We start from the raw sequence: 57671 nt of genomic DNA on the forward strand, positions 1-57671 counted from the left end.
CACCGAAGAAGATGATCCATGCTATTTCACCCCGAAGCGCTATGGCGTCGGTTACAAAGCTCCCCTTTCCGCGCCAAATTTCGCCTGAACCCCAAAGACCAGCTTTATTTTGAAACCAAAGGTCTGCCGCTGATCCTCAGCCACGCGCGAGATTTTATCGAACAACGGCTGGCGCCCCCTTTTCCGAAAAATGATGGCAAGCAGACCCCCATGCGGGGCCATCCGGTGTTTGTTGCCCAGCATGCTACCGCCACCTGTTGTCGCGGCTGTCTGGCCAAGTGGCATAACATTCCGCAGGGGCAAGCGCTGGACGAGCAGCAAAAGCAGTATATTGTGCAGGTCATTAGCCTGTGGCTGGAGCGTCGCGCGGTCGCAAAGGCCGATGGCAGCGCAAATCCTTTCGACCCGGATCGCGGATTGTGATAAAAACACTCCATAACTTTCAGCCCGCATTTCCACAATAGATCCTGATGCCTACATGACCTCCACCTTGTGCAATGAACAGCAAAAACCCGGCGTACCGGCTCAGTTCGCCACGCGATTAGCCTTTTTTGTCGCCGGTTTCGGTATGGCCGCCTGGGCGCCACTGGTGCCGTTTGCCAAAGCTCGCATCGGCATTGATGATGGCTCTCTGGGTCTGCTGCTGCTGTGCATTGGTGCCGGTTCGATGTTGGCGATGCCACTCACCGGTTACCTGACCGGCAGATTAGGCTGTCGCCCGGTGATCTTGCTCGCCGGCCTGGCGCTGTGCATTGACTTACCGCTGCTGGTGCTGATGGATACCACCACGGGCATGGCATTGGCGCTGCTGCTGTTTGGCGCGGCTATCGGCATGATCGATGTGGCAATGAATGTGCAGGCCGTGGTGGTTGAACGTGCCAGCGGCAAGGCCATGATGTCCGGTTTTCATGGTTTCTTCAGCGTGGGCGGCATTGCCGGCGCCGGGGGCGTCAGCATAATGTTGTGGCTGGGGCTGTCCCCCTTGCTGGCAACCTGCGTCACCGTCTTAACCATCGCTGCCCTGCTGGCGCTTGCCAGCCGAAACTTGCTGCGCGAAAGCGGCGGCGAAGAAGGCGGCCCGATGTTCGTGCTGCCACGTGGCTGGGTGATGTTTATCGGTATTCTGTGCTTTATCATGTTCCTGGCTGAAGGATCGATGCTCGACTGGAGCGCCCTGTTCCTCACCACCTTACGCGGCGTGGATCACAGCCAGGCCGGATTAGGCTACGCGCTGTTCTCTATTACCATGACCATTGGCAGGCTGAACGGCGATTGGGTGGTAAACCGACTGGGCAGATATAAGGTATTACTGCTCGGCAGCCTGTGTGCCGCCATTGGCCTGAGCCTGGCGATTGTGTTCAATAACGCCATGGTCTCGCTGATTGGGTTTATGCTGGTGGGATTGGGGGCCTCTAATGTGGTGCCGATTCTGTTCAGTGCAGCAGGCAATCAGCATGATATGCCCGCCAATCTGGCTATCGCCTCGGTGACCACCGTAGGCTATGCCGGCATTCTCGCCGGTCCGGCGCTGATCGGCTTTATCGCCCAGTTCTCCAGCCTGACGGCAGCCTTTGCCTGCGTTGCAGTCTTACTTTTGGCGGTCACCGCCAGCGCCCGGGCCGTAACCCGTTGATTCAGGAATGCGCAGTCAACTATGCAAAATAAACAACTGACCATTAGCTCGAGCAATATCACCCGCTGCTTCCTGTTATTCACCGTACTGCTGACGATTGCCATCGGCCTGTACGGCTACAACTACACCAACGCTTGGCTGGCGGAGAAAAAATACGCGCTGAACAGCATCGCCAATGGGCTGCAAAAGCGCATCGACAGCTATCGCTACATCACCTATCAGATTTACGACAAATACGGCAATGCGCCCTCCCTGAACGTCGACCCCAGCCTGCAGGAAACCCGGCTGCGACCGGACGTTTATTATCTGGAAAAGCCGCATAAGAAAACCGACGCAGTCATTTTTGGCAGCCATGAAGAAGGGACATTGGCGATGATCGCCAATATTTCAGACTATCTGGATACCCGCTGGGGCGCCAAGACTGAAAATTACGCCATGTATTACCTGAATGGCCAGGACAACAGCCTGAGTCTGATCACCACTCAGCCGTTAAAAGAGCTGGCCTCACGCTTTAAAGAAAGTTACCTGACCACATCGGCGGAAGATCGTCGGGCCGAAATGCTGCAACAGGCAAACATGCTCGACGAGCGTGAAAGCTTCTCTGCCTTGCGCAAGCAACGCTTCCAGAATGCCTATTCATTTTCCATCCGCACCACCTTTAACCAACCGGGGCATTTGGCCACGGTGATCGCCTTCGATCTGCCGATTAACGACATCATTCCCATTAATATGGCGCGCGCCAGCTTTATGCTGCTGCCTGATGATAACAATCTGGACGACGGCACGCTGCCGATGGATACGGCCAGCAACACCGGCATATCGATGAACGGTAACTGGTTAGAGTTTAGCGCTCCCCTGCCTAACGCACCGCTGAAAGTGGTTTACCGCGTCTCCGCTATCAGCCTGGCGATTGATTTGCTGCGTAACAATATCTGGCTGATCGCCATCAACCTGTTGCTGTTGGCGCTGTCGCTGGCCGGTATTTACTTCATCCGTCGCCAATACATCCGCCCAAGCGAAAACATGGCGGTCGAATTGGAAGCCGAGCGCGCCCTGAATCAAGAGATCGTCGCCAGTCTGCCTTCCGGCCTGCTGGTGTACAACTTCGCCAGCAATACGGTGATCGCCAGCAATAAGATTGCCCAGCACCTGCTGCCTCACCTCAGCCTGCAAAAAATCGCCCACATGGCCGAACAGCATCATGGCGTTATTCAGGCGACGGTCAACAACGAGGTGTATGAAATCCGCATCTTCCGCAGCCAACTGTCGCCGGAAACCTATCTGTTCCTGCTGAACGATCAGGACAAGGAAGTGATGGTAAACAAGCGGTTGCAGCAGGCGCAGCGCGAGTACGACAAGAACGTGCAGGCGCGCAAACTGATGCTGCATAATCTGGGTATCGAGCTGAACCAGCCGGTGCGCCAAATGCACGATCTGGCCGATCGCCTGCGCACGCAACCGGATGAAGAACAGCAGCAAACGCTGCTAAAAGAATTAACCGCGCAATCGTCGTCGGTGCTGGGGTTGATTGAAAACATCACCCTGCTCACCCGGCTGGAAACCCAGGATTGGCAACCTTCGCGCCACCCCTTCAGCCCGTCGGCCCTGATTGATGAGTTGTTGCGAGAGGCCCTGCCCGCCATCAATCAAAAAGGGCTGTCGTTGTTCAATCATTTCCAGCTGGATGTCGAACAGCAATATATCGGTGATGCTAACGCATTGCGCAAGGTGATCTCACTGCTGGTGCATTACGCCATTATCACGACCGCCTACGGCAAGATTTCGCTGGTGGTTGATCATGAACCCGAGCATCCCGATCGCCTGGTGTTCCACATCAATGATACCGGCTCGGGCATTTCCAACGAGGAAATCAGCAACCTGAACTATCCGTTCCTTAGCCAGACGTTGGTGGATCGCTTTAATCATGGTTCCGGCCTCACCTTCTTCCTGTGCAACCAGCTGTGCAAAAAACTCAACGGCCAGTTGGATATCCGCAGCAAGGTGGATATCGGCACCCGCTACACCATCCGCGTGCCGATGGAAATGGAGAAAAAGGATACGGAAGCACAGGAAAAACTGCTCGACGGCGTGACCGCGCTGTTGGACATCACGTCTGAAGAAGTGCGCGGTATTGTTACCCACTTGCTGCATGCCTACGGCGCGAGCTGCATCATTGCCGATGAACGTCAGATTAATCGCGACTACGACGTGCTGCTGACCGACAACCCGCAAAGGGCTGACGATTACACCCTGCTGCTGACCAGTGATGAAGCGGGATGGCAGCAGCTTGAAAAACGGTATATTCGGGTAAACTATAACCTGAGTGGTGCAATGATCGACGCCGTGTTGATGCTGATTGAGCAGCAAATGGCCGCGTTGGAACAGCAGGAAAGCCCGCTTTCGTTGACCGTGGATGACATCCAAGCCTATGAAAAACAATTGAAATCAAGTGATTACTATGGCCTGTTTGTCGATACAGTACCCGATGATATCAAAAAACTGTATACTGAGGCGGGCAGCAGTGATTACAACGCTCTGTCACAGACAGCACACCGCCTGAAAGGCGTGTTTGCCATGTTAAATCTGCTTCCCGGCAAGCAACTGTGTGAATCGTTAGAACAGCACATCGCAGACGGTGATGCGCTCAAGATCGAGAATAACATCAGTCAGATTGATTTTTTCGTCAGCAGACTGCTGGAGCAAGGTAGCCAACAACATGAATAACCTGAACGTAATTATTGCTGATGACCATCCTATCGTATTGTTTGGCATCCGGAAGTCACTTGAGCAAATTGAATGGGTGAATGTCGTTGGGGAGTTTGAAGACTCAACAGCACTGATCAACAATCTGTCCAAGCTGGACGCCAACGTACTGATCACCGACCTTTCCATGCCGGGCGATAAATATGGCGACGGCATTACGCTGATCAAATACATCAAACGCCATTATCCGCAGTTGTCGATCATCGTTCTGACCATGAACAACAACCCGGCAATTCTCAGCGCCGTGCTGGATCTGGATATCGAAGGTATCGTACTGAAACAGGGTGCGCCTACCGACCTGCCGAAAGCGCTGGCCGCACTGCAAAAAGGCAAGAAGTTCACGCCGGAAAGCGTCTCCAAGCTGTTGGAGAGGATCAGCGCCAGTGGTTATGGTGACAAACGTCTGTCGCCGAAAGAGAGCGAAGTATTGCGCCTGTTCGCCGAAGGTTTCCTGGTGACCGAGATCGCCAAGAAACTCAATCGCAGCATCAAAACCATCAGTAGCCAGAAGAAATCGGCGATGATGAAGCTGGGTGTCGAGAACGATATTGCGCTGCTCAACTACCTCTCTTCCGTCAGCATGGCACCGCTGGACAAAGAGTAAATATCGGTAGTTAAGTGACGAGGGCGCGGCAAAATGCCGCGCCCTTTTACTTTCAGGCGTCTTCCGACTCGGTGCGCAGGCGGCGCACCTGCTGACTGTAATACGCCAATGTTTGATCCAGCGTTTCCAGCGTTACCGGTTTCGACAAGCAGTTATCCATACCCGCCTCAATACAGCGCTGTTTCTCTTCCGCCAGGGCATTCGCCGTCACGCCGATCACCGGTGAAGTAAAGTGCAACTGACGCAGGCGCTGAGTCAGACGATACCCATCCATGTTCGGCATGTTGACGTCGGTCAGCACGATATCGACGGTATTGCGATTCAGCACATCCAGCGCATCCACCCCGTCATTGGCCGTCACCACCTGGTAGCCCAACGAGCTAAGCTGATCGGACAGCAACCGACGGTTGATCGGATGATCGTCCACCACCAGTAAATGAATATCACCGTTGTCGACCAGGCTGGCCTTGGCCGGTAACGGCAATTGCATCAGGGTATTGCCGCTTTCATCTTGGGTGCCAAACAGGCGGTTGAGCAGCACCAGGGTTTCACGCGGCGTCGAGGTACTGTGCATCCAGTAACCCGGTCGCGTTTCCTGCGACGGGCCAATGTGCTCGATAGAAAATTGGATCTGCGCCAACAGCGGCGTATTGACCATCAGCGGATGATCGCTGAGCATCACCTCCCCTTCGGTGGTGTCTTGCCCCTGATAACGGACTACCGTAGCGCCATATCCCCCCAGGATCGCCATCAGATAACTTTCCAGCCGCTGGTTGCGGATATCCAGCCACAGCGTTTTGCCTTGCCAGGTATCGCTGGGTTGCGGGATCGGGAACTGGGCGCTAAACAGGGGAATGCGGATGGTAAACAGGCTGCCTAATCCCGGCTCGGATTCAACGGCGATGTCGCCGTCCATCATGTTGATCAACTTCTCGCAAATCGCCAACCCCAGACCGGTTCCCTGGAAATGGCGCTGTACACCGCTGCCCACCTGGAAGAACGGGTCAAACAGACGGGTAATTTCTTTCTCCGGAATGCCGACCCCGGTATCGCGAACGCTGAACTCCAGATAGCTGCCGCGCGTGCACACTTGCAGAATAATACAGCCGGTATCGGTGAACTTAATGGCATTGTTCAGCAGGTTGGACAACACCTGCTGCAGTCGCACCGGGTCACCGGAAATCCGTTCCGGGACGTTTTGCTCGATGAAACAGTACAGCCCCAACCGCTTCTTCACCACCAACGGCAAGTAGTTGCCGGCGATGTGGGTGATCACCTCCAGGCAGGAGAATTCACGCGGTTCAATCTTCAACTGCTCGGATTCAATTTTGGAGAAATCCAGAATGTCGCTGATGATCTTCAACAGCAGGCCGGAAGAGTTGTTCATCGCATTGACCAGCCGATCAACCCCCTGTGGCAACGCCTTGGTCTGCAGTAAATCGAGGTTGCCGATGATGCCGTACAACGGCGTCCGCAGCTCGTGGCTGACGGTTGCCAGGAACATCGATTTGGATTGGCTGGCCTGCTCTGCCGCGGCGGCCATCTCTTGCAGCGACTCTTCCATTTTCACGCGGGCGCTGACATCCACCAGCACACAGATCGCCACGTCCTCATTACGGTAACGGGAATGAACGAAGCTGATTTGCAGGTTATTGTTATTGCTGGTCATCACATCGACAAAATTCACCTGCTGTTCGCAGATGATGCGTGTAATGCGGTCACGGTCTTCGTGAGTCAGCAGATTAATGTAGTTGTGCGCCAGTTCGTTACTCAGAATGTTGGTGCCGTCGCTGATGCGCAGAATACAAATCCCCACCGGCGCCGAGGCGACAATTTTGCGGTTGAACTGTTCATGCTCCTCCAGCCGGAAGGCATTGTCCTCCGCCGGCAGGAACATTTTGCGCTCGAACAACCAGGCCAGGGTGAACAGCACGATGGCGGACAGCAGATTCAGCAGCACCGCATTGAGGATCAACATTTTGAAGCGCTCAACCACCGTTTTCACCGGCACCGCATACACGATGCTGAGCGATGATGGCGGCAGTGCCTTTTTCATGATGAGATCGCGGTAATTATCGACGTAACCAAAGTAGGCTTGTTCCGTCGGATAACTGTCAGGCGCTTGCGCATTGCGCTCACCATCCGCCAGCTGCAGTATCGGTTCGTTGTTCTCATCCAGCAGGGTGACGGCGATCGGCAGGTTGCCGGTGGTCACGAAGTCTTCCAGACGTATCGTCTGCTCAATGCCCAGCAACGCTTCCAGCTTGGAGCCAATATAGATTGGCGTCAGCACATACAGATAGCCGACGTCCGGCCGCTGCTGGCTTGGGCTGACCCAGTAAAGATTATTGTCTTTATCCTGGTTCTTGGCGTTGCGATATTTAAGGATGCGCTCATGCAGGGTTTTCAGCGCGTCGGCTCGGTTGGCCACACCGCTGCCGCCACCGAATTCCGCCATGCACAGGCTATCGCCACCGATGAAAAATACCCGGTTGAGATCGTAGGCCGCGACGAAATTCTCTTTCCAGTACTGGATCAGTCCGCTCAGTGAACTGAGCGAGCTGCGGTAAGTGATATTGAGAGAACAGTTAGACTCAGGGTACAGCGGGAAAAACTCCGGCGGGTTACTCTTGCCGGGAAAGATGCCGCTGAACATATCCATGCTGCTGACCGAGCCATTAAGGCGGTTTTCCGCCATATATTTGATATCACGAATGATATCGGCAGAATGACGGATGTAGCCCTGTGCCTGATCAAAATTCAGATTGTAGTCCTGCCGGATATCAGATTCTTTCTGATGCAGGATATTCAGGATATAGAAGGTGGTGAGCAAGGCACCCAACGACCACAGCATTATCGCCAGCACCCGGAACAGATAGCGGGATATCTTTAACGTGGTGCGAAAAGAGGCTAAATATTTCAATCGGATACCATACGAAAGTGAGTGGCGACCAGCGCGTTCATATCAGAGCCGAGAGCTCTGGCTTGAGTCCGGTAATTAAACCATATAACTGAAAAAGGGCCTAGCATCGCTGCCAGGCCCTGTATTCATCTGTGCAATAGGGGCGATATACCGCCCACTACGGCTTAGGCGTTGTTATCATCCGCGTCGTCTACCGCTTCAGAATCGTCGTCGCCTTCGTCCAGCGGCGCTGCGTCTTCTTCCACTTCTTCCGCACCCGGTTCGAGGCTATCCAGCTCTTCGTCTTCCACCGGTTCGGCAACACGCTGCAGACCAACGACATTCTCGTCTTCCGCAGTACGGATCAGCGTCACACCCTGGGTGTTACGGCCAACCACGCTGACTTCCGATACGCGAGTACGCACCAGCGTACCGGCGTCGGTGATCATCATGATCTGATCGGTAGTATCCACCTGTACCGCACCCACCACCTGACCATTACGCTCGCTCACCTTAATGGAGATAACCCCTTGGGTAGCGCGTGACTTGGTTGGGTATTCGGTGACCGCAGTACGTTTACCGTAGCCGTTCTGGGTGACGGTCAGAATATCGCCTTCACCACGTGGCACAATCAGGGAAATAACGCTGTCGCCTTCGCCCAGATTAATACCGCGCACACCGGTAGCCGTACGGCCCATAGAACGCACCTGCGTTTCTGGGAAGCGCACCACTTTACCGTTGGCGGAGAACAGCATAACTTCGTTGCTGCCGTCGGTCAGGTCAACACCAATCAGCTCGTCACCCTCATTGAGGTTAACGGCGATGATGCCGGCGCTGCGTGGGCGGCTGAAATCGGTCAACGCCGTTTTCTTCACGGTGCCGCTGGCGGTCGCCATAAACACGTGACGCCCTTCTTCATACTCGCGCACCGGCAGAATGGCGGTGATACGTTCATTGGCTTCCAACGGCAACAAGTTGACGATTGGACGACCGCGCGCGCCACGGCTGGCTTCAGGCAGTTGATACACCTTCATCCAGTACAGACGACCACGGCTGGAGAAGCACAGGATCGTATCGTGGGTGTTGGCCACCAACAGGCGATCGATAAAGTCTTCTTCTTTGATACGTGCCGCTGACTTGCCTTTACCGCCACGGCGTTGCGCTTCATAGTCGCTCAGCGGCTGATACTTCACATAGCCCTGGTGCGACAGCGTAACTACCACGTCTTCCTGGTTGATCAGGTCTTCGATATTAATATCTGAAGTGTTGGCGGTGATCTCGGTACGGCGGCCGTCGTTGTACAGCTCTTTAACTGCCACCAACTCTTCGCGGATCACTTCCATCAGACGATCTGGGTTTTCCAGAATAAAGATCAGCTCGGCGATGGCAGTCAGCAGTTCTTTATACTCGTCCAGCAGCTTTTCGTGCTCCAGGCCGGTCAGTTTCTGCAGACGCAGATCCAAAATCGCCTGAGCTTGCTGCTCGGTCAGATGATATTTGCCGTCACGGATACCGAACTCCGGCTCCAGCCACTCTGGGCGAGCAGCGTTGTCACCGGCACGCTCCAGCATGGAGGCGACATTGCCAAGATCCCATGCCTGAGCAACCAATCCCGCTTTAGCTTCTGAAGGGGTTGGCGCACGACGGATCAATTCAATGATCGGATCGATGTTCGCCAGGGCGATCGCCAACGCTTCCAGGATATGGGCGCGATCGCGAGCTTTACGCAGTTCAAAGATGGTACGACGGGTAACCACTTCACGACGGTGACGAACAAACGCCTGCAAAATGTCTTTCAGGTTCAGCAACTTCGGCTGGCCCTGATGCAACGCCACCATGTTGATACCGAAGGTGACCTGCAGCTGAGTCAGCGAGTACAGGTTGTTCAGTACCACTTCGCCGACCGCATCGCGTTTGATTTCAACCACGATACGCATGCCGTCTTTGTCAGACTCGTCACGCAGTGCACTGATGCCTTCCACGCGTTTTTCTTTGACCAGTTCGGCGATCTTCTCGATCAGACGCGCCTTGTTCACCTGATACGGGATCTCGTGAACAATGATGGTTTCGCGACCGGTTTTGGCATCGGCTTCTACTTCGGCGCGTGCGCGCAGGTAGATTTTACCGCGCCCGGTACGGTAGGCCTCTTCGATACCACGGCGACCGTTGATGATCGCCGCCGTCGGAAAGTCCGGCCCCGGGATGTGTTCCATCAGGCCTTCGATGCTGATGTTTTCATCATCGATATAAGCCAGGCAGCCGTTGATAACCTCTGACAGGTTATGCGGCGGAATGTTGGTGGCCATGCCCACGGCGATACCCGACGAGCCGTTAACCAGCAGGTTCGGGATCTTGGTTGGCATCACGGCAGGGATCTGCTCGGTGCCATCGTAGTTAGGCACGAAGTCGACGGTTTCTTTTTCCAGATCCGCCAGCAATTCGTGAGCAATTTTGGACATGCGCACTTCGGTGTAACGCATCGCCGCGGCGGAGTCGCCATCGACGGAACCGAAGTTGCCCTGGCCGTCCACCAGCATATAGCGCAGTGAGAACGGTTGAGCCATACGTACGATGGTGTCGTAAACCGCGCTGTCACCGTGTGGGTGATATTTACCGATAACGTCCCCGACGACACGGGCCGATTTCTTGTATGGTTTATTCCAGTCGTTACCCAATACACTCATCGCGTACAGAACGCGGCGGTGTACCGGCTTCAGTCCATCACGAACATCTGGCAGCGCACGTCCGACAATTACGGACATCGCGTAGTCCAGATACGAATTTTTCAACTCGTCTTCGATGTTTACCGGTGTGATTTCTCTGGCAAGGTCGCTCATGGAGCTGCTATCCCTCTACTAATGATTCATCTGCCCGCTGCCATAGTGGCAAAGGTGTAAAACTATATCACAAAGCACGCTTTACGGGAAAATAACCGCCGCTGTTTAACGGAAATTGTGCATATATGTGCGCTAAAAATGCATCGGCGCAGACGGCGCTGCGCCGGAACATGTATAATCCGCGCAACGAGAACCAGGAGCCAAATACGCCCATGAATGCAGAATCATCCAGCCAAGCGCAAAACGTAGACCATCAGGAAATCGCCAAGTTCGAGGCCGTGGCCTCACGCTGGTGGGATTTGGAAGGTGAGTTCAAGCCACTGCACCGCATCAACCCGCTGCGCCTGAATTACATCCTGCAGCGCTCAGGCGGCATTTTTGACAAAACCGTACTCGACGTTGGCTGCGGCGGCGGCATTTTGGCGGAAAGCATGGCGCGTGAAGGCGCGAAAGTCACTGGATTGGACATGGGCGCCGAGCCATTGCAAGTTGCCCGGTTACACGCGCTGGAAACCGGCATGAATGTGAATTACGTTCAGGAAACGGTGGAGAGCCATGCGCAGGCCAACCCGCAGAAATATGACGTTGTGACCTGCATGGAAATGCTGGAGCACGTTCCCGATCCGGCTTCGGTGGTGCGTGCCTGCGCTCATCTGGTGAAACCGGGCGGCCATGTGTTCTTCTCCACTATCAACCGCAACACCAAGGCCTGGCTGATGGCGGTCATCGGTGCGGAATATGTTCTGAAGATGGTGCCGCAGGGCACTCACGACCATAAGAAATTCATCCGCCCTTCTGAACTGATCGGCTGGATTGACGGCACGCCGCTGCGCGAAAAGCACATGATTGGCCTGCATTACAATCCGCTCACCGACCATTTCAAGCTGGGTGGCAATGTTGATGTGAACTATATGGTACATACTCAGCACGAAGGCTAAGCCCCCTGGCCCGCACCGGGACTGGCTCTGCCGGCTCCGGTGCGCACGCCTTATTAGGATAAATACCTAATTTGTACGCTTTCGATCAAAACAAGCGTTTTAAACAGTTTTTAAGAATATTAAATCAGATCAATATGCCGTTTTTTTCTAACGTTTAATAAAGCGGCAAACGATCACGTTTTTGTGATCACAGGGAAAATCTTATCCCGCTTATTGACAAGCTTGTCGCGCCAGTCACAGCAAGCACTGCGAAAGACAAGTCACATTTCACCCCCAAGTTATCCACAAATTAGGCCACTTTTGTTCACTTGCAAACGCCCTGTTTTCTCACTATCTTGTTACCTCACCGACATACAACCCCTATATATAGTGTTTACATACTGAGCAGAGCTACTACACTTCTGCTTAGGGGCACCATACGGACAGGTAAAACACCACATGAACCAAAGTCTGCTTGTAACTAAACGCGATGGCCGTAAAGAGCGCATCAACCTCGACAAAATCCACCGTGTCATCGACTGGGCCGCGGAAGGGTTAAACAACGTCTCGGTTTCTCAAGTAGAGTTGCGTTCTCATATTCAGTTTTATGACGGCATCAAAACCGCTGATATTCATGAAACCATTATCAAAGCAGCAGCCGATCTGATCTCGCGCGACGCGCCGGACTATCAGTATCTGGCGGCTCGCCTCGCCATCTTCCACCTGCGTAAAAAAGCTTACGACCAGTTCGAGCCGCCAAAGCTGCTCGCTCACGTGACGCGCATGGTAGAAATGGGCAAGTACGATAAGCATCTGCTGGAAGACTACAGCACTGAAGAGTTCGAGCAGATGGACTCCTTTATCGATCACTGGCGTGATATGAACTTCTCCTACGCTGCCGTTAAGCAGTTGGAAGGGAAGTATTTGGTGCAGAACCGCGTCAGCGGCGAGATCTACGAGAGCGCTCAGTTCTTGTATATCCTGGTGGCCGCGTGCCTGTTCTCCAACTATCCGCGTGAAACCCGTCTGGACTACGTTAAACGTTTCTACGACGCTATCTCCACCTTCAAGATTTCACTGCCTACGCCAATCATGTCCGGCGTGCGCACCCCAACCCGCCAGTTCAGCTCTTGCGTGCTGATCGAGTGCGGTGACAGCCTGGATTCAATCAACGCCACCTCCAGCGCCATTGTGAAATACGTTTCGCAACGCGCCGGCATCGGCATCAACGCCGGTCGCATCCGTGCGCTGGGCAGCCCGATCCGCGGGGGCGAAGCCTTCCATACCGGCTGCATCCCGTTCTACAAACATTTCCAGACCGCAGTGAAGTCCTGTTCTCAGGGCGGCGTACGTGGCGGAGCGGCGACGCTGTTCTACCCAATGTGGCATCTGGAAGTTGAAAGCCTGCTGGTGCTGAAAAACAACCGTGGCGTTGAAGGCAACCGCGTTCGCCATATGGACTACGGCGTGCAGTTGAACCGCCTGATGTACCAGCGCCTGATCAAGGGCCAGGACATCACCCTGTTCAGCCCATCGGACGTCCCAGGCCTGTATGACGCGTTCTTCGCCGATCAGGACGAATTCGAACGTCTGTATACTCAATACGAGCAAGACGACAGCATCCGCCAGAAGCGCGTGAAAGCGGTCGAACTGTTCTCGCTGATGATGCAGGAACGCGCCTCTACCGGCCGTATCTACATCCAGAACGTCGACCACTGCAACACCCACAGCCCGTTTGATCCGCAGATCGCACCGGTACGTCAGTCTAACCTGTGCCTGGAAATCGCCCTGCCGACCAAACCATTGGACGACGTTAACGACGAAAACGGCGAAATCGCCCTGTGTACGCTGTCCGCCTTTAACCTGGGCGCCATCGAAAGCCTGGACGATTTGGAAGAGCTGGCAACCCTGGCAGTGCGCGCACTGGACGCCCTGTTGGACTACCAGGACTACCCAATCAAAGCCGCTTACCGTGGCGCCATGGGCCGCCGTACCCTGGGTATCGGCGTGATTAACTACGCTTACTACCTGGCGAAGAATGGCGTGCGTTACTCCGACGGCAGTGCCAACGCCCTGACCCACAAGACTTTCGAAGCCATCCAGTATTACCTGCTGAAGGCTTCAAACCGTCTGGCTCAGGAACAAGGCGCCTGCCCGTGGTTCAATGAAACCACCTATTCGCAGGGCATTCTGCCGATCGACACCTACAAGAAAGATCTGGATGTCATCTGTCAGGAACCACTGCACTACGACTGGGAAACCCTGCGTAAAGAGATCAAGGAAACCGGTCTGCGCAACTCTACCCTGTCGGCGTTGATGCCTTCGGAAACCTCTTCGCAGATTTCCAACGCCACCAACGGCATCGAGCCACCACGCGGCCACATCAGTATTAAAGCGTCGAAAGACGGCATTCTGCGCCAGGTAGTGCCAGAGTATGAGCGTCTGAAAAACGACTACGAACTGCTGTGGGAAATGCCGAACAACGACGGTTACCTGCAACTGGTCGGCCTGATGCAGAAGTTTATCGACCAGTCGATCTCGGCCAATACCAACTATGACCCGACCCGTTTCCCGGGCGGCAAGGTGCCAATGAAGCAGCTGTTGAAAGACCTGCTCACCACCTACAAGTTTGGTGTCAAGACGCTGTACTATCAGAACACCCGCGACGGTGCTGAAGATGTGCAGGAAGATTTGCTGCCGGCGAAAAGCGGCGATGATGACTGCGAAAGCGGCGCCTGCAAGATCTAAAGTTTGAAACAGCGGGCCGGAACTCTTCCGGCCCCTTCATTTAGCCACGATACGATGGACTCAGGCTTATGGCTTACACCACATTTTCTCAGAATAAAAACAATCAGTTGCTGGAACCGATGTTCTTCGGCCAGTCGGTTAACGTTGCGCGTTTCGATCAGCAAAAACATGAAATTTTCGAAAAGCTGATTGAAAAGCAACTGTCCTTCTTCTGGCGTCCGGAAGAAGTTGACGTTTCCCGTGACCGTATCGACTATCAGGCACTGCCGGAACATGAAAAACACATTTTCATCAGCAACCTGAAATACCAGACGCTGCTGGATTCGATCCAGGGCCGCAGCCCGAACGTGGCACTGTTGCCGCTGATCTCGATCCCGGAACTGGAAACCTGGGTAGAAACCTGGTCATTCTCCGAGACCATTCACTCACGTTCTTACACCCACATCATCCGTAATATCGTTAACGATCCGGCGCTGGTGTTTGACGATATCGTCACCAACGAAGAGATCCTCAAGCGCGCGAAAGATATCTCCGGCTACTACGACGATCTGATTGAGATGACCGGCTACTATCATCTGCTGGGTGAAGGCACGCATCAGGTCAACGGCAACACCGTAACCGTTAGCCTGCGCGCGCTGAAAAAGCAGCTTTACCTGTGCCTGATGAGCGTTAACGCGCTGGAAGCCATCCGTTTCTACGTCAGCTTCGCCTGTTCATTTGCCTTCGCCGAACGCGAGCTGATGGAAGGTAATGCCAAAATCATCAAGCTGATTGCCCGTGATGAAGCTTTGCACCTGACCGGTACCCAGCACATGCTGAACCTGATGCGTTCCGGTGCCGATGACCCAGAGATGGCTGAAATCGCCGTTGAGTGTCAGCAGCAGTGCTACGATCTGTTCGTGTTGGCAGCCGAGCAAGAAAAAGAGTGGGCAGAATACCTGTTCCGCGACGGCTCGATGATCGGCCTGAACAAAGACATTCTGTGTCAGTATGTGGAATATATCACCAACATCCGCATGCAGGCAGTTGGCCTCGGCCTGCCGTTCGCAACACGTTCTAACCCGATCCCATGGATCAACGCCTGGTTAGTGTCCGACAACGTACAGGTTGCGCCGCAAGAAGTGGAAGTCAGCTCCTACCTGGTAGGGCAGATCGACTCTGAAGTGCATGCCGACGACCTGAGCGACTTCGAACTCTAAGCGATGGCCTCATCAATCGTGACGCTGCGTACCACGGGTGCGCAGCTACCCTGCCCCAAAAGTGAAAACTGCCTGCTCGACGTGTTGGAATTGCACGACGTTGAGGTCGAATACCAGTGCCGTTCCGGCTATTGCGGTGCCTGCCGTCTGAAGCTGGTAAAAGGTGAAGTGACCTACCGCCAGCAACCACTGGCGTTTATCAACGACGGTGAGATCCTGCCTTGCTGCTGTATGCCGCTCACCGATATCGAGCTGGAAATCTGAAAGGTTGGGTGCCTGAAACCCTGCCTGGAGACCAGAAGGCGGGGTTACCCCCGCCCTATGATTTACCGCTTCACATCACAAGCTAACCTGATCAAAATCGTGATACTTTCCTGATAGATTTTCAACTCACACAGTGAGTCTCTTATCATCCAGAGAAATAACAGAATCGTAATACATACAACGGCTAACGAGTGAAACACATGCTTTAACTGCATGCTTGCCTCCTTGCTGTGAAGGGGCTACCATACCGGTGTCTGGGCGGTATGTGCAGCCCCATTCTGATTGATAGTCAGTTTGGGGCTTTCATCTATCCGCCTTGCCACACAATGCCCAAGACGAACAGTCTCAAGCACCCGCAGCGATTGTAACAGCCTGAACGCAACGCGATAACCCCTTATAATATTATGATTAATAAGGGATATATCACTGCCATCAAGCATTCTCTACTCAATAATCTCCAGCGTCTCCAGCCAGGCATTCCTGCCGCATACCGGCCCACCGTTCAGCCAGCGCCGCAGCATGTCTAGCGCCAGCATCGCCACCGACTCTTGCCTTAAACGCAGGCTATGCCGTGCAGCTCGATAACGTACCGTCTGCCCGATACCGCCTTTTGGCGTATACAGCCCAATGCTCACCTGGTCGCCGCTCATGGCGCTGACCGCCAATGCCAGTTGCGCCCCGGTCAGTTCCGCCAACGAACGAGCACGTGCCAGCGTAGTTTCCAGAGTTTCCACGCAGTGCGATGGCAACAATTCGCCACCGGCCAGCGGAGCGCCTTCGCTTTGCAGCTGCAGATTGATCAACCCGGCGCTGAATTGTTCACTGAGCGCCAGTTTCAGCCCTTTCTGAACCAACCGCTGCGTCAGCGCGGCCGGCAGACCGAGGGTCCCTTCGAACAGGGTGTTGTCACCCGCGACCTGACGAACCCGCTCCCACGCCTTTTCCATCTCCGCCCGCTGGGCTACCGGGCCGGTCAGCTTCAGTTCAATGATCGGGCTGGAAGAACGGTAACCCAGCACGACATCCGGCGGCAGCGGCATGCCATCCAGTTCGGCAGCCAAATCGCTCTCCGAGGTGCCAAAGGTGGTTAATCGCAGGCACAGCGGTGGCGCCGGCAAGGTAAAACGCTGACGCAGGCGCGGTACGATTTGCTGCTCGACCATCACTTTGAATTCGGAAGGTACGCCAGGGGTGAAAAACATCATGCACCGGTTCAGTTGCAACGCGAAACCACAGGCGGTGCCAACCGGGTTATCGAGCATCTCTGCGTTAGCGGGGATCTGCGCTTGTTTACGGTTTGAGGCCGCCATCGGCCGGCCGCGTTCGGCAAAATAGGCCTCGATACGCGCCATCCATTCAGCCTGCTCAACCAGTTCGACGCCGCAGGCGGTGGCTGCGGCCAGCGCGCTGAGATCGTCACTGGTCGGCCCCAGGCCGCCGTTAACGATCAACACATCGGCGATATGGCTACGCTCCTGCAATGTTTCGATCAGAGAGGAGAGACTGTCCCCCACCGTTTCACGGCCGCTCATCGGCATGCCCTGCTGGAACAGATAGTCTGCCAGCCAGGCGGCGTTGGTATCTATAATTTGCCCGTGCAGCACCTCATCACCGGTGCTGAGCATCTCCACCCTTAACATTGATCTCTCCCACATTTTCTGATCTTTCCACTATAGAAGCCTGTAAATAAGTTTTCACTAGGCATCACAGGATAATTTCCGTTAAAGGCATTTTTTTGCGACCTCACGCGGCCCATTCATGTGTAAACATAGATTAACAGCCTCCGTAACGCCTGTTTGACACAAAATAATCCTTCCACTATCCTGCCGCACTTAGAATCAGTTACCTATAATTTTCCAAAATCTTTGGTTGATAGAGAAAAACGTGAAAAATCGCACGCTTGGCAGTGTTTTTATCGTAGCAGGAACCACCATCGGTGCCGGGATGCTGGCAATGCCACTGGCGGCAGCCGGCGTAGGCTTCGGCGTGACGTTGGCTCTGTTGGTCGGGCTGTGGCTGTTGATGTGTTATACCGCACTGCTGCTGGTCGAAGTCTATCAACATGAACAGGCGGATACCGGGCTCGGCACGCTGGCGAAACGCTATCTCGGCGGCGGGGGGCAATGGCTGACCAGTTTTAGCATGATGTTCCTGATGTACGCCCTGACCGCCGCCTATATCAGCGGTGCCGGTGAATTACTGGCGGCCAGTATCAGCCAGTGGACGTCGCAGGATTTCCCCACCACGCTCGGCGTATTGCTGTTTACTCTGGTAGCCGGCGGCGTAGTCTGCATCGGTACCCATTCGGTCGATCTGTTTAACCGCATCCTGTTCAGCGCCAAAGTGGTATTTCTGATCGTCATGCTGGGCCTGATGTTACCCAATATCCACCAAACCAACCTGATGACCTTGCCACTGGAACAGGGGCTGGCGCTGTCGGCCATCCCGGTGATCTTCACGTCATTTGGCTTCCACGGCAGCGTGCCAAGCATCGTTAACTACATGGGCGGCAACATCCGCAAACTGCGCTGGGTGTTCATTATCGGCAGTGCTATTCCCTTGGTGGCCTATATCTTCTGGCAGTTGGCCACGCTCGGCAGCATCAGTTCCACCACTTTCGTCGGTATTTTGGCGCAACAAGCCGGTCTGAACGGTCTGTTGCAGGCGGTACGTGACGTCGTGGCTTCTCCGCACGTCGAACTTGCAGTGCATTTGTTTGCCGATCTGGCGCTGGCGACCTCGTTCCTGGGGGTAGCACTCGGACTGTTTGATTTCCTGGCCGACTTGTTCAAACGCCAGGATAACGTGCGGGGCCGTCTGCAGACCGGCGCCATCACCTTCTTGCCGCCGCTGGCTTTCGCCCTGTTCTATCCGCGTGGTTTTGTGCTGGCGCTGGGTTTCGCCGCCATCGCGCTGGCGGTGCTGGCGTTGTTACTGCCGTCAATGCTGGTGTGGAAAACGCGTCAGCAGCATCAGGCGAAATACCGCGTCTGGGGGGGAACTCCGGCACTGGCGTTGGTGTTTGTCTGTGGGGTAACGGTGATAGCCATTCAGGTGGGCATCGCCAGCGGTATCCTGCCGGCCGTCGGCTAATAGATTTATCCGTAAAACGAGGGGGCCAGCCGGCCCCCTCGTTATTTGTATCAGAAGCTCAGACCCACGCCGACATAAGGGCCATCGGCCAGCGTATTGTCACGATGCCCGTCCTTCCCTTGCATCTGAATGTAGCGATAGCCCACGTCCACGCTAAGCGGGCGGAAAACATTCCAGCGCAGGCCGCCACTGGCCTCGCTATAAGCTTTCACACCACTGGTCAGCGACTCAGGTGCAAAGTAGCCTTCGCCATGCAGGCTGAAGGAACGGCTGATAGCCCAGTCCAGGCCGCCGCCCAGGGCCAATGCCCCGCCATTCTTACCGTCCTTCGGGCTCAGATACAGCGCCTTGCCACCGACCGTCGCGGTCAACGGCCCCAGCGGCAGGCCGAAATTCAGCCCCAGGCTGCCGACATTGCCGTCATGATCACTGCGTGCCCAGTTGCCAGACAGCCCCAACCCGGTGCTGCCGGTGTCCTGGCCGAAGCCGAGATTGGTGTAATGCTGCCCGGCCTCACCGGACAGGCTGATAGCACTTGCCGCACCGGTCACAAATAACATGCTTGCCGCGCAGGCGACCAAAGTCTTCTTCATCGTCTATCCCTCTTGCTGCTTCATCCGTTACGAATGATATGAGTTAACCCGTAATAATACCGTCACGAGTCTATACCAAAGCACAACCAGTTCTTAAGGGATAAAAGCGGAAAAATGCTTCTGTAATCAAACAAATGTAAAGTTTTTCAAGTAAAAGCCATATTCCTGATGGCAATAACAACGATAACCCAGACCTATTTGCCGAGTACGTTTAATAGGTCTACAACTAGTAGTGGCATTGACCAAGGTCAGGGTGAAAACGCCCTGCCGGATTATGATGTTGTACGCTTAAGTCGCCCGAGTCTTCACTCGATTGCAATACGATAAGGAGCAAGTGATGAGCAAGAAAGGACTGACCACCGCAGCCGGGGCCCCGGTTGTCGATAATAATAACGTGATCACCGCAGGCAAACGCGGCCCGATGCTGCTACAGGACGTTTGGTTTCTGGAAAAGCTGGCCCATTTCGACCGTGAGGTGATCCCCGAGCGCCGCATGCACGCCAAAGGATCCGGCGCCTATGGCACTTTTACCGTCACCCACGATATTACTCAGTACACCCGCGCAAAAATATTCTCTGAAATCGGCAAGCAGACTGACATGTTCATCCGCTTCTCCACCGTAGCCGGTGAGCGTGGGGCCGCCGACGCCGAGCGCGACATTCGCGGCTTCGCGATGAAGTTTTATACCGAGGAAGGCAATTGGGATCTGGTGGGTAACGATACGCCAGTGTTCTATCTGCGCGATCCGCTGAAATTCCCCGATCTTAACCACGTGGTCAAACGCGATCCGCGCACGAACCTGCGTAACCCGACGTATAAGTGGGATTTCTTCTCGCTGTCACCGGAAAGCCTGCACCAGCTGACCATAGACTTCAGCGATCGCGGCATTCCGAAATCCTACCGCCATATGCACGGTTTCGGCAGCCACACCTTCAGCTTTATCAATGCCAACAACGAGCGCTTCTGGGTGAAATTCCACTTCCGCTGCGAACAAGGCATTGAAAACCTGATGGACGACGAAGCGGAAGCGATCATCGCCAAGGACCGCGAAAGCTCGCAACGTGATCTTTATGAAGCCATCGAACGGGGCGATTACCCACGCTGGAAGCTGCAAATCCAAATTATGCCGGAACACGAAGCTTCACAAACGCCATACAACCCGTTTGATCTGACCAAGGTGTGGCCGCACGGCGATTACCCGCTGATCGACGTTGGCTTCTTCGAACTGCACCGCAACCCGGAAAACTACTTCGCAGAAGTGGAACAGGTGGCGTTTAACCCGGCCAACGTGGTGCCAGGGGTCAGTTTCTCGCCGGACAAAATGCTACAGGGCCGTCTGTTCTCTTACGGGGACGCACACCGTTACCGTCTGGGCGTGAACCACCATCAAATTCCGGTAAACGGTGCGAAATGCCCGTTCCACAACTATCACCGTGATGGTGCGATGCGCGTGGACGGCAACAGCGGCAACGGGGCAACCTACGAGCCGAACAGCTTTGGCCTGTTCCAGGAGCAACCGGACTTTAGAGAGCCGCCGTTGAGCATTGAAGGTGCCGCCGACCACTGGAATCATCGTGAGGACGGGGATTACTTCAGCCAGCCGCGCGCCTTGTTCAACCTGTTGAGCGCCGAAGAGCATCAGCGCATGTTTACCCGCATCGCCGGTGAGCTGTCGCAGGTGCCGGAACAGATCCAGCGTCGTCAGGTCGCTCTGTTTACCCAGGTGCATCCGGATTACGGTGCCGGCGTAGCCAAAGCCCTGGGCCTGAAATAACCGCCTGCATTGAATTCAGGCCGCCTTCATTTTTTTGGGGGCGCCTTTTTTATCGGCGGGACATCTGCTGCGCCGCCCATTGCTGCAGCTGGCGACGGGAGATTTTGATACCACCGGCCTTCAACTCGGTCGGCATCGGCAACAGCGCTATCGGCCGCTGGAAATTCGCCAGACGCTCCTGCGACCAGGCCAGCAACGCTTCCAGCGAAAGAGGCCCTTCACTGTCTAACACCGCCACCGGCCGTTGGCCAAACTCGGCGTCATCCACCGGCACCACCACGGCCTGCGAAATCTGCGGATGGGCTGCCAGCACACGTTCAATATCTTCCGGCTGAATGCCTTCTCCACCGCTGAAAAACAGGTTATCCAGCCGACCGATAATCCGCAGTTCATCCTGCTCCATAACGCCGCGATCGCGGGTATGAAACCAGCCTTGATCATCGGCGATAGGCAGTAACGCCCCCTGCTGCCAGTACCCCAGCGCCAGACTCTGCGCCCGGATCCACACCTCTTCATTCACCAGCTTAATCTCCCGTCCGGCCAACGGCAGCCCAACGCCCGGCAGCGCATCGGCACGCTTGGCGCACACCGTCGAAGCCAGTTCGGTCAGACCGTAGCCGCACCAGCAGCGAATGCCTGCGGCTTCCGCCTGTTCAGTCAGTTCTACCGGGATCATCGCGCCCCCGAGCAGCACTTTTTTCAGCGTCAGCGCGGCCAAGGGTTGCGCCAACAGACGCCAGAGCTGAGTCGGCACCAGCGAGGCATGAGTGCAGCCGGCCAATGCTTCCGCCAGCGGATGCATGTCGCGCACGACCAAACCGCCCCCCGCCGCCAGCCAGCGCCAAACAATGCCCTGACCGGAAACGTGAAACAACGGCAGCGACAGCAGCCAACGATCCTGAGGTTGAAAGTCCATCAGTTGCAACACGCCTTCGGCGCTGGCCAGATGAGCGGCATAACTGTGTGCAGCGGCCTTTGGCCTGCCGCTGGAGCCGGAGGTCAACGTCAGCGTCGCCAAGCGCTGAGCGTCCCAACGCGGCGGATTCAGCCAGCGAGATTCGGTGGAGGGAGGCGTTAAGCGGATCACCGTTGCCGGTAAGGTCGGCAGCCGGTCCGGGCTGAAAGCAAAATCCATATCCAGATCGGGCAACAACGTCGCCAACAGGGCAACGGGCAGTGCCGGATTCAGCGGCAGCAAGCGCGCACCGCACTGCAACAGCGCCAAATAAGCCAGCAACAGCGGGTAGCTGTTCTTGCCGCACAGCGCCACGCCGCAACCAGGTTCGACGCCCTGATGCTGAAAATCTGCCGCCAGTTTGTCCACCTGACGGCGCAAAGTCAGCCAGCTTACGGCCTGATGGCCGACCATCACCGCCATCGCCTGCGGGCGTCGCTGCGCCCAGTGCCGCCAAGGCCAGTCGTTTAGCTGCACCATAAGCACTCCAGCGCAGGTGAGTCCAGCAGCGGCAACTGGCTGTCCGGCCAGGGCCGCAGCAATTGCGCCTGCATCAGATCCAGCGTATCGAGCCCAGGAACGGTGTTCGGCGTCAGCCAATGTGCAATGCGCGCCAACTGCGTCAGCCCCAAACTGGATTCAATGCTGGAGCTGATCACCGCCGTTAACCCCGCGGCATGAGCCTGCTCCACCAGCGTGCGGCAACGCTCCAGGCTGCCAGTCAGCGTGGGCTTGATCACTATCGCCGCCACGCCCGGTTCGGCCTGCACCACAAAATCCGCCTCGCGCACACTTTCGTCCCAGGCGATAGCGATGCCGGTCGCCTGAGCGAAATCCCGCGATTCATCACGGGTTTTGCAAGGTTCTTCAAGAAAAGCAATGCGCTCACGCAGTGCCGGTGCCACGTATTTCGCGAAACCATCCGCTTTGGCGCGCGTCCAACTGCGATTGGCATCCAGTCGCAGGCGCAGATCGGGCAGCGCCTCCAGCAGTACGTTGACTATCATGCCGTCGCGCACCGCCTCATACAGCCCCACCTTCACCTTGGCGACTTTCTCCCCCGGCAAGGCGGTCAACACCGTGAACAACTCGTCAGGATCGCCGGTACACAGCGGCGCTTTGCGGTAATCGGCCTGCAGCGGCAACCGCTGCTCCAGCTCCGCCAACGCGCAACTGGTGCCGAACGCCACCGATGGCAACGGGCTGTCTGCCGGCAATGTCCCAGCTTGCCAAGCCTGCAGCCAGATCAGCACAGCCTGCTCGGCCTGCGCCAGCGTTTCCTGGCTGAACTCCGGCAGCGGCGCTATCTCGCCCCAGCCCTCCTGCTCGCCCTGCTGCAGATGGATCAACACGCCATCGCGGGTTTTCAGCCGCTGGTTGCGCAGCACCACACCGGCCTCCATCGGCAGGCTGTAGCGGTAAACGGCAGCGTGGCGGATAGGAGCATTCATTACGGATTACGCTTGAATTTGCTGAAGTCCGGCTGACGCTTTTCGTTGAACGCGTTGCGCCCTTCCTGACCTTCATCGGTCATGTAGAACAGCATGGTGGCGTTACCCGCCAACTCCTGCAGGCCGGCCTGACCGTCGCAGTCAGCATTCAGCGCCGCTTTCAGGCAGCGCAGCGCCATCGGGCTGTTTTGCAGCATTTCGCGGCACCAGCGCACGGTTTCTTTTTCCAGACTCGCCAAGGGCACCACGGTGTTGACCAGCCCCATGTCCAGCGCGGCGGCAGCATCATACTGACGGCACAGGAACCAGATCTCGCGCGCTTTCTTCTGGCCGACGATGCGTGCCATGTAAGAGGCGCCCCAGCCACCGTCGAACGACCCCACTTTAGGGCCGGTCTGGCCGAAAATGGCGTTATCCGCCGCAATGGTCAGGTCGCACATCATATGCAGTACGTGGCCGCCGCCAATCGAATAACCGGCAACCATGGCTACGACAGGTTTCGGGCAAGTGCGGATCTGGCGCTGGAAGTCGAGCACGTTCAGATGATGCACACCGCTTTCGTCCTGATAACCGCCGTAGTCGCCGCGTACTTTCTGATCGCCGCCGGAACAGAAGGCTTTGTCGCCGGCACCGGTGAGGATAATGGTGCCGATGCCATCGTCATAACGGGCATTGGACAGCGCTTCGATCATCTCTTTTACCGTGTGCGGCCGAAACGCATTGCGCACCTGCGGACGGTTAATGGTGATTTTAGCAATGCCGTCGTTGGACTTGTGGTACAGGATGTCTTCGAAATCACCGGAGCAATCCTGCCAATCGATGGCGGCGTACAGTTGTTCTTCGTTCGGATAGAGCATGTTCTGTTCCTTTAACCAGGGTTAACGAGAAAAGTGCGCAGTTCGGCGGCGAAAGCCTGCGGATTGGCCAGGTGCGAGTTATGCCCGGCCTGCGGCACGGTGCGTAACGGCAATCCGGCGTCGCGCGCCAACTGCTGAAATTTGTGATCGTCGGCACCACACAACACCACCAGCGGTATCGCCCGTTGTTGTAATTGCGGCACCAGATAGGGCTGCTTGCCCAGCGACGTGGCTTCCAGCATGTCTGCCACTGCCGCACCGGAGTTGAGCGTACGGGCACCGATCAGCGCCTCGCGGTGTACCGCGCTGAGATTGGCAAAGACCGGCTGCAGGTACCAGTCCGCCAGCACCTGGGCAAGCGGTTCACGGCGAAAACGCTCGGCCCAGGCCGCATCGTGCGTCAGGCGCTGAGCGCGCAGCGCAGGATCGGCCAGCCCTGGGTTTCCACCTTCAATAATCACGCCTTGCAGGCCGGTGGTATCACCGCAGCAGGCGTGATACATGGCAATACGCCCGCCCAATGAATACCCCACCAGCCAATAGCGTTCGATGCCGTGCAGTTGCAGGGTGGAACTGATTTGTGCACTGATATCGTCAAAACTGTTGCAGGTCACCGCGACAGAATCACCGTGGCCAGGCAAGTCGATCGCCAGCGATGGCCATTCCGGGCAGCGGGAAGCGATCACTCGCCATTCATTGTTGTTGCCCAACAGGCCATGCAGCCAGATCAGCCAGGGGCGGTCGGCCCCCCCTTGCTGCAATACTTTGGTCGCCAGCATTATTGCTCCGCCATCTGTTGCACCAGGTGCTGCAACGTCTGCGCACCGTCGCTCGGCGGCACCTGCAGCTCAATCAGCGTAGCACCGCTGTGGCGCCACCCCTGCTCCACCGCCTGCAGTAACTGCCCCCAGTTTTCCGGGCGGGCGTAAGCGAGGTGGAACATCGCCGCGGCATGGCCGAACTCCACGTCCTGCGGCATGCAGTAGAACCGTTGCCGGTCTTCCTCCGGCGTGGGCAGCAAGGAAAAAATCTGGCCGCCATTGTTATTGACCACGATCAACACCGTAGGCGCAGAACATTGGCGCAGCAGCGCCAGCGCGTTCAGGTCGTACAGGGCGGAAAGGTCACCCACCACCGCCAGCGTCGGTTTGGCCGTAGCCCGCTGTACGCCTGCGGCGGTGGAGATCAGGCCGTCGATGCCGCTGGCCCCGCGATTGCTGAACACCGGATAACCGGCCGGCAAACGAGTCAACGCATCAATCAACCGCACGATCAGGCTGTTGCCCAGGAACAGCTGACCGTTTTCCGGCAGCAGTTCCGGCAAACGGTGCGCCAACTGCGCCTCACCAAAACGGTTGACCAGATAACCGGAGGCCGTGTCCAGCGCGTTTTCCGCCAGTTGCGTCAGTTCGTCGGCCCAAGGGGTGCGCGGCTGTGCCGGATGCAGCTCAAGCCACCGCGCCACGCTGGAACGAATGCGTCGCCCCCGGTGGTGTGCCGGATCGAGCCGCCCGGGTAAATCGTCGATCAACCAATATTCTTGCGGGTGGCAATGCTCTTGCCACTGCAACAGGCGTTTGCCGGTCAGGCTGCTGCCAAATTGCACCACCAGTTGCGCCTCGGCTAACCTGGTTTGCGCCTGCGGCTGAGCCAGCCATAAATCAGCGCAGGGCAACGGCTGCCCGCTCTGAGACAATACGTCGCCAATCAGCGGCCAGCCGAGCATGGCGGCCCATTGCGCCAACTGCTCGCCCTCCTCCGCACTCATACGACCCGCCACTATCACGCCGCGTTTTTGCCGCCAGAAGAACCAATCCGGCTGCTTGAGCACCTGGTGCGGATCCATTTCCCGCAGCCAGGGCTGGCTGCCTTGCCACCAGTCGCCGAGCGTTGCAGACCAATCTTCGTACAGCTGTTCATCACCGCCGTACAAGGGTTCGGCAAAGGGGCAATTAATATGCAAAGCGCCGTGTTGCAAGCGCGCCATGGCGCTGTCGACGGTGGACACCAGCCAACTGGCGGGAATGTCAGGCGTCGGGCGCGGCAAATCAAGGCTCAGCGCCTGGTGGCTGGCATACAGGCCGTTTTGACGGATCGCCTGATTGGCGCCGCAGTTGATCAGTTCAGGCGGCCGATCGGCCGTGAGGAACACCAGCCGTTCACCGGTCAGCCCGGCTTCAATCAAGGAAGGGTAAAGGTTGGCGGCGGCGGTACCGGAAGTGACGATCACCGCCACCGGCTCCCGCGAAGCCTTCGCCAGGCCCAGTGCCAGATGGCCCAGCCCGCGTTCATCAAAATGGGTATGGCAGATAAAAGACTTGTTAGCCGCCGCAGCCAGCGTCAACGGCGTGGAGCGCGATCCCGGAGCGATACAGACATGCCGCACTCCATGGCGAGCCAGCGCTTCCAACAGCAACGCCGCCCACCGGCGATTAAAAACACTTGTCGACATAATTCGCTCACAAGTCGGTTAACAGAATCTGCCTCTGGCCCGCGCCGATCGGCGACACGCCAAAAATGATGTTCTGCATTATATGAGTAGTTATCTTTACGACTTTTGCGCCAGCGCAAAAACGCCGTATATCCCGGTGACTTAATGCTAGACAATTATTTGATTTAGAACAAAAAACAAACATAAAAATCACAATCAGTTTACACTCGCCGCGCCATTCCCTCAATAAATCCGTAGCCTAAGCAGGGAAATTCAGGTCAAAGTGTCCGGTTGCAATAAAGTCAGCAGTCCGGCGGCCTTATTTTCGATCTCCTGCCACTCTTCTGCGGCGTCGGAACCGGCCACAATGCCGGCACCGGCATACAGCCGTAGCCGTTCGCCGTCGACTTGCGCACAGCGCAGCGAAACACAAAACTCGCTGCGGGAAGAGGACAAATAACCGGCGGATCCGGCATACCAGCCTCGGGTGAAGGGTTCGTGTTGCAGAATAAACTCACGCGCTGCCTGACGGGGCAACCCGGCAACCGCCGCCGTCGGCTGCAGCCGCTGCAAACAATCGGCATCATCATCCCGCTTAAGGCGGCCTTCAATACGGCGTCGCAGATGCTGCACCTTACGTAAACGCACCACTTCCGGCGGCAGCACATCCACCGCGTCGGCCCCCCCTTGCAGGCGTTGGCAGATATCGTCCACCACCAGCAGGTTCTCACGCCGGTTCTTGCCATCCTGCAACAACCATTGCGCCAATACCTGGGCTTGTTGCCGATCGGGGTGATTAGCCACGGTGCCCGCCAGGGCTTCGGTCCGCAGATGGTGCCCCTTGCGCAGGTACAATCTTTCAGGACTGGAACCGAGAAAGGCGGAATGTGCATCAAATCGCAGCATAAAGTGGTAGCATCGGTGATTCACTCTGCGGCTGGCCTCCATCATCGCCGGCGCAAACAACGGACTCTCCAGCGTCAGTAACGTACTGCGCGCCAACACCACCTTCTCCATCTGTTGCCGATCTATCGCCTTCAGCGCATCGTGCAACAAGGTTTCCCACCCGGTACGTTCCGGTTGATGCTGCACCTTTCTCACTTCCGCCGTTAATGGCGTTATTGGCTGTGCAGCCACCCTATTTTCCAGCCAGCGATCGGCTTCGAGCGCATCGTCGTGCAGCGAGCTTTCAGAAAACAGATTAAGCGTTAATTTTGTTTCACCCTCGCGGCGCAGTATTTCCAGGCGTGGCAAAAACAAATGCGCCGCGCCGTCGAAGGCGTTCAGCCCCCACACCCGCGCACCGTCATGCGCGTTGAGAAATGCCTGTACTTGTTCCGGTTGCGTAAACAGGCGCAATGCGCCGCAGGCCACGGCTTCTTCATGCCCATCGCGATGGCGCCAGTAAAACTGAGGGAATGTCGGTTGCGCCGCCAACCACTCCAGCAAGGTCGTGGCCAGCGGTGCGGGGACAGAAAGTGAAAGCCGGCGAAAACCGCTCTCAGCGGGAAAATGTTGCTCAAGCTGCCGGCGCAACGGCCTCAGCAATGCCGAAAGTTGTTCCACGGCCACCTCAATAACCAAACTTAATGTATGGAATTATACGGTAAATCAAGGATCAACGGCGGAAAAATAGCGTCAGAGGATCAGCGGTAACGGCCGTCAATTGTTTATCAATACTAAACAATCAGTTCAAAAAACGGCCAGAAAAGCATTCTTGAAGCTATACTGAGAAAGCATGTTCCTGCCTGCTGTGAACCCACGCCAGATCTGCCCGGCGCTACAAACAGCATGTTCACGATCTCCCAGCGGTTTCACCGGCTGTCCTTTGGGTCAGATGTAAGGAGCTTTTGTGTGAAAGAAATACTAATCAATTGGTTAAAAAAACAACGTAAAGTTTCCAAAATAAAATCCTTGCCGCTACGGCGCCACCAAGACGCCCCCGACAACAGCGGCAGCGCCATTAAGGCAGAACTGTTTTCTGTCGATCAAATGGAGCGCTATGGGCAACGTCTGGCACGTTCTCATAAGCTGGCGACACGCAAGACCCCCTACTACTTGCTCAAGCGGCTGGACGATAACGAGCGCATTTTGGCGGAAAGCTGCCACCAGCTCAGCAACGGCAAGAAAGCCAGCATGACTCCTGCCGGTGAATGGCTGCTGGACAATTACTATCTGATTGAAGAACAAATCCGCGTCGTGCGCCACCATTTGCCGAAAACCTTCGGGCGTGGCCTACCGCAGTTGGCCCCGCCGCATAACTGCCCGCGCATCTATGACGTGGCTGCCGAAGCCATCGCGCACGGTGACGGCCGCTGGGACGCCGAAAGCCTCACGCGGTATATCGCCGCCTATCAAAAAGAAGTCAATCTGACGCTCGGTGAGCTCTGGGCACTGCCTGGAATGTTGCGTCTGGCGCTGATTGAAAACCTGCGCCGCGTCAGCGTGGAGGTCGCACAGGCCCAGCAGGAACGGAACCTGGCCGACAGTTGGGTGACAAAAATGCTGGAATCGGCGGAAAACGATCCCGCCAACCTGATCGTCGTGATCGCCGATATGGCACGTTCCAATCCCCCACGCACCAGCGCCTTTGTCGCCGAACTGGTCCGCCGCCTGCAGGGCCACGGCACCATGCTGGCGTTGCCGCTCACCTGGGTGGAACAGCGGCTGGCAGAAGTCAGCCTGACCTCGGATGAATTGATCCATCGCTTTAACCAGCAGTTGGCCGTCAGCCAACTGTCGGTCAGCAACAGTATTTCCGGCCTGCGCCAACTGAGCGAAATGGACTGGGCGGAATTCGTCGAAACCATGAGCCAGGTCGAACAGACCCTGCGAGAGGATCCGGCGGGGGTTTATCCTCTGATGCACTTCAACACCCGCGACAACTACCGCCACGTGATCGAGATGCTGGCGCGTCATTGCTCACACAATGAAGTCCAGGTCGCCCAGCACGTGCTGAATATGGCGCGTGTGGCGGCAGAAGATCCGTCCAGCGATCCACGTCGCAATCACATCGGTTACTACCTGATTGACGATGGCCGCCCCGAGCTGGAACAACAGTTGGGGGTGCAGCTCGGCCGCATTACCCGACTGCGCCATGCGTTGAGTCAGGCACCGCTGCTTTCCTGGCTCGGCAGCCTGAGCCTGATCACCACCGCCAGTTGCGCTGAACTGCTGCGCCACGCCTACAGCACCGGCATCAGTTGGGGGTTGGTGCTGCTGTTTTTCCCGATGGCTATCGTGGTCAGCCAGTTCGTGCTCAATCTGCTCAGCGAGGTCACCACCCGCAGCCGTACGCCGCAGCCCTTGCCGAGGCTCGATTTCTCCTGCGGTATTCCCGCTGAATTTCGCACTCTGGTGGCGATACCGACGTTAATCGACAGCAAAAGCGGCGTCGATAAGCTGATCAATGCGCTTGAGGTTTGTTATCTGGGCAACGCGATGAAACATCTGCACTTTGCCCTGCTCACCGACTTCAACGACGCCCCTCAACAACAGCATGCGGACGACACCGCCTTGCTGGACTATGCCGGCCAACAGATGAAAGCGCTGAACGCGCGCTACCCTTGTGAAGGTCCCAGCCACTTTTTCCTGTTTCACCGCGACCGCGAATGGAACGAAAAACAGGGCGTCTGGATGGGGCTGGAGCGTAAACGCGGCAAACTGAATGCACTGAACGACTGGCTGCGTAACCGTGGCAATGCCTTCTGCACCCAAATTGGCGATGGGCTGGAGGTGCTGAAAAACGTCAAATATGTCATCACCCTGGACAGCGATACCGTTCTGCCGCGCGAAAGCGCCCATCAGTTGATCGCCGCTATGGCGCACCCGCTCAACCATCCTCAGTACGACGCGCGTCAGCAACGGGTGGTGGAAGGCTACGCTATTTTGCAACCGCGCATGGCCGAAGAAATCCCCAGCTACGGCCAGGGCCGTTACGCCGCCCTGTGCAGCAGCACGCCGGGTAATGATCCCTATACGCTGATGGCTTCGGATATTTATCAGGATCTGTTTGGCGAAGGCTCGTTTATCGGCAAGGGCATTTACGACGTGGACGTGTTCTCGCACAGTCTGAAAGGCACCTGCCCGGCTAACCTGGTGCTGAGCCATGACCTGCTGGAGGGTTGCTACGCCCGTTCCGGCCTGTTGAGCGACGTGCTGCTGTACGAGCAGTATCCCAGTAACTATCTGGTGGACGTCGCGCGCCGCACGCGCTGGATCCGCGGTGACTGGCAACTGTTGAATTGGTTGCTACCACGGGTGAAAACCGAAGACGGCACCCGCATCGCCAACCCGCTGAGCACCCTGTCGCGCTGGAAATTGTTCGATAACCTGCGCCGCAGCCTGACGTCACCCAGCCTGTTGCTGTTACTGTTTTGCGGCTTTGTCTGGCTGCCGAACACCCGTTACTGGCTAGGGGTCTTCGCCATTATCCTGCTGCTGCCGACCCTGTTGGCACTGGCGCAGGATATCGTGCACAAGCCGCCGCGCCGCCCCTTCCTGCAACACCTGTTGTTGGCGCTGAACGGTTCGCTACATCGCCTTGCGCAGGTCGGACTGCGACTGGCGACGCTGCCACATGAGGCGTTGTACAGCCTGAAAGCAATCGTCGTGACCCTGTGGCGGCTGCTGATCAGCCAGCGAAACCTGCAAGAATGGACCAGCTACGATCAATCCAAAGCCCGTCAGCAGGTCACGCTGGAAAACTTCTACCGCGCGATGTGGATTAACCCGGTAGCGGGCGTCGCGCTGCTGCTGTTTAGCTTCCTGCATAACCCTATGGCGCTGTTTATCACACTGCCGTTCGCCACCTTGTGGATCCTGGCGCCATTTTTGTTGTATTACCTCAGCCAGGAACCGCAGCGCAGCAAAACTGCGATCAACGATGAACAGCGACGTTTCCTGCGCCACACCAGCCGCCAAACCTGGGACTTCTTCAATACCTTCGTCAACCAGCAGGAAAACTGGCTGCCGCCGGATAACTACCAGGAGATCCCGGAGCCGGTGGTGGCGCACCGTACGTCGCCGACCAATATCGGGCTGTCGTTGTTGGCTAACCTCACCGCCTATGACTTCGGCTATCTGACGCTCAGTGAAGCACTGCGGCGCATCGAACTGACGCTCAATACCCTGGATCGCATGGAGCACTATCGCGGCCATCTGTACAACTGGTACGACACCCGCACTCTGGAGCCGTTGAACCCGCGTTATATCTCCAGCGTCGACAGCGGCAACCTGGCCGGTCACCTGCTGACGCTTAGCGCCGGTTTGCCCGCGCTGGCCCACCAGCCGGCCATCGATCCGCTGCAGGTGCTGACCGGTCTCGGTGACAGCCTGCAACTGCTGGAACAGCACTGGGGCGACGCCGCACCGAAGAACCTGTCGAAACTGCGCAACCACTGGGAACAGGCCCACCACAGCCACCCGGCAGCCCTGCTGGCGGAGCTGAACGCCATGCGCAACTACAGCAATGGGCTGCAGGAACCGGCGCTGAACCATGATGAGGAAACCAAACGCTGGGCCGGCGCGCTGCACCAGCAGCTCAACGAGCTGTGCGCCGAATGGGCGCAGTGGTTCGGCTGGCTGAGCGACGGCATGCCTGAACTTGAGCAGGTGCCCAGTCTGCATTGGCTGGCGCACCCGCCGGGCCAATTGACGCTGTCGCCAGAGCAGCAAAATCAGTTGAACGCCGCCGGTGCCCTGGCGCAGGAGCGGCTGGCGCAGTTGCACAGTCTGCAGCAGCGACTGGAAAAAATGGCGCAGATGGATTTCAACTTCCTGTATGACGAATCGACCCATTTGCTGACCGTCGGTTTTAACTGCGATCAAAACAAGATGGACGGCAGTAAATACGATCTGCTGGCATCCGAAATCCGCCTGACCAACTACGTCGCCATCGCCACCAATCAGGTGCCGCAGCGCAGTTGGTTTGCCCTTGGCCGACTGTTCACCGTGATCGACCACGAACCGGCGCTGATGTCGTGGAGCGGTTCGATGTTTGAATACCTGATGCCGCAGTTGGTGATGCCCGCCTACCCTGACTCGCTGCTGGTGCAAATGTGCCACGCGGCGGTGGAGCGGCAGATTGCCTGGGGTAAAGAGCGCGGTGTTCCCTGGGGGATTTCCGAATCCGGCTACTTCGGTTTCGATGCCGATCAAAACTATCAGTATCACGCCTTTGGCGTTCCGGGGCTGGGCCTGCGACGCGGGCTGGGTGACGATATGGTGGTCGCGCCTTACGCCACGGTGATGGCGCTGATTGTCGATCCGAATGCCGCCTGCAATAACCTGATGACGTTGGAAAAAAATGGCGCCAAAGGCCGTTACGGTTTCTACGAGGCGCTGGATTACACCACCGCTCGCCTCAGCCGAGGCCAACTGTATGTGATCATCCGCTCGTATATGGCGCATCACCAGGGTATGAGCTTCCTCGCCCTGTCGCACCTGCTGCTGGATGCCCCTATGGTGGCGCGCTTCGCCGACTATCCGGCTTTCCAGTCAACGCGCTTGCTGCTGCAGGAGCGGGTACCGGATGCGGTCGAGCTGTACAGCACCCGTCGCCATTTCGAAACCCACGAGGGCACCATTACCCCGGCCAGCTTCGCCGCGCGCGAGTTCAACCGGGTGGATTCCCCAATCCCCGAAGTGCAGTTGCTGTCGAATGCCAACTATCACCTGATGCTCACCCAGGCCGGCGGCAGCTACAGCCGCTGGCAGAACCTGGCCTTGACCCGCTGGCGTGAAGACGCCACCTGCGATAACTGGGGCGCCTTCTGTTACCTGCGCGATCCACAAACCGGTGAGGTCTGGAGCAATACCTGGCAACCGATCGGCGGTGCCGCCAAAGGCTACAGCGCCGTGTTCAACGATGCCGGGGCCGAGTACCAGCGCCAGCAGGGATCGCTGTCGGTCAAAACGCAGGTGGTGGTCTCGCCGGAAGATGATATTGAGCTGCGCCGCGTGACGCTGGTCAACCGCAGCAAGCAACCGCGCACCCTCGAAATCACCAGCTATGCAGAAGTGGTGCTGGCACCGGCCGGCAATGACCTGGCCCACCCGGCGTTCAGCAACCTGTTCGTACAAACCGAACTGTTGCCGGATCAAGACGCCATTTTGTGCCACCGCCGCCCGCGCGAACCGAAAGAAAAATGCCCGTGGTTGCTGCACATGATGACGGTGCAAGGCCGCACCAGCCAGACGTCGTTCGAAACCGACCGCGCCAAATTTATCGGCCGTGGCCGCACCCCGGCCAATCCGCAGGCGCTGTATCAGAATACGCCGTTGAGCAACAGCGCCGGGCCGGTCATTGACCCGATCATCGCTATCCGTCAGCGCGTGGTGCTGGAGCCCAACGTGCCGCTGACGCTGGATATTTTCTACGGCGTCAGCGAGGACCGAGCCAGTAGCCTGGCGATGCTGGAGAAATACCGCGACCGCTATCTGGCCGATCGCGTGTTTGAACTGGCCTGGTCACACAGCCAGGTGGTGCTGCGTCAGTTGAACGCCAATGAGGATGACGCCAACCTGTTTAATCGCCTGGCCAGCGCGGTGGTGTTCCCGGCGCAGGAAATGCGCGCTGCCAGCAGCGAAATCATTCACAACCGCCGCGGCCAGTCTGGGCTGTGGGGACATTCGATCTCCGGCGATCTGCCGATTGTGCTGCTGACCGTGACCGACGCTGAGAACATCGAGCTGGTTCAGCAACTGATCCAGGCGCACAACTATTGGCGCTTGAAAGGGTTGCAGGTGGATTTGGTGATCCTCAACGAGGACGTCGGTGGTTACCGTCAGGATCTGCAGAACCAGATCATGGGCCTGATCGCCGCCGGTATGGAATCTACCCAAACCGATAAGCCCGGCGGCATCTTCGTGCGCACCAGCGAACATATGTCACAGGAAGATCATCGCCTGCTGCTCAGCGTGGCGCGTATTTACCTCGACGATCGGCGCGGCGGGTTGACCGAACAGCTCAACCAGCGCCTGCAACTGCCGCAGATCCTGCAGCAACCGCTGTCGCCGGTTACCGCTTCGTCGAAGCTGGCGACGGTGGATAATTTGCCGCGTAACCTGCACTCACCGCAGTTGCCCGACATTGACGCGTTGCAGTTCTATAACGGCCTCGGCGGCTTCTCGGCGGACGGCCGTGAATATGTGATCGCGATGAATGAAAGCAAGATCACCCCCGCGCCCTGGTCAAACGTGATGGCCAACCCGATGTTCGGCTCGGTGGTGTCGGAAAGCGGCCAGGCCTACACCTGGTACGAAAACGCCCACGAATACCGCCTGACTCCCTGGGACAACGATCCCATCTGCGACCGCAGCGGAGAGGCTTTCTACCTGCGCGACGAAGAGAGCGGTCATTTCTGGTCACCGACACCGTTGCCCGCCCGGGGCCGTGGCCATTATCTGACCCGTCACGGTTTCGGCTACAGCGTTTTCGATCACCGCGAGAGCGGCATCGACAGCCAGTTCACCCTACTGGTGGCCAAGGACGCGCCGGTAAAACTGTTCCTGCTGACGCTGACCAACACCTCCGGGCGCACGCGCAAGCTGTCGGCTACCGGCTATGTGGAGTTTATTCTCGGCGATTTGCGGCAAAAATCGGCCATGCACATCGTTACCCAGGCCGCCACGCCGGAAAGCGGCTGCGGCATTCTGGCCACCAACCACTACGGCGGCAGCGGTTCGGAACGCACCGCGTTCTTTGGCGTCTCCGGCGCGCATTGTTCGCTCAGTGGCGATCGGCGTGAATTTATCGGCCGCAACGGCTCGCTGGCCAACCCGGCGGTGCTAAAACTGCGGCGGTTGTCTGACAAAGTCGGCGCAGGTCTGGATCCATGCGGTGCCGTGCAGTCGGCGATCAGCCTGATCGACGGCGATCAACGCAGTTTTGTGTTCGCCCTCGGGTTAGGACAAAACGCCGATGAGGCCGAAGCGCTGCTGCAAAAATATCTGCAGGAGGACAGTCTGCAGGATGAGCTGCAACAGGTGGCCGCGCACTGGGACGGCATTCTCAACAAAGTGCAGATCGGCACGCCGCAACCGGCTGTCGATCTGCTGGCCAACGGTTGGCTGCTGTACCAGACCCTCTCCTGCCGTATTCAGGCGCGCAGCGGTTACTACCAGTCCGGTGGCGCCTTTGGCTTCCGCGATCAGCTACAGGACACTTTGGCGCTGACTCACGCCGCGCCTGAACGCCTGCGGGAACAGATCCTGCTGTGCGCTTCGCGCCAGTTTGTCGAGGGCGACGTGCAACACTGGTGGCATCCGCCGCAGGGAAATGGCGTGCGCACGCGCTGTTCGGATGACTATTTATGGCTGCCGCTGGCCATTTGTCATTATCTGGACGCCACCGACGATCAGGCCATTCTGGAGGAACAAGTGGGCTATCTGGAGGCGCGCAAGTTGGTCCCCGGCGAGGAGTCCTCCTATGAACAACCGGCGCTGAGTGCGACGCGCGAAACCTTGTATCAGCACGGCGTCCGGGCGTTAAAACACGGGTTGACCTTTGGCGAGCACGGACTGCCGCTGATGGGGGCCGGCGACTGGAACGACGGCATGAATATGGTGGGCCTGGAGGGCCGTGGCGAGAGCGTGTGGCTCGGTTTCTTCCTGTTTCATATCCTGCAGCGTTACGGTCAGTTGGCAACCGCTCGTCATGACGACGAACTGGCGACGCTGTGCCGTCAGCAGGCCGACAGGCTACGCAATAATCTGCGTGACCATGCCTGGGATGGCGAATGGTACCGTCGGGGCTACTTTGACAGCGGGGAACCGCTGGGCTCCCATCAATCGGCAGAGTGCCGTATCGACGCCATCGCCCAGAGCTGGTCAGTGTTGTCCGGCGCCGGTGATGCGCCGCGCAGCCTGCAGGCGATGCAGTCGCTGGATAAACACCTGGTCGACGACCAGGCCGGCCTGATCAAGCTGCTGACGCCACCGTTTGACGGCAACGGCCCTAACCCGGGCTATATCCGTGGCTATCTGCCGGGGGTGCGGGAAAACGGCGGTCAATATACCCACGGCGCGGTATGGGCAGTGATGGCCTTCGCCGAAATGGGCAATATCGAACGCGCCTGGGAACTGATGGCGCTGATCAACCCGATCAACCACAGCCTCGACAGCACCGCTGCCGAACGCTACAAGGTCGAGCCTTATGTGGTCACCGCCGATATTTACGCGGTGGCGCCGCATGTCGGCCGCGGCGGCTGGAGCTGGTATACCGGTTCCGCCGGGTGGATGTATCGGTTGATCCTCGAGTCACTGCTGGGGCTGAAACGCCATGGCGATCGGCTGAGCGTCAACACCCGTCTGCCGGCGGACTGGCCACAGGTGACGCTAAACTACCGGGAAGGCAGCAGCGAATATCAGTTAACAATTCGTCAGGGACCAGGCGCAGCACAGGTCACCGTCGACGGTGAAAAACAACCGGAGGCCGCGATAACGCTGGTGGATGATGGCAAAGTCCATCAGGTGGAAGTGACATTGGGGCAGTAAATATCGGGGCGCGGCGGTTGCCGCGCCCAACGTCTCAAGCCGTTATTTTATTTCCGTGCCAGCAACAAACCCAGCACCAGACCGACCGTTGCGCCTATACCCACGCTGCACCATGGATTATCATGCACGTAACCGTCGGTGCGGCAAACCGCGTCCTTGGCACGCGCATAGTAGGACTCGGTAGAGTCGGCCAGCCGTGACTTAACCTCACTCAGTGCCTCTTCGGCATGAGTTTTGATATCGATATAGGCTTGATCGGCGCGATCGCCGGAGTACTTCAACACTTCTTCCAGTGTGTCGCTCAGCATTCTCAGATCGTCATCAAGCGTGGTTTGATCCGCATCCGTATTTCTTGCCATGTTAAGTTCTCCGTGTTTAAAAAATGAAACGGCCCTTAACTATAGACAAGGATCGCCGGTCCACGCCATCAGACTGAGGGCTAAAATCAGAACACCAGCTGTACCTTGGCAGCCTGGCTCTTGTCACCGGCAAACGTCAATGCCTCAGCCAATTGCCGGTTATCGAATTCGGCGGACAGCAGTGGCAGCGGATTGATCGTTCCCCCGGCCAGCCAGTCGACCGCCAGGGCAAACTCTTCAACAAAACGGAATGATCCCAGCAGGTTCAGCTCTTTGGCGATCAGCAGCATCAACGGGAAATCCGGGAAACTGCCGCCCATCCCCACCTGCACGACCGTACCCTTGGCGCGGGTAACCTCCAGGCAGCGCTGCAATGACAGCGGGTGACCGGAGACTTCGAAAGCGATGTCAAAGTACCCTTTCTCCTGCTGATAGAAGCTGAAATCGTCATTACCGGCATGCAGACCGCGGGACGCCCCCATCTCTCTGGCGATATCCAGGCAACGCGGGCTGAGATCGGCGCAGACAATTTCGTCGGCGCCCAGCGCTTTCAGCGCCGCCACCAGCAGGCAGCCGATCGGGCCGACGCCGGAAACAAACACCTTTTTCCCCTTGACCGCACCAGGCTGTTTCGCGGCGTGTATCGCCACCGCCAGCGGTTCGGCAAACACCATCACTTTCTCGTCACGATCGGCTGCGAACACTATGCACTGTGCGCTATCAACCACCTTGTACTGGGTAAAAGCGCCGTCAACATGCGGGAAATACATCGCGCTGCCGAAAAAGCGCATTTGGGTACACTGGTTTTGCTGCTCCGCCAGGCAATATTTGCACTGCCCGCAGGGCTTGCTGGGGTTTAGCGCCACTTTCTGGCCCACGGGCAACCGCGCGGTGTCGCTGGCGACCACTTCACCGATCACCTCATGACCCAACACCATCGGCTGGCGCACCTGAAAACTGCCGACTTTACCTTCCTGATAATAATGCAGGTCTGAACCGCAGATACCGCCACGGGTGATTTTCACCAGCGTGCCGATCCCCTGATAATCAACTTCCTGCTCCACGACCGCTACGTCATATTTGCCGTTGACCACGCAGGATTGGGTTTGAATTTTCATCATGATGTTCTCTTGAGCTGGCGGTTATACCGCGGCGGACATCCCGCCATCGACAAACAGCAGGTGGCCATTCACAAAATCCGAAGCTTTGGACGACAGGAATACCGCCGCGCCGATCAGTTCCTGCGGATCGCCCCAACGGGCAGCCGGCGTCCGTTTGGTCAGCCAGCCGGTAAACTCCGGGTTGTCCGCCAGCGCCTGGGTCATTTCGGTTTTGAAATAGCCCGGCGCGATGCCATTGACCTGAATGTTATAGCGCGCCAGCTCTACGCACATGCCGCGCGTCAGCATTTTCACCGCGCCCTTGGAGGCGGCATACGGCGTAATGGTGTCGCGGCCCAGCTCGCTTTGCATTGAACCGATATTGATAATTTTACCGCTTTGGCGCTGCACCATATGCCGCGCAACGGTTTGCGACACCATAAAGACCGCCTTCTGGTTGACGGCGATAATGTCGTCCCAGTCTTTTTCCGGGAATTCGGTAAACGGATGGCGCCGTTGAATGCCGGCGTTGTTGATCAACACATCAATCCCGCCGATTTTCGCCTCGATTCGCTCAATGGCGGCATGGATCGCCTGGGAGTCGGTAACATCAAAGGCCGCCGCGTCGGCACGGAACCCTTCACGCCGCAGTGCATCAACCGCACGCTGGGCGTTTTCCTCGGTGGTGGCATTGACCAAAATATGAGCGCCATACTCCGCCAACCCACGGGCCAGCAGAAAACCAATGCCCCGAGAAGCGCCGGTAATCAGGACTTTTTTATTATCCAGTGAAAATAAGTTGTTCATAACGTTCCCCGGCAAAGTTATTGAGATCAGGCAGGCGCCTATCTCAGCGGATCGCCGCCGGCAAAAACGTGATACCGATCACTTAAAACGGTGTTACTAAACCCTGTTACCTTTAACGTGAAGCCACGCAACTGCGCGGGAAAGAAAACTAATTCATTTTATTGAAAAATAAGACATTTATACTTTATAACGTCGATTGTTATCGCCAAATCGATTTGTTAACATGGCACTATTCGCGATTTCGCTGCCCCACCCCGTTAAGGCCTCAGAATGAAGAACCAACGCGTCACGCTGCAAGATATTGCGCTGCTCGCCGGTGTGACCAAAATGACCGTCAGCCGCTATCTGCGTACGCCGGAAAAGGTGGCGGCCGAAACCGCCGCGAAAATTGCCCAGGTGATGAAAGAAGTTAACTTCACCGACAGCGATGAAGCGCGCTCGACGCAAAAGCCACGTATTGGCGTTCTGATCCCCTCCTTCAACAACCAAATTTTCGCCGATCTGCTGGCCGGCATCGAATCCATCACTCTGGAGCAGGGCTATCAAACCCTGGTGGTGAACTATGACTACAGCCGGCAACGGGAAGAGGAGCATATCGTCCAACTGCTGGCGTACCCAATCGCCGGGCTGATCCTCACCGATTCGGAACATACTCTGCGGGCGGAAAAATACCTGGCGGCGGCCAAAATCCCGGTAGCGCAGGTGATGGATCTGGAAGGCCCCGAGGGGCGGATCGCCGTGGGGTTCGATAACTATCAGGCGGGTTACGACATGACCGAAGCGCTGCTCGCCAGCGGAAAACGTCAGGTGGTTTATTTTGGCGCCATGTCCGATGCCCGTGACACCAAACGTTTCCAGGGCTATTGCCGGGCGATGGAAAAACAGGGACTGACACCGCGGCAGATCACCCCACATCGCGTTTCTTCGGTGACGGTCGGCTCCGACATGCTGGCCATGGCGCGCCAGCTCTATCCCGATTTGGACGGTATTTTATGTACCAATGACGATCTGGCGGTGGGCGTGTTGCAAGAGTGTCTGCGGCTGGGGTTGCGGGTTCCGCAAGACATCGCCCTGTCAGGTTTTCACGGCCTGGATATCGGCAAAGCCACCACGCCTGGCATTGCCAGCGTGATCACGCCAAGGTTTGATATCGGCAAGGTTGCCACAGAGATCTTATTGAAACGCATCAAAGGGGTGCCGTGCATTGAGCGCGTTGATCTGCACTACCGTATTTCGCTCGGCGGCACCATTTAACTCAACGGTTAACATGTTCGGTAACAACACCCGTCGGTTTCGGTTTTTCGCTGCGCGCGGCCAGCCACAGGCCGCTGTTTTTCATCGCGTAGCCGAACACCAGCCCCACCAATAGGGAAAGGGTTACCAGAGGCCAGTTGCCGCCACCGGCGAAGGTGGCGCAAGCGCCAATAAAGGTGCCGGGTACAAACCCCAGCCACTGCTGTTTCGCCTGGATACACATCAGAAAAGCCACCGCGCCGGTCAGCAGGTAACCGAGCAGGCTCCAGGCGGGCGCCAGCTCACTGCCGTGAATGATCGCCATCGCCCAGAATACCCCGCTGCAACAGGTCAGCGTGCTGATCAACAGCCCTTTCAGGCCCCCCTGCGGGCAAGCGAAATAGGCCGTACAACCGAGGAAACCGGCCCAACTGATCAACCCCAGGCTGACAGCGACCCATCCCCAAACGCCGGAGAGGATCCCGGTAGTCACAGCAATGGCAAAAATAACGTTCATAAACTGACCCGCAGCAGAGAAAGCGCGCAGTTTACTCGAAAGCCGGCAAAAATATGTGATGTATGCCACATAAAATTTGTAATGAGAAACACGGAAATTGCAGAATTGAGGAATTTGTCACAAAAAAAACCAGCGTGGCAAGCACGCTGGAAATGACACACAACAACACCAGGGAAATCGTTTACCACTTCACGTGGCTAAAATATTCTTTCCTTCTCCTACCCGACCCATTGCAGATTGCTGACAGCAGCCTGCAAAACGCGGGTATCAGCGCGGGAAGCCCGCGCGGGTCACCATGAAGCTCAAGGCTAAGCACACCACGGCACTGACCAGGAATAACAAATTGACCGCCAGTTGCAGACTGGCATGGTCGATAACCGCCCCCAACAGGATTGGAACCCAGTTGGCGATATAAGCAATCACGTAAAACAGTGAAATCAGTCTTGCATGGCTGGCCTTCGGTGAAATCAGGTTCACCAGCGTGGCGCTGCCGACAAAAATGGCCCCGTAGGCATAACCGGCAATCACCATACCGGCACTGGCCAGAGCCAGTGAGTGGATCTGAATCGCTTCGGCAAACACCACCACCGACAGCGCCTGCGCCAGGCAGCCGAACATCAGCGAATGGCGTGCATTAACCCGGCGGCTCAGGATCTGACTAATACCGGCAATCACCAGATAAACCGCAATCACGTAGCCGTAGACGCCACGACTGTGCATGCCTAACAACTTTTCCGACACGCTCGGGCCAATCGCCAGAATACTGGCGGCTACCGCCCAGCAGATGAACAACGCACCGGCACACAGGAAGAACTTGCCACCGGTAGCACGCAGACCGTCAGCCAATGAACTTTTTTCTGCCGCGGCGTCGGCCACTGGCGCCCCGCTTACCGGTACCGTAACGACTTCAACCGGCCATTTCAGCATCACGCCCAGTGCGGCGACCGCCGCTACCGCCATGATGATAATAAACGGCAACGAAGTGGTATGGAACCCGGTTTGCAGCGCCACACCGCTGAAAATCGGCCCCAATGCCAGACCGGTGGTGAATGACAGCGTGGCAATCAACGCCGCATTTTTACCGCCGTCCTTCGGCCCAAAACGCACCAACGCAATGTTGGCCGCTCCGGTCAACGCCCCGGTGCCGATACCGGCCAGCAGACGCGCCATAAACATCATCAGAAAAGAATCGGCCATCGAAAACAGCAAGGCCCCGGCTAACACCACCAGCAACGCCGGCACAATCATGCTGCGCAGGTCCTTGACCTTGCCGGCCATGTTGCCCACGCCGAACAGGGAAATCAGCACGCCGGCCGCGTAAGCGCCATAAATGACCGTCAGGCTGACCGAGCTTAACGCCAACTCATGTTGATAAAGCGGATAAAGCGGCGTCGGCGCACTGCTGTTGAGCAATGCCGACATTAATGCCAAGGCTAAAAACAGCAGAATGGCAAAATGCGACGTGCCCGAATTCGCTTTAGCGGCTTCATCAACAGCCACACCTTCAGACATTTTTCTCTCCCGAAATACTCTGGATAAACACTTAGTCCTGAAAACCAAACTCATCAGGAAACGCGTTTATCATACCTTTCGGGTATAACGGTAAAAATAGCCAAGAATGCATCATAGTGATTCATTAATGCATTTGCGCTGGCGCCCATCCGCGTTCAGTGCTGCGTTCTTTACACCGCCGCCGCCTTCGAGACCTTTGCCGGGGCGCGTTTCACTATCGCCAACGCACCGGAGAGAATAATCAGCGCCATACCGGCTGCAGCAATATAAGACAGCTTCTCGCCAAACAGCAGATAGCCCAGCAGCGTGGAGAAAATGATAGTGCTGTAGGAAAGAATGCTGACGATCACCGCATTGCCGCTGCCATAGGCACGCGTCATGGTGATTTGCCCCAGGCTGCCAAATACGCCGATGGCGCAGACGCACAGCATCATGGCGCTGTCCAACGCGGTAAACCCCACCGCCGTGGTCATCACGCCGCCCACCAGGGTGCCCACCAGCGAGAAGTAAAACACCACCCGCAGCTCCGGTTCGCCGCTGCGTACCAGCTTGCCGACGTTAAAATAGGCCAGCGCGGTCAGCAGACCGGAAAACAGGCCAATCAAGGTCGCGGCGTACTCGCCGTTCGGCGTATCGGGGCGCAACAGCACCAGAATGCCGATAAAGCCCAGCAGTACCGAGAACAGCAGCTTGCCGGTCAGTTGGCCTTTGGAGGTGACAAAGGCAATCGCCGACTGAAAGATAGGATTGGTGTAGCCCAGCGTGGTGGCCGTGGCGATCGGCAGATGGATCAAGGAGTAGAAGCCGCAATACATCGCCGCATTGCCAATGGCGGCGCGTTTCATATGCAGACCCAGGTGCTGGGTGCGAAAACCGAGATTTTTAACCTGGATCAGCGCGGCAACGATCAGCACATTAATCACAGAGCGGTAAAAAATGATGTCGAAAAAGCCGACCTTGGCCGAAGCCAGTTTGATACTGGCCCCCATCAGCGCAAAGAACCCGCTGGCGACAACCATCCACAAAGCAACCATGATTTCCTCGGTATACCGCCCCCAATGGGCAATAAAATAAAACGGGGCGAATGTATTCGCCCCCTACAGATAACGCAATCGACAATGCCGCAGCTTGAAAGATGTCGGGGATATTATTCGGCGGCTTTCACCGTCAACGATTTGTTATCAGCGCAGGCGAAGAACACCAGCATCTCAGCGCCTTTATCGCCGGAAACCCCTTGATGAACGATATCTACCGTGTCGGTAAAGGAGTCGCCCTGCTTAAAGGTGTGTTTCACGCCGGTTTCCTTGACCGTCAGCGAAACGCTGCCCCCGGTCATATACACCGCACTGATGCATGGATGGGTATGCCAGGCGAGCACCTTGTTCGGCTCCACGGTCACCTTCAACATGGTGATCTGGGGCGCACCGGCCGGATAGTGCTGGTACGGCGTCCCTTCCCACGAGGTTTCGGTTTTCAACAGGGTTTCTTTGCTAATGCCTTCGCCGTGATCCTCTGCGGCCTGCGCATAGCCCTGAAATACCATCATTAATGCCAGAAGTGTCAGTTTATACATTGTTATCGCTCCATGACTACGGTGAACAAAATAGAATGGCGTGATACAAAGGACAATGCATGACGGATCCCGGAATAATGGGGCTACGCCGTTACAAGCCTTTGATACGCTGCTCGTATTCTACGATGCTCTCGGCATAGTATCGATTAGGCGCCACATGATTTCCTACCAACACTTCTATCAGGAAAGGCCCCTCGTGCTCAGCCGCAGCGCTCAGCGCCTCGTCCAGCTCTTCCAACGTCGCCGCTTTGGCGGAGGAAACCCCCAGGCTGTTAGCAAAGGCCTTCCAGTCGTGGTTCGGCAGCGCGGTATAATCCGCCGACACGCCACGGTTTTGCAAGGTATCGATATGCATCGCACCGTGAGCGCAGTTGTTCATCACCACAAAGGTCATTTTGACCTGATAACGGGCAGCCGTCTGGATCTCGATGCCGTGCATCAGCATGCAGCCGTCGCCGGTCACTACCACGCAGTCGCGGTGTGGCGCAGCCAGTTTGATGCCGATACCGGCGCAAATCGCCCAGCCCATCGGCGCCAGGGAGCTTGAGGTATGGTAATCGCCGCGCCCGCTGGCCAACCAGTGATGCGCCATAAAGATGCGGTGCGCGCCGGAATCGACCACCACATTGGTGTCTTGATTCATGCGGCTGCGGATGCGTTTGATGGCATCACCGGGGTACATGTTGGCTTCACCCGAAGCCAGACGCGCCTGTAAATCGGGCCGTTGTTGCTCCAGCGGCAGTCGGTTCACCTGCTCCAGCCAGCCATTGCGCAAGCGCTTAATGCCGACCAGATGCGCATCATCGTCGCTGACGGCATCCAGCAGGTGTTGCAGTGTGCCAGTCAGGCTGGAGAAAATCTGCATGTCCGGTTGATAATGCGAGCTGACCTTGTCGAAGTCCTCATCAATCACCACCAGCGTTTTGGTGCCGTGCAGCCGAGGATTCCAGTTCAGGCTGTCGCGCTGGCTGAGATCACAACCCAGCACCAGCAACACATCCACTTCATCGCCATTGATGGTTTCCACCGCCCGGGTGTGGCCGGCAAATCCATACAGCCCCAGAGCCAGCTCATGCCCTTCGGGAAACGCCCCCTTGCCGGACAGTGTAGTGGCAACCGGCAGGCGGTATTTTTCCGCCAGACGCAGCAACAGAGCCGCATCCAGCGGGTTATTCATGCGATTGCCCACCAGACAGGCAACGTTCAGCCCGCGTAGCAGATAGTCGTCCAGTACCTGATCCAACGCCTGTGGGTCGATTGCCGCTTCACGACACTGCGGCGTTCGTGGCAGACTGGCTTCGTGATGGCCGGCCACCGATTTCTTTTGCATATCGACCGGCACGCTCAAATAGGTGCGCCCTTTCCGCTGGGTGTTAAGGCAGGACAAACTGCGCCGCAGCTCATGCTGCAACGTAAGATTATTTTTCACTTCTATGGCTGCGGAAAGCAGCGGCTTGACGATAGTCAGCTCATCGATGCCGCTATTGCTGCCGTCCTGGAAAGCACCCTGTGCTTCGTGATAGGTGGCGATACCGCCGGCCAGATACAGCACCGGGATTTTATCGGCCTGCGCCGCCGCCATCGCCGGCAGGAAATTCATGGTGCCGGGGCCGGAGATACCCAGGCAAACGCCAAACTTGCGGCTGGCACGGGCATAGCCATCCGCCATAAAGCCGCAGGCGGTTTCATGGGCGCCGACGATACCGGCAATGCCTGAATGTTCAATGGATTTAATCAGTGGGTACACCAGCTTGCCGGGTACCAGGAATATATGTTGAATGCCGCGAGCTTCAAGACTCTGGATAATCACATCAGCGTTACTTTGCGTTGCCGCTTTCGCGCCAGGCGATGCAATAACTCTGACACCGTCCGTAGTTGCCAGTGCTACGGGGGTGTATAACTTCTCTGCGTGAGACTCCATTTTTAATGTCCAGTCGTGGTGGGCCAACCTAGATTCAGAGTCGATCCCACCAGGCGGTTAGCCCACAGAGACAGGCTCTCATGCGCGTCTGCTTACGCGTTCAGGGTAACATTGGCACAAAACGTGCGCCAGATCACAGCATAAACGTTGATAAGCATAAAGATTGTCGGGTAAAAATAAAGATGCAAAACTGCTTCACGTTGATGCATTTATTCATATCCTGAAACATAATTAATAATTATGATACGTGGGCCTCATTTGCAGCCAAAACCAGAGCCGGTACGGTTGCGCAATAATGAACACCGATAAGACTGATAAGCCTGCACAAAGGAAATGGCATGATGAATTGGGATGATGCACGCTTCTTTCTCGCGGTGGCGCGCTGCGGCACTTTACGAAAAGCCGCCAATGAACTACACGTCGACCAGGCCACCGTCGGGCGGCGCATTACCGCTTTTGAAGAAAGCCTGGGATCCAAGCTGTTTATCCGCACGCCGAAATCATTCTCCCTCAGCCCGCTGGGCGAGGAAATGCTGGCGGATGTGATGAACATGGAAAACTCGGTGCAGGCAATTGGCCGTAAAGCCACCAGCGGCGACGACAGCCTGTGCGGCAACGTCCGCATCGCCACCACGGATACCATGGCCGAGGCCTTTGTCATCCCCGCGCTGAAAGCGCTGCGAGAACAATACCCGCTCATCACCGTCACGATGCTGACGGCGGTCAATATCTCTGATATCTCCTACCGCGGAGCGGATTTGGCGATCCGCGGTGCCCGGCCCGAATCCGATGAGCTGATCATCAAGCGCATGGCCACCATCGAAATGGGGCTGTATGCGACCCAGGATTACCTCGACAAACACGGCATGCCGACCAAGGGCGACCATCTACGTGGCCATGATCTGCTGATGTTCCCGCGTGAACTGGTGCCACGCCATTGGAACGATTTCTGCGGCGAAGCGCTGATCGACCCTAACGTGGTGTTGCAGTGCAATTCGCAGTTGCTGCTGCGCTCGGCAACGCGCAATGGACTGGGGATTGGCTTGCTGTCCTCTTTCCTGGCGGATAAGGATCCGGATCTGGTCCGTATTTTCCCGGAGAATAAAGACTGGGTGGATATCTGGCTGGTGCTGCACCCCGACCTGCAACGCGCCGCGCGAGTGCGTGCCGTGGTGCAAGCGTTGGAAACCTCGTTTAAAAACAATCCCGGCTGATCTCACCCATTCAGGGGTTAGGGTGACTTACCCGCCCCTCTTATCCCGTTTCGCCGCATTGCCATAATTAGATTAAAGACTTATTATCTAATTAACGCACAGGACGTGCCCCCACAGTCGAGGGAATGATGGCAAAGGTTAACTGGTCGCGCAAAGCACTTAAGCAATTGATGACGCTACCTACACAGGATCGCTCAGCCATTAAAAACAAGGTTGGGCTGTTAAGCACGTTTCCTGCCGTCAGACTGGATATCAAAAAATTGCATGGTGCTGACAGCCAATTCCGCCTGCGCGTCGGCAGCTATCGCATTATTTTTGAGATGACTGATGATGAACCCATTGTCTGTCTGATCCAACAGGTGAAACGTAGAACGTCGACAACTTACTGAACCGCGTTGAGCCGAAATTTATAACCCGAGGTATGCCAGATGGCGAAGTTACAATATATCCATGATGAATCAGGCAAACCGCTGTACGTGGTATTGCCTCTCGATGAATATAAAAAGCTGGTGGGCCGGCAAGATGACTATGAGTCTATTCCCTATAATAGCGATATACACGATGATGAAACTGTTCCTCATGAAGTGGTCTCTATCATGTTGGATCAGAACATCAGCCTGATAGCCGCATGGCGAGTTTTCCGCGGCTTCTCGCAGTACGATGTGGCGACAAAATTGGGCACTACCCAATCTGCCGTTTCTCAGTGGGAAGCCATTGACTCTAAACCGCAAAAAAAAACCAGGGAAAAGCTGGCAAAGTTGTACCACTGTCGCCCGGCGCAGATGGCGCTTTAATCTGTCCCCCCACGCCATAAAAAAAGGTCGCCGAAGCGACCTTTTTACTGCCTTGCAGTCTATCAGAACATCGGTTGTGCCATCTGCACCAGCGTAATCAGCGGCTGCGGATAAACCCCCAGCAGCAACACCAACGCGGCGGAGATCAGCACCACTACGCCGCCTGCGGTCAACGCCCAGTTGTTCGGGGTATCGCGCTGCAGCGCTTCCGGCGCGCTGAGGAACAGGCTGACGGTGACGCGCAGGTAGTAGTACAAACCAATGGCACTGCCCAGCACCACTGCGCCGGTCAACCACCACAGGTGAGCACTCACGCCCATCGCGATCACGAAGAACTTACCGATAAAGCCCAGCGTCATCGGGATACCGGCCAGTGACAGCATCATCACCGTCATTACGGCGGACAGGATAGGCTTATGCCAGAACAGACCACGGTAAGAGAACAGTGAGTCGGCATCCGGACCACGGTACGGGCTGGACATCAGGCTGACCACGCCGAACGCGCCCAGACTGCTGAACAGGTAACCGGCCAGATAAACCCCGGCGGTTTCCAGCGACAGCTGATGAGTCTGTACCGCAATCAACGCCACCAGCAGATAACCCAGGTGGGCGATCGACGAGTAACCCAGCAGACGCTTGATGTTGGTCTGGCTGATGGCCATCAGGTTGCCGAACAAAATTGAGCAGACGGCAATGATTGACAGCACCATGCGCAGCGCTTCGTTGTCGGCGGCCGGTGCATACAGGAACAAACGCATCACGACGGCAAAGATGGCAATCTTGCTGGCGGTCGCCAGGAAGGTTGAAACCGGCGCAGGCGCACCCTGATACACATCCGGTGTCCACAGTTGGAACGGCACCAGCGACAGCTTGAAGCCCAGACCGACAATCATCATGCCCATCCCCGCCAGGATCAGCGGCTGGTGCATCATGTTTTCTTGCAGGCTCTTGCCCAGGCCGGCCAGTGACAGGTCACCGGACTCCGCATACAGCAGCGCCATACCGAACAGCAGGAATGACGACGCCGCGGCGGACAGCAGCATGTACTTGATAGCCGCTTCCAGCGGACGCTTCTGGCGGTAGGCATAGCCCACCAGACCGAACAGCGGCAGCGAGATCAGTTCGATACCGAGGAACAGCGATGCCAGATGGTTGGCGCTCGCCAGCAGAATGCCACCCAGGGTAGCAATCAGCACCAGCAGGTAGAACTCTTCGCGGTTGTCCGGGTAACCGACCAGCCACGGATAGGCAAAGGTACAGGTCGCCAGACTCGCCAGTATCACCAGCCCGGTATAGAACATCGAGTAGCCGTCAACCCGCAGCAGCGGGGTGACGTCCATTGGGCCTGCCTGGCCGACAAAGTACAGCGAAAGCAGCGCCAGGTTTAGACCGATCACGGTCAGCGTGGCGTTGATAAAGTGGTCGCGTCGCCACGCAATGCCTAGCATCACAACCACCACCGTCAATCCGACGATCAACAGCGGTAGCAATGCGATCAGTTGTTGAGGAGTTATTGTCATGGCGAATTACGGCCTTGTTGTTGAAATTGCTGAAACTGACGAACCAAACCAGTGTTGCACGTTGCTCATCGCCGCATTTGAAGTGTCCAGAATCGGCTGCGGGTAAACCCCCAGCAGAACCAGCAACACCACCAACAGCAGAATGATGAACAGCTCACGCGCGGTCATGCCCGGCAACGGTTGGTCAGACTTGGCTTTGCCGTAGTAGGCACGCTGCATCATGATCAACGAATAAACCGAAGCAAACACCAGACCGAAGGTAGAAATCACGGTGATCACCGGCACAACCTGATAGCTGCCGAACAGGATCATGAACTCACCGACAAAGTTACCGGTACCCGGCATCCCCAGCGTCGCCACCGCGAAGAACAGCGACAGCGCAGGGATGTATTTGATACGTCCCCACAGGCCACCCATCTCACGCATGTCGCGGGTATGCAGACGTTCGTACAACTGGCCACAGATGATGAACATACCGGCCGCAGACAGACCGTGCGCAATCATCTGGATCACCGCGCCCTGGTAAGCCAGTTGGCTGCCGGTGTAGATGGCGATCAGTACGAAGCCCATATGGGAAACCGAGGTGTAAGCGATCAGACGCTTGATATCGGTCTGCGCAAACGCCATCCAGGCACCGTAGAAGATACCGATAACACCCAGCCACATGGCGATTGGCGCGAACTCATGCGAGGCTTCCGGGAACAGCGGCAGGCTGAAACGCAACAGGCCGTAGGCCGCGGTCTTCAGCAAGATCCCCGCCAGGTCCACAGAACCTGCAGTTGGTGCCTGGCTATGCGCATCCGGCAACCAGCCGTGCAACGGTACCACCGGCATTTTCACCGCGAAGGCGATGAAGAAGCCCAGCATCAACAGGTACTGCACGTTATGAGACATTGGCGTTTGCAGCAGGTCTTCGTAATCGAAGGTCCACACGCCGGTCGCGTTATAGTGCACGAACACCAGGCCCATAATGGCAATCAGCATCACCAGACCGCTGGCCTGGGTATAGATGAAGAACTTGGTGGCCGCAGTGATGCGAGTTTTCCCGTCCGACGCCTTGTGACCCCAGAGCGCAATCAGGAAGTACATCGGCACCAACATCATTTCCCAGAAGAAGAAGAACAGGAACATGTCGATGGCGAGGAACACGCCGATTACCCCACCCAAGATCCACAGCAGATTCAGGTGGAAGAAGCCCTGGTATTTCTGGATTTCACGCCAGGAACAGAGGATCGCCAACACGCCCAGCAGGCCGGTCAGCACCACCATCAGCAGTGAAAGGCCGTCCAGCGCCAGGTGGATGGAAATGCCAAAGCGTGGGATCCACGGCAGCAGGAATTCAGACTGCCACTGCGGAATGCCTTTCGGCGTAGTCAATGTGTAGCCACCCTGCATCCACAGATACAGAGAAAGCGCCAATGTCAGCCCCATTGCGATCAACGCAATCCAGCGCGGCACCTTAGTACCGAAGCGCTCAAACTGCCAGCACAGCAGACCGCCAATAAAGGGGATAAGAATTAGCCAAGGTAATAGCATGGCGTTTTGTGTCCCTTATTCTACCGTTGCATTTCACGCTGTAACGTTGTTGGCTGCGGGCGTTTACCCCAGTTACTTACTTAAGTAAGCGCCTGGGGATGCTCGCCCTTGCCGCCTAGTCACAACGCGAAATTCATACGGTATAAAACATTGTACATAGCACAGCGCTATGCCCGATAAATGCTTTAAATTATTATCAACAGCGCCAATACGACCACTGCACCCACACCCATAGACGCTATATACCAACGCACCTGCCCGTTCTCGCTCACTGTCAGACCACGGTTCCCCCAGCGGGAGAAGATGGCCGGCAGGTTCATCATCGAGTTCAGCGGATCACGTTGCAGCAACTTCGCAATACCCAGGTACGGCTTGACGAACACTTTGTCGTACAGCCAGTCGAAGCCCCAGGCATGGAACCACCAGGTCGAGAAGAAACGCCCCGGTGCGCTATTGGCGATGCGGGTCACCAGGGTACGTTTGCCCAGCCACAGCGCCGCCGCCAACAGGATGCCGACAATAGCCACTACGCCGGAGGTAATCTCCAGTTGCAGCACGCTACCGTGCGCCAGCTCGGTGGTATCTGGCAGTACGCCCTGCAGTGGCGGAACGATCATCGCGCCAACGAAGGTGGACAGCACCAGCAGAACCAACAGCGGCAGGTGGTGAGTGATGCCTTTACCGGCATGCGCTTTGATTTTCTCTTCGCCATGGAACACGATGAAAATCATACGGAAGGTGTACAGCGAGGTCATGAACGCACCGACCAGACCGGCAATCATCAGATTGATGTGACCGTTGGCCATCGCGCCCGCCAGGATCTCATCCTTACTGAAGAAGCCTGCGGTAATCAGCGGCAATGCCGACAGCGCAGCGCCACCCACCAGGAAGCAGACGTAAACCAGCGGGATGCTCTTGCGCAGGCCACCCATTTTGAAGATGTTCTGCTCGTGATGGCAGGCCAGGATCACCGAACCGGAGGAGAGGAACAGCAGCGCCTTGAAGAACGCATGGGTCATCAGATGGAAGATCGCCGCATCCCACGCCTGCACGCCCAACGCCAGGAACATGTAGCCAATCTGGCTCATGGTGGAGTAGGCAAGTACGCGTTTGATGTCGGTCTGCACCAGCGCGGCAAAGCCGGCCAGCACCAGGGTCACAGCCCCGATAATACCCACCAGATGCAGCACTTCCGGCGCCATCAGGAACAGGCCGTGCGTACGGGCAATCAGGTAAACGCCGGCGGTCACCATGGTCGCCGCGTGGATCAGTGCGGAAACCGGGGTTGGACCCGCCATGGCGTCTGCCAGCCAGGTTTGCAATGGCAACTGCGCCGATTTACCGACCGCGCCGCCCAGCAACATCAGGGTAGCCCAGGTGATCGCCGTATCGCCGACCGCCAGTTTTTGCGGAGCCAGGATCATCAGTTCGCGGATGTTCAGCGTGCCCAGCTCGTTGTAGAGGATGAACAGCGCGAACGCCAGGAACACGTCGCCGACGCGGGTCACGATGAAGGCTTTCATCGCCGCTGCGCCGTTGGCCGGATCCTTGTAGTAGAAGCCGATCAGCAGGTAGCTGCACAGGCCCACGCCTTCCCAACCCAGGTACAGCAGCAACAGGTTGTCTGCCAGAACCAATACCACCATGCTGGCGATAAACAGGTTGGTGTAAGCGAAGAAGCGTGAATAGCCCTCTTCACCGCGCATGTACCAGGAAGCGAACATGTGGATGAAGAAGCCCACACCGGTCACCACCGACAGCATGGTCAACGACAGACCATCCAGCGTCAAAGTCACGCCGATATTGAAGTTGCCGACGGTCATCCAGTTCCACAGGCTTTGCTCAAACAGCTGCACGCCGGTCGCTTTCTGGGCGAAGAAATCCATCGCCACATGCACAGTCACCAACGCAGCCAGGCCGATAGAGCCTACGCCGATGGTCGCCGAGGTGTTCTCAGACCAGCGGCCACGGGAAAAGGCCAACAGCAGGAACCCGATCAGCGGTAGCAGAATAGTTAAATATAATAGGTTCATCCGCGCATCTCACTGACAGTATCAATATTCAGGGTATGACGACGACGGTAGAGCTGCAGCAACAACGCCAGACCGATACTGGCCTCGGCTGCCGCCAAACTGATCGCCAGGATGTACATCACCTGCCCATCCGGTTGGCCCCAGTAGCTACCCGCCACGATAAACGCCAATGCCGCGGCGTTGATCATCACTTCCAGACTGATCAGCATAAACAGCAGGTTGCGACGGACCAGCAACCCGGTCAGACCCAGGACGAACAGGATCGCCGCCAGGATCAGGCCATGTTGAAGAGGGATCATGCTTGCTCCTCCGATTTTCTTCTCGCCATTTCGCCACTGGCCGGGGCGTTACTCAACACCTCACCCGGTTTGTGCTCACGGCCGATGTGGAAGGCAACAACCAGACCTGCCAACAGCAGCATTGAAGCCAGCTCAACCGCCAGAACGTAAGGACCAAACAGGCTGATCCCCACCGCTTTGGCGTCAACCATCTCACCGCTGATGCCCTGATCGGACACACTACGGATGGCGACAATCAGCACCGCCAGCAAGGCCAACGACATCAGGCCCGGGCCAATCCATACCGACGGTTTCAGCCAATCGCGCTCTTGCTGCTGCACCGCGTTGCCGAGGTTCAACATCATCACCACGAACACGAACAGCACCATGATGGCACCGGCGTAAACGATGATTTCCAGCGCCGCGGCGAAGTACGCACCAAGTGAGAAGAAGACTGCAGAGATCGCCAACAGTGAGACGATCAGATACAGCAACGCATGCACAGGGTTGGTATGCGAGATCACGCGAATTGTCGCGACCACCGCAATCAAACCTGCCAGATAAAAGGCAATTTCCATGCTTGCTGGCTCCTTAAGGCAACAGACCTTTGACGTCGATCGGTTTGGCTTCGTTTTCGGCTTCGCCCTTGGCTTTGCCGTCAATCGCCATACCGGCCATCCGGTAGAAGTTATATTCCGGATATTTACCCGGCCCCGAGATCAACAGATCTTCTTTTTCGTACACCAGATCCTGACGCTTGAACTCACCCATTTCGAAATCCGGCGTCAGCTGGATCGCGGTCGTTGGGCAAGCTTCTTCGCACAGGCCGCAGAAAATGCAGCGCGAGAAGTTGATGCGGAAGAATTCCGGGTACCAACGGCCATCTTTCTGTTCTGCTTTTTGCAGCGAGATACAGCCCACCGGGCAGGCAACCGCACACAGGTTACAAGCCACGCAGCGTTCTTCACCGTCCGGATCGCGCGTCAGCACGATACGGCCACGGTAACGCGGCGGCAGGTAAACCGGTTCTTCCGGATACATCTGGGTTTCGCGCTTGGCGAAGGCATGCATGCCTATCATCCAAATGCTGCGCACCTGGGTGCCGAAACCAACCAATAACTCTTTCAATGTCATGGTTTATTCACCCCTTATTGAGCGTTGTACAAAATGACTGCGGCGGTCGCCAACAGGTTCAGCAGCGTCAGCGGCAGACACACTTTCCAGCCGAAGGCCATCACCTGGTCATAACGCGGACGTGGCAGAGCAGCACGAATCAGAATGAACATCATCATGAAGAAAGCCGTTTTCAGCGCGAACCAGATGAATGGCGGCAGGAATGGACCCTGCCAGCCACCGAAGAACAACGTCACAATCAGGGCAGAAACGGTGACGATACCGATGTACTCACCCACGAAGAACAGGCCGAACTTCATGCCGGAATATTCAATGTGGTAACCGTCAGCCAGTTCCTGCTCGGCTTCCGGTTGGTCAAACGGGTGGCGGTGACATACGGCAACGCCGGCAATCGCAAAGGTCACGAAGCCGAAGAATTGCGGGATGACGTTCCACAGATGCGCCTGAGATTCAACGATGGTCTGCATGTTGAAGGAGTCCGCCTGCGCCACCACGCCCATCAGCGACAGGCCGATGAACACTTCGTAGCTCAGGGTTTGCGCAGAAGCACGCATCGCCCCCAACAGCGAGTATTTGTTGTTGCTCGACCAGCCGGCGAACAGCACGGCGTAAACCGCCAGGCCGGCCATCATCAGGAAGAACAAAATACCGATGTTAAGGTCGGACACCGCCCAGGTCGGGCTGACCGGGACGATGGCAAATGCCAGCAACAGGGAAGTAAAGGCGATCATCGGCGCCAGGGTAAAGATCACCCGGTCGGAGAATTTCGGTACCCAGTCTTCCTTGAAGAACATTTTGATCATGTCGGCGACCAGCTGCAGCGAACCGCCCCAGCCGACACGGTTTGGCCCGTAACGGTTCTGGAACAGGCCGAGCAGACGACGTTCGCCGAAGCTCATGAAAGCACCGCAGGTGACGACGACCAGCAGGATCACTACCGCTTTAAGCACGGAGATCAAAATCTCGATCACCTCTGGGGTAAACCAGCTCATCGTGTTGCCTCCCGCAGATTTTCAACCGTTGCACCCACCAGTACCGGCGGGATCCCTGGCAAGCCAAGCGGTAATCCCACCTGGCCCTGGGTCAGGGTTTCACTCAGACGCACCGGCAGACGCAGCGTCTGGCCTGCACAGCTGAACTCCACCAGCGCACCGGCATTTACGCCAAGCGCAGCGGCATCTGCCGGGTTCACCATCACGTAGGCATCAGGCATACGCTGCTGGATCACATCGGAACGCTGTGACATTTCATCACTGCCGAACAGGTGGTAATAAGGCGCAACACGCCAGCCTTGCTCATGACCGAAGGCGGCAGGCACGTCGGTGAAGTAATCCAGCTTGCCCTCCCCTGCTTCGATCAAACGCACACCCGGATCGCCATGACGCAGCTTGCCGCCCACTTCGGCCTGGAACTTGTTCCATGCCTGCGGTGAGTTCCAACCTGGTGCCCAGGCGAACGGGATCTGCTGACGATCGGCCAGCGGACTGTTGTTCCCTTCCATCGAGAAGGCGAACATGGTGTCTTTATCCTGCGGCTGGCGCGGTTCGTGCACGCTGATGTTAGCGCGCATCGCCGTACGGCCACTGGAACGATGCGGAGAACGCGCCAGTTTCTGACCGCGGATGCGGAAACTCGCGTCCGGCGCAGCTTCAACAATGCCTTGCAACTGCGGCAACGCGCTCACGCAGGCTTCGATCACGTGATCAAGCTGCGTCCAGTCCACGTGACGGCTGGTATAGGTGGAATGCAGCGAGTGCATCCAACGCCAGCTTTCCAGCATCACGGTGTAAACGCCTTTCTTCGCGTCGTCGTAATACGCCGGATCGTAAACCTGGAAGAAACGCTGTGCGCGGCCTTCCTGGTTGATCAGGGTACCGTCGCTTTCCGCGAAGCTGGCCGCCGACAGGATCAGGTTAGCCTTGTCCATGATCGCCGTACGCTGGTGATCGACCACGATCAGGTTGCTGACCTTGGCCAACGCAGCGTCCACTTTCGCCGCCGACGCATGTCGGTAGAGATCGTTTTCCATCACGATAGCGGTGTCTGCTTCGCCGTTTTCCAACTGCGTCAGCGCCTGATCGAGCGAACCGCCGCCAATCATCGACAAACCGATGCTGTTGGCCGAGCTGGCTACGAAGGTGATGCCCACGTCAGAGCCGCGATCCTTCAACGCTTTGGCGATGTTGGCCGCCGCTGCGATGATGGCTTCGCTGCCGGCGTTGCTGCCGGTGACGATCAGCGGCTTACGCGCATCGGTCAGCGCCTGCACGATGATGTCGACTTTCTTGTTCAGGCCGTCAGCCAAATCGTTGACCGCCGGTGCCGCGTTGTCCAGCGCATGGGCGATAGCGAAGCCGAGGCGCGCCTGCTCATCCACCGGAGCACGATAGTTCCATGCGGCGATGTCATCCAGACGGGTGTTATCCACGTTGGTGACGAACAGCGGGTATTTGGCATGCTGGCCAATGTTCTGTATTGCAGCGATCTGCCAGTCGGCAACGCGTTGGGCCGCAGCCATGGCGCGAGCTTTGCCTTTCACGGCCTGGCGCACCGACAGAGCGATACGCGCGCCGGTCTGGGTCAGATCTTCACCCAACACCAATACCGCGTCGTAACCTTCGA

At 56.9% G+C, this 57671-nt stretch carries 42 protein-coding genes (1 of these 42 cut by a window edge); 15 read left to right on the forward strand and 27 right to left on the reverse strand.

All coding sequences use genetic code 11. The annotated features are described in order from the left end of the window. Positions 1 to 18 precede the first annotated feature (18 nt). From ACGS9J_RS04735 to rcsB, 4 genes are read left to right on the forward strand one after another with little or no spacing between them, the layout of a single operon-like run. A complete protein-coding gene (locus ACGS9J_RS04735) occupies positions 19 to 423 on the forward strand; it encodes a DUF4186 domain-containing protein (protein ID WP_442229869.1) in 405 nt (134 codons plus the stop codon). Positions 424 to 478: 55 nt separating this feature from the next. Continuing rightward, positions 479 to 1633, forward strand: coding sequence for an MFS transporter (locus tag ACGS9J_RS04740; protein ID WP_442229870.1), 1155 nt, complete (start codon positions 479 to 481; stop codon positions 1631 to 1633). Between the two features lie 21 nt (positions 1634 to 1654). After that, positions 1655 to 4357, forward strand: coding sequence for a phosphotransferase RcsD (gene rcsD / locus ACGS9J_RS04745; RefSeq protein ID WP_442229871.1), 2703 nt, complete (start codon positions 1655 to 1657; stop codon positions 4355 to 4357). Continuing rightward, complete coding sequence (rcsB, locus tag ACGS9J_RS04750) at positions 4350 to 5000, forward strand: response regulator transcription factor RcsB (RefSeq protein ID WP_004947156.1); 651 nt, start codon at positions 4350 to 4352, stop codon at positions 4998 to 5000. The genes rcsD and rcsB overlap by 8 nt, the downstream gene beginning before the upstream one ends. A 52-nt stretch (positions 5001 to 5052) precedes the next feature. Here rcsB and rcsC read toward each other — a convergent pair whose 3' ends face one another. Next, positions 5053 to 7923 carry a two-component system sensor histidine kinase RcsC gene (rcsC, locus tag ACGS9J_RS04755; protein ID WP_442229872.1) on the reverse strand — a complete coding sequence of 957 codons (2871 nt, stop codon included), beginning with the start codon at positions 7921 to 7923 and terminating at the stop codon, positions 5053 to 5055. 164 nt (positions 7924 to 8087) lie between these two features. Next, the gene (gyrA, locus tag ACGS9J_RS04760; protein ID WP_442229873.1) at positions 8088 to 10739 is read right to left on the reverse strand and encodes a DNA topoisomerase (ATP-hydrolyzing) subunit A; all 2652 of its coding nucleotides are present in this window, start codon (positions 10737 to 10739) and stop codon (positions 8088 to 8090) included. A gap of 212 nt (positions 10740 to 10951) precedes the next feature. Here gyrA and ubiG point away from each other — a divergent pair, with 212 nt between their 5' ends. The 4 genes from ubiG to yfaE all read left to right on the forward strand — a co-directional run bounded on the left by ubiG (position 10952) and on the right by yfaE (position 15867). Then, positions 10952 to 11677, forward strand: a complete 726-nt coding sequence (gene ubiG / locus ACGS9J_RS04765; protein ID WP_442229874.1) for a bifunctional 2-polyprenyl-6-hydroxyphenol methylase/3-demethylubiquinol 3-O-methyltransferase UbiG — start codon at positions 10952 to 10954, stop codon at positions 11675 to 11677. Between the two features lie 438 nt (positions 11678 to 12115). Beyond that, complete coding sequence (gene nrdA / locus ACGS9J_RS04770) at positions 12116 to 14404, forward strand: class 1a ribonucleoside-diphosphate reductase subunit alpha (protein ID WP_442229875.1); 2289 nt, start codon at positions 12116 to 12118, stop codon at positions 14402 to 14404. A 68-nt stretch (positions 14405 to 14472) separates the two neighbouring features. Further along, entirely contained in the window at positions 14473 to 15603 is a 1131-nt protein-coding gene (gene nrdB, locus ACGS9J_RS04775) for a class Ia ribonucleoside-diphosphate reductase subunit beta (RefSeq protein ID WP_020827814.1), read from the forward strand. Positions 15604 to 15606: 3 nt separating this feature from the next. Beyond that, positions 15607 to 15867, forward strand: coding sequence for a class I ribonucleotide reductase maintenance protein YfaE (yfaE, locus tag ACGS9J_RS04780; RefSeq protein WP_442229876.1), 261 nt, complete (start codon positions 15607 to 15609; stop codon positions 15865 to 15867). A 62-nt stretch (positions 15868 to 15929) separates the two neighbouring features. Here the strand turns inward: yfaE and ACGS9J_RS04785 are convergent, their stop codons facing one another. Then, entirely contained in the window at positions 15930 to 16082 is a 153-nt protein-coding gene (locus ACGS9J_RS04785) for a Hok/Gef family protein (RefSeq protein WP_442229877.1), read from the reverse strand. 228 nt (positions 16083 to 16310) lie between these two features. After that, positions 16311 to 17507, reverse strand: a complete 1197-nt coding sequence (locus tag ACGS9J_RS04790; protein ID WP_442229878.1) for a nicotinamide mononucleotide deamidase-related protein YfaY — start codon at positions 17505 to 17507, stop codon at positions 16311 to 16313. A gap of 244 nt (positions 17508 to 17751) precedes the next feature. Between ACGS9J_RS04790 and tyrP the strand changes: the two genes are divergently transcribed. Continuing rightward, positions 17752 to 18960 (forward strand): tyrosine transporter TyrP, encoded by a 1209-nt coding sequence (gene tyrP / locus ACGS9J_RS04795; RefSeq protein WP_442229879.1) that lies wholly within the window; start codon positions 17752 to 17754, stop codon positions 18958 to 18960. Positions 18961 to 19010: 50 nt separating this feature from the next. Here tyrP and ACGS9J_RS04800 read toward each other — a convergent pair whose 3' ends face one another. After that, positions 19011 to 19553, reverse strand: coding sequence for a YfaZ family outer membrane protein (locus ACGS9J_RS04800; RefSeq protein WP_442229880.1), 543 nt, complete (start codon positions 19551 to 19553; stop codon positions 19011 to 19013). Between the two features lie 337 nt (positions 19554 to 19890). Here ACGS9J_RS04800 and katA point away from each other — a divergent pair, with 337 nt between their 5' ends. Continuing rightward, positions 19891 to 21327, forward strand: coding sequence for a catalase KatA (gene katA, locus ACGS9J_RS04805; RefSeq protein ID WP_442229881.1), 1437 nt, complete (start codon positions 19891 to 19893; stop codon positions 21325 to 21327). Positions 21328 to 21376: 49 nt separating this feature from the next. Here the strand turns inward: katA and menE are convergent, their stop codons facing one another. From menE to menF, 6 genes are all read right to left on the reverse strand, one after another. After that, entirely contained in the window at positions 21377 to 22762 is a 1386-nt protein-coding gene (gene menE, locus ACGS9J_RS04810) for an o-succinylbenzoate--CoA ligase (RefSeq protein WP_442229882.1), read from the reverse strand. Next, on the reverse strand, positions 22750 to 23721 hold the full coding sequence (gene menC, locus ACGS9J_RS04815; protein ID WP_442229977.1) for an o-succinylbenzoate synthase: 972 nt from the start codon (positions 23719 to 23721) through the stop codon (positions 22750 to 22752). Before menC ends, menE begins: the two co-directional genes overlap by 13 nt. An 11-nt stretch (positions 23722 to 23732) precedes the next feature. Continuing rightward, positions 23733 to 24590, reverse strand: a complete 858-nt coding sequence (gene menB / locus ACGS9J_RS04820; RefSeq protein ID WP_442229883.1) for a 1,4-dihydroxy-2-naphthoyl-CoA synthase — start codon at positions 24588 to 24590, stop codon at positions 23733 to 23735. A gap of 11 nt (positions 24591 to 24601) precedes the next feature. Continuing rightward, positions 24602 to 25369 (reverse strand): 2-succinyl-6-hydroxy-2,4-cyclohexadiene-1-carboxylate synthase, encoded by a 768-nt coding sequence (gene menH, locus ACGS9J_RS04825; protein WP_442229884.1) that lies wholly within the window; start codon positions 25367 to 25369, stop codon positions 24602 to 24604. Next, positions 25369 to 27042 carry a 2-succinyl-5-enolpyruvyl-6-hydroxy-3-cyclohexene-1-carboxylic-acid synthase gene (menD, locus tag ACGS9J_RS04830; RefSeq protein WP_442229885.1) on the reverse strand — a complete coding sequence of 558 codons (1674 nt, stop codon included), beginning with the start codon at positions 27040 to 27042 and terminating at the stop codon, positions 25369 to 25371. The genes menH and menD overlap by 1 nt, the downstream gene beginning before the upstream one ends. A gap of 252 nt (positions 27043 to 27294) precedes the next feature. Continuing rightward, positions 27295 to 28587, reverse strand: a complete 1293-nt coding sequence (menF, locus tag ACGS9J_RS04835) for an isochorismate synthase MenF (protein WP_442229886.1) — start codon at positions 28585 to 28587, stop codon at positions 27295 to 27297. A 288-nt stretch (positions 28588 to 28875) separates the two neighbouring features. On the opposite strand from menF, the gene ACGS9J_RS04840 reads away from it, so the two are divergent. Then, positions 28876 to 37518, forward strand: coding sequence for a GH36-type glycosyl hydrolase domain-containing protein (locus ACGS9J_RS04840; protein ID WP_442229887.1), 8643 nt, complete (start codon positions 28876 to 28878; stop codon positions 37516 to 37518). A gap of 47 nt (positions 37519 to 37565) precedes the next feature. Here the strand turns inward: ACGS9J_RS04840 and elaB are convergent, their stop codons facing one another. The 3 genes from elaB to idnO all read right to left on the reverse strand — a co-directional run bounded on the left by elaB (position 37566) and on the right by idnO (position 39784). Next, on the reverse strand, positions 37566 to 37877 hold the full coding sequence (gene elaB / locus ACGS9J_RS04845; RefSeq protein WP_442229888.1) for a stress response protein ElaB: 312 nt from the start codon (positions 37875 to 37877) through the stop codon (positions 37566 to 37568). Positions 37878 to 37963: 86 nt separating this feature from the next. Further along, the gene (gene idnD / locus ACGS9J_RS04850) at positions 37964 to 38995 is read right to left on the reverse strand and encodes an L-idonate 5-dehydrogenase (RefSeq protein WP_442229978.1); all 1032 of its coding nucleotides are present in this window, start codon (positions 38993 to 38995) and stop codon (positions 37964 to 37966) included. A gap of 24 nt (positions 38996 to 39019) precedes the next feature. Continuing rightward, positions 39020 to 39784, reverse strand: coding sequence for a gluconate 5-dehydrogenase (gene idnO, locus ACGS9J_RS04855; RefSeq protein ID WP_442229889.1), 765 nt, complete (start codon positions 39782 to 39784; stop codon positions 39020 to 39022). A 270-nt stretch (positions 39785 to 40054) separates the two neighbouring features. On the opposite strand from idnO, the gene ACGS9J_RS04860 reads away from it, so the two are divergent. Next, on the forward strand, positions 40055 to 41038 hold the full coding sequence (locus ACGS9J_RS04860) for a LacI family DNA-binding transcriptional regulator (protein WP_442229890.1): 984 nt from the start codon (positions 40055 to 40057) through the stop codon (positions 41036 to 41038). A gap of 1 nt (position 41039) precedes the next feature. Here ACGS9J_RS04860 and ACGS9J_RS04865 read toward each other — a convergent pair whose 3' ends face one another. From ACGS9J_RS04865 to ACGS9J_RS04885, 5 genes are all read right to left on the reverse strand, one after another. Then, positions 41040 to 41534 carry a DUF1097 domain-containing protein gene (locus ACGS9J_RS04865; protein WP_442229891.1) on the reverse strand — a complete coding sequence of 165 codons (495 nt, stop codon included), beginning with the start codon at positions 41532 to 41534 and terminating at the stop codon, positions 41040 to 41042. A 267-nt stretch (positions 41535 to 41801) separates the two neighbouring features. Further along, the gene (locus ACGS9J_RS04870) at positions 41802 to 43046 is read right to left on the reverse strand and encodes an MFS transporter (protein WP_442229892.1); all 1245 of its coding nucleotides are present in this window, start codon (positions 43044 to 43046) and stop codon (positions 41802 to 41804) included. 170 nt (positions 43047 to 43216) lie between these two features. Further along, entirely contained in the window at positions 43217 to 44080 is an 864-nt protein-coding gene (locus tag ACGS9J_RS04875; protein ID WP_442229893.1) for a DMT family transporter, read from the reverse strand. A 113-nt stretch (positions 44081 to 44193) separates the two neighbouring features. Continuing rightward, a complete protein-coding gene (locus ACGS9J_RS04880; RefSeq protein WP_442229894.1) occupies positions 44194 to 44619 on the reverse strand; it encodes a cupin domain-containing protein in 426 nt (141 codons plus the stop codon). A 91-nt stretch (positions 44620 to 44710) separates the two neighbouring features. Then, the gene (locus ACGS9J_RS04885) at positions 44711 to 46540 is read right to left on the reverse strand and encodes a thiamine pyrophosphate-binding protein (RefSeq protein WP_442229895.1); all 1830 of its coding nucleotides are present in this window, start codon (positions 46538 to 46540) and stop codon (positions 44711 to 44713) included. A gap of 338 nt (positions 46541 to 46878) precedes the next feature. Here ACGS9J_RS04885 and ACGS9J_RS04890 point away from each other — a divergent pair, with 338 nt between their 5' ends. The 3 genes from ACGS9J_RS04890 to ACGS9J_RS04900 all read left to right on the forward strand — a co-directional run bounded on the left by ACGS9J_RS04890 (position 46879) and on the right by ACGS9J_RS04900 (position 48548). Next, positions 46879 to 47754, forward strand: coding sequence for a LysR family transcriptional regulator (locus tag ACGS9J_RS04890; protein ID WP_442229896.1), 876 nt, complete (start codon positions 46879 to 46881; stop codon positions 47752 to 47754). Positions 47755 to 47882: 128 nt separating this feature from the next. Then, positions 47883 to 48143: a type II toxin-antitoxin system RelE family toxin gene (locus tag ACGS9J_RS04895; RefSeq protein ID WP_085117762.1), complete on the forward strand. Its 261-nt coding sequence runs from the start codon at positions 47883 to 47885 to the stop codon at positions 48141 to 48143. Positions 48144 to 48182: 39 nt separating this feature from the next. After that, on the forward strand, positions 48183 to 48548 hold the full coding sequence (locus ACGS9J_RS04900) for a helix-turn-helix domain-containing protein (RefSeq protein ID WP_442229897.1): 366 nt from the start codon (positions 48183 to 48185) through the stop codon (positions 48546 to 48548). A gap of 62 nt (positions 48549 to 48610) precedes the next feature. Here the strand turns inward: ACGS9J_RS04900 and nuoN are convergent, their stop codons facing one another. The 8 genes from nuoN to nuoG all read right to left on the reverse strand — a co-directional run. Beyond that, positions 48611 to 50068, reverse strand: coding sequence for an NADH-quinone oxidoreductase subunit NuoN (gene nuoN / locus ACGS9J_RS04905; protein WP_044552632.1), 1458 nt, complete (start codon positions 50066 to 50068; stop codon positions 48611 to 48613). 6 nt (positions 50069 to 50074) lie between these two features. Then, a complete protein-coding gene (gene nuoM / locus ACGS9J_RS04910) occupies positions 50075 to 51604 on the reverse strand; it encodes an NADH-quinone oxidoreductase subunit M (RefSeq protein ID WP_442229898.1) in 1530 nt (509 codons plus the stop codon). A gap of 185 nt (positions 51605 to 51789) precedes the next feature. Beyond that, positions 51790 to 53637: an NADH-quinone oxidoreductase subunit L gene (gene nuoL / locus ACGS9J_RS04915; protein WP_442229899.1), complete on the reverse strand. Its 1848-nt coding sequence runs from the start codon at positions 53635 to 53637 to the stop codon at positions 51790 to 51792. After that, the gene (nuoK, locus tag ACGS9J_RS04920; protein ID WP_012146014.1) at positions 53634 to 53936 is read right to left on the reverse strand and encodes an NADH-quinone oxidoreductase subunit NuoK; all 303 of its coding nucleotides are present in this window, start codon (positions 53934 to 53936) and stop codon (positions 53634 to 53636) included. Before nuoK ends, nuoL begins: the two co-directional genes overlap by 4 nt. Beyond that, the gene (gene nuoJ, locus ACGS9J_RS04925) at positions 53933 to 54493 is read right to left on the reverse strand and encodes an NADH-quinone oxidoreductase subunit J (RefSeq protein ID WP_442229900.1); all 561 of its coding nucleotides are present in this window, start codon (positions 54491 to 54493) and stop codon (positions 53933 to 53935) included. The genes nuoK and nuoJ overlap by 4 nt, the downstream gene beginning before the upstream one ends. A gap of 13 nt (positions 54494 to 54506) precedes the next feature. Continuing rightward, complete coding sequence (nuoI, locus tag ACGS9J_RS04930) at positions 54507 to 55049, reverse strand: NADH-quinone oxidoreductase subunit NuoI (protein WP_006317994.1); 543 nt, start codon at positions 55047 to 55049, stop codon at positions 54507 to 54509. Positions 55050 to 55063: 14 nt separating this feature from the next. Beyond that, on the reverse strand, positions 55064 to 56041 hold the full coding sequence (gene nuoH / locus ACGS9J_RS04935; RefSeq protein ID WP_442229901.1) for an NADH-quinone oxidoreductase subunit NuoH: 978 nt from the start codon (positions 56039 to 56041) through the stop codon (positions 55064 to 55066). After that, positions 56038 to 57671 carry the 3' portion of an NADH-quinone oxidoreductase subunit NuoG gene (gene nuoG, locus ACGS9J_RS04940; protein ID WP_442229902.1) on the reverse strand. The gene runs 1105 nt beyond the window's last position, so 1634 of the gene's 2739 nt are visible here — the last part of the coding sequence; its start codon lies beyond the right edge, outside the window; it ends in the stop codon at positions 56038 to 56040. The genes nuoH and nuoG overlap by 4 nt, the downstream gene beginning before the upstream one ends.

Origin of the sequence: Serratia quinivorans (assembly GCF_052113645.1) — a bacterium.
In the GTDB taxonomy this organism is placed as follows: Bacteria; Pseudomonadota; Gammaproteobacteria; order Enterobacterales; family Enterobacteriaceae; genus Serratia; species Serratia quinivorans_B.

What these genes read in the sequence shown, in the direction of transcription:
- ACGS9J_RS04735 (WP_442229869.1), top strand. Translation starts at nt 19, where the DNA reads ATGCTATTTCACCCCGAAGCGCTATGGCGTCGGTTACAAAGCTCCCCT.
- ACGS9J_RS04740 (WP_442229870.1), top strand. Translation starts at nt 479, where the DNA reads ATGACCTCCACCTTGTGCAATGAACAGCAAAAACCCGGCGTACCGGCT.
- rcsD (WP_442229871.1), top strand. Translation starts at nt 1,655, where the DNA reads ATGCAAAATAAACAACTGACCATTAGCTCGAGCAATATCACCCGCTGC.
- rcsB (WP_004947156.1), top strand. Translation starts at nt 4,350, where the DNA reads ATGAATAACCTGAACGTAATTATTGCTGATGACCATCCTATCGTATTG.
- gyrA (WP_442229873.1), bottom strand. Translation starts at nt 10,739, where the DNA reads ATGAGCGACCTTGCCAGAGAAATCACACCGGTAAACATCGAAGACGAG.
- ubiG (WP_442229874.1), top strand. Translation starts at nt 10,952, where the DNA reads ATGAATGCAGAATCATCCAGCCAAGCGCAAAACGTAGACCATCAGGAA.
- nrdA (WP_442229875.1), top strand. Translation starts at nt 12,116, where the DNA reads ATGAACCAAAGTCTGCTTGTAACTAAACGCGATGGCCGTAAAGAGCGC.
- nrdB (WP_020827814.1), top strand. Translation starts at nt 14,473, where the DNA reads ATGGCTTACACCACATTTTCTCAGAATAAAAACAATCAGTTGCTGGAA.
- yfaE (WP_442229876.1), top strand. Translation starts at nt 15,607, where the DNA reads ATGGCCTCATCAATCGTGACGCTGCGTACCACGGGTGCGCAGCTACCC.
- ACGS9J_RS04785 (WP_442229877.1), bottom strand. Translation starts at nt 16,082, where the DNA reads ATGCAGTTAAAGCATGTGTTTCACTCGTTAGCCGTTGTATGTATTACG.
- ACGS9J_RS04790 (WP_442229878.1), bottom strand. Translation starts at nt 17,507, where the DNA reads ATGTTAAGGGTGGAGATGCTCAGCACCGGTGATGAGGTGCTGCACGGG.
- ACGS9J_RS04800 (WP_442229880.1), bottom strand. Translation starts at nt 19,553, where the DNA reads ATGAAGAAGACTTTGGTCGCCTGCGCGGCAAGCATGTTATTTGTGACC.
- katA (WP_442229881.1), top strand. Translation starts at nt 19,891, where the DNA reads ATGAGCAAGAAAGGACTGACCACCGCAGCCGGGGCCCCGGTTGTCGAT.
- menE (WP_442229882.1), bottom strand. Translation starts at nt 22,762, where the DNA reads ATGGTGCAGCTAAACGACTGGCCTTGGCGGCACTGGGCGCAGCGACGC.
- menB (WP_442229883.1), bottom strand. Translation starts at nt 24,590, where the DNA reads ATGCTCTATCCGAACGAAGAACAACTGTACGCCGCCATCGATTGGCAG.
- menH (WP_442229884.1), bottom strand. Translation starts at nt 25,369, where the DNA reads ATGCTGGCGACCAAAGTATTGCAGCAAGGGGGGGCCGACCGCCCCTGG.
- menD (WP_442229885.1), bottom strand. Translation starts at nt 27,042, where the DNA reads ATGTCGACAAGTGTTTTTAATCGCCGGTGGGCGGCGTTGCTGTTGGAA.
- elaB (WP_442229888.1), bottom strand. Translation starts at nt 37,877, where the DNA reads ATGGCAAGAAATACGGATGCGGATCAAACCACGCTTGATGACGATCTG.
- idnD (WP_442229978.1), bottom strand. Translation starts at nt 38,995, where the DNA reads ATGAAAATTCAAACCCAATCCTGCGTGGTCAACGGCAAATATGACGTA.
- idnO (WP_442229889.1), bottom strand. Translation starts at nt 39,784, where the DNA reads ATGAACAACTTATTTTCACTGGATAATAAAAAAGTCCTGATTACCGGC.
- ACGS9J_RS04860 (WP_442229890.1), top strand. Translation starts at nt 40,055, where the DNA reads ATGAAGAACCAACGCGTCACGCTGCAAGATATTGCGCTGCTCGCCGGT.
- ACGS9J_RS04865 (WP_442229891.1), bottom strand. Translation starts at nt 41,534, where the DNA reads ATGAACGTTATTTTTGCCATTGCTGTGACTACCGGGATCCTCTCCGGC.
- ACGS9J_RS04870 (WP_442229892.1), bottom strand. Translation starts at nt 43,046, where the DNA reads ATGTCTGAAGGTGTGGCTGTTGATGAAGCCGCTAAAGCGAATTCGGGC.
- ACGS9J_RS04875 (WP_442229893.1), bottom strand. Translation starts at nt 44,080, where the DNA reads ATGGTTGCTTTGTGGATGGTTGTCGCCAGCGGGTTCTTTGCGCTGATG.
- ACGS9J_RS04880 (WP_442229894.1), bottom strand. Translation starts at nt 44,619, where the DNA reads ATGTATAAACTGACACTTCTGGCATTAATGATGGTATTTCAGGGCTAT.
- ACGS9J_RS04885 (WP_442229895.1), bottom strand. Translation starts at nt 46,540, where the DNA reads ATGGAGTCTCACGCAGAGAAGTTATACACCCCCGTAGCACTGGCAACT.
- ACGS9J_RS04890 (WP_442229896.1), top strand. Translation starts at nt 46,879, where the DNA reads ATGATGAATTGGGATGATGCACGCTTCTTTCTCGCGGTGGCGCGCTGC.
- ACGS9J_RS04895 (WP_085117762.1), top strand. Translation starts at nt 47,883, where the DNA reads ATGGCAAAGGTTAACTGGTCGCGCAAAGCACTTAAGCAATTGATGACG.
- ACGS9J_RS04900 (WP_442229897.1), top strand. Translation starts at nt 48,183, where the DNA reads ATGGCGAAGTTACAATATATCCATGATGAATCAGGCAAACCGCTGTAC.
- nuoN (WP_044552632.1), bottom strand. Translation starts at nt 50,068, where the DNA reads ATGACAATAACTCCTCAACAACTGATCGCATTGCTACCGCTGTTGATC.
- nuoM (WP_442229898.1), bottom strand. Translation starts at nt 51,604, where the DNA reads ATGCTATTACCTTGGCTAATTCTTATCCCCTTTATTGGCGGTCTGCTG.
- nuoL (WP_442229899.1), bottom strand. Translation starts at nt 53,637, where the DNA reads ATGAACCTATTATATTTAACTATTCTGCTACCGCTGATCGGGTTCCTG.
- nuoK (WP_012146014.1), bottom strand. Translation starts at nt 53,936, where the DNA reads ATGATCCCTCTTCAACATGGCCTGATCCTGGCGGCGATCCTGTTCGTC.
- nuoJ (WP_442229900.1), bottom strand. Translation starts at nt 54,493, where the DNA reads ATGGAAATTGCCTTTTATCTGGCAGGTTTGATTGCGGTGGTCGCGACA.
- nuoI (WP_006317994.1), bottom strand. Translation starts at nt 55,049, where the DNA reads ATGACATTGAAAGAGTTATTGGTTGGTTTCGGCACCCAGGTGCGCAGC.
- nuoH (WP_442229901.1), bottom strand. Translation starts at nt 56,041, where the DNA reads ATGAGCTGGTTTACCCCAGAGGTGATCGAGATTTTGATCTCCGTGCTT.